Origin of the sequence: Winogradskyella damuponensis (assembly GCF_039538385.1) — a bacterium.
GTDB classification, from domain to species: Bacteria; Bacteroidota; Bacteroidia; order Flavobacteriales; family Flavobacteriaceae; genus Winogradskyella; species Winogradskyella damuponensis.
This window is the reverse complement of sequence record NZ_BAABCB010000016.1, coordinates 1-57,671: the sequence shown is the minus strand read 5'-3', so window position 1 is coordinate 57,671 and position 57,671 is coordinate 1. Positions and strand designations below refer to the sequence as shown.

At 33.0% G+C, this 57,671-nt stretch carries 50 protein-coding genes (1 of these 50 running past the window's edge); 18 read left to right on the top strand and 32 right to left on the bottom strand.

All coding sequences use genetic code 11. The features are described 5' to 3' along the window. Positions 1 to 840, bottom strand: the 5' portion of a protein-coding gene (locus ABD730_RS08160) for a PLP-dependent cysteine synthase family protein (RefSeq protein WP_334471240.1). It extends 141 nt beyond the left edge of the window; only the first 840 of its 981 coding nucleotides appear in the window; its start codon is at positions 838 to 840; the stop codon falls past the left edge of the window. A gap of 126 nt (positions 841 to 966) precedes the next feature. Next, positions 967 to 2,199, bottom strand: a complete 1,233-nt coding sequence (locus ABD730_RS08155; protein WP_334471239.1) for an ABC transporter permease — start codon at positions 2,197 to 2,199, stop codon at positions 967 to 969. 9 nt (positions 2,200 to 2,208) lie between these two features. On the opposite strand from ABD730_RS08155, the gene ABD730_RS08150 reads away from it, so the two are divergent. Beyond that, positions 2,209 to 3,525, top strand: coding sequence for an exo-beta-N-acetylmuramidase NamZ family protein (locus ABD730_RS08150; protein ID WP_344713842.1), 1,317 nt, complete (start codon positions 2,209 to 2,211; stop codon positions 3,523 to 3,525). An 8-nt stretch (positions 3,526 to 3,533) separates the two neighbouring features. Here the strand turns inward: ABD730_RS08150 and ABD730_RS08145 are convergent, their stop codons facing one another. From ABD730_RS08145 to ABD730_RS08125, 5 genes are all read right to left on the bottom strand, one after another. Beyond that, positions 3,534 to 3,947, bottom strand: coding sequence for a hypothetical protein (locus ABD730_RS08145; RefSeq protein ID WP_215924723.1), 414 nt, complete (start codon positions 3,945 to 3,947; stop codon positions 3,534 to 3,536). A gap of 107 nt (positions 3,948 to 4,054) precedes the next feature. After that, positions 4,055 to 4,927: a glycerophosphodiester phosphodiesterase family protein gene (locus tag ABD730_RS08140; protein ID WP_344713839.1), complete on the bottom strand. Its 873-nt coding sequence runs from the start codon at positions 4,925 to 4,927 to the stop codon at positions 4,055 to 4,057. 28 nt (positions 4,928 to 4,955) lie between these two features. Then, positions 4,956 to 5,798: a sterol desaturase family protein gene (locus ABD730_RS08135; RefSeq protein WP_344713837.1), complete on the bottom strand. Its 843-nt coding sequence runs from the start codon at positions 5,796 to 5,798 to the stop codon at positions 4,956 to 4,958. A gap of 5 nt (positions 5,799 to 5,803) precedes the next feature. Then, positions 5,804 to 6,703 carry a hypothetical protein gene (locus ABD730_RS08130; protein ID WP_344713835.1) on the bottom strand — a complete coding sequence of 300 codons (900 nt, stop codon included), beginning with the start codon at positions 6,701 to 6,703 and terminating at the stop codon, positions 5,804 to 5,806. A gap of 52 nt (positions 6,704 to 6,755) precedes the next feature. Beyond that, positions 6,756 to 7,250 carry a YkgJ family cysteine cluster protein gene (locus ABD730_RS08125; protein WP_344713833.1) on the bottom strand — a complete coding sequence of 165 codons (495 nt, stop codon included), beginning with the start codon at positions 7,248 to 7,250 and terminating at the stop codon, positions 6,756 to 6,758. A gap of 70 nt (positions 7,251 to 7,320) precedes the next feature. On the opposite strand from ABD730_RS08125, the gene ABD730_RS08120 reads away from it, so the two are divergent. Then, positions 7,321 to 8,019, top strand: a complete 699-nt coding sequence (locus ABD730_RS08120) for a class I SAM-dependent methyltransferase (RefSeq protein ID WP_334471232.1) — start codon at positions 7,321 to 7,323, stop codon at positions 8,017 to 8,019. Positions 8,020 to 8,119: 100 nt separating this feature from the next. Here ABD730_RS08120 and ABD730_RS08115 read toward each other — a convergent pair whose 3' ends face one another. The 5 genes from ABD730_RS08115 to ABD730_RS08095 all read right to left on the bottom strand — a co-directional run bounded on the left by ABD730_RS08115 (position 8,120) and on the right by ABD730_RS08095 (position 16,944). Further along, positions 8,120 to 9,736 carry an amidohydrolase gene (locus tag ABD730_RS08115; RefSeq protein WP_344713831.1) on the bottom strand — a complete coding sequence of 539 codons (1,617 nt, stop codon included), beginning with the start codon at positions 9,734 to 9,736 and terminating at the stop codon, positions 8,120 to 8,122. 98 nt (positions 9,737 to 9,834) lie between these two features. Beyond that, positions 9,835 to 11,571 carry a TonB-dependent receptor gene (locus tag ABD730_RS08110; protein ID WP_344713829.1) on the bottom strand — a complete coding sequence of 579 codons (1,737 nt, stop codon included), beginning with the start codon at positions 11,569 to 11,571 and terminating at the stop codon, positions 9,835 to 9,837. 39 nt (positions 11,572 to 11,610) lie between these two features. After that, positions 11,611 to 12,150, bottom strand: coding sequence for a T9SS type B sorting domain-containing protein (locus tag ABD730_RS08105; RefSeq protein ID WP_344713827.1), 540 nt, complete (start codon positions 12,148 to 12,150; stop codon positions 11,611 to 11,613). A gap of 55 nt (positions 12,151 to 12,205) precedes the next feature. Further along, on the bottom strand, positions 12,206 to 15,229 hold the full coding sequence (locus ABD730_RS08100) for a tetratricopeptide repeat protein (RefSeq protein WP_344713826.1): 3,024 nt from the start codon (positions 15,227 to 15,229) through the stop codon (positions 12,206 to 12,208). A 119-nt stretch (positions 15,230 to 15,348) separates the two neighbouring features. Further along, the gene (locus tag ABD730_RS08095) at positions 15,349 to 16,944 is read right to left on the bottom strand and encodes a right-handed parallel beta-helix repeat-containing protein (RefSeq protein ID WP_344713824.1); all 1,596 of its coding nucleotides are present in this window, start codon (positions 16,942 to 16,944) and stop codon (positions 15,349 to 15,351) included. A gap of 188 nt (positions 16,945 to 17,132) precedes the next feature. Here ABD730_RS08095 and trpA point away from each other — a divergent pair, with 188 nt between their 5' ends. The 5 genes from trpA (at position 17,133) to ABD730_RS08070 (ending at position 20,003) form a co-directional block, all read left to right on the top strand. Continuing rightward, positions 17,133 to 17,894 (top strand): tryptophan synthase subunit alpha, encoded by a 762-nt coding sequence (gene trpA / locus ABD730_RS08090; protein ID WP_334471226.1) that lies wholly within the window; start codon positions 17,133 to 17,135, stop codon positions 17,892 to 17,894. A gap of 1 nt (position 17,895) precedes the next feature. Next, a complete protein-coding gene (locus ABD730_RS08085) occupies positions 17,896 to 18,120 on the top strand; it encodes a hypothetical protein (protein ID WP_215924712.1) in 225 nt (74 codons plus the stop codon). Next, a complete protein-coding gene (locus tag ABD730_RS08080; protein WP_215924711.1) occupies positions 18,110 to 18,562 on the top strand; it encodes a tRNA (cytidine(34)-2'-O)-methyltransferase in 453 nt (150 codons plus the stop codon). Before ABD730_RS08085 ends, ABD730_RS08080 begins: the two co-directional genes overlap by 11 nt. Before the next feature lie 68 nt (positions 18,563 to 18,630). Beyond that, positions 18,631 to 18,981, top strand: coding sequence for an EF-hand domain-containing protein (locus tag ABD730_RS08075; protein ID WP_334471221.1), 351 nt, complete (start codon positions 18,631 to 18,633; stop codon positions 18,979 to 18,981). A gap of 131 nt (positions 18,982 to 19,112) precedes the next feature. Next, the gene (locus tag ABD730_RS08070; protein ID WP_344713820.1) at positions 19,113 to 20,003 is read left to right on the top strand and encodes a YitT family protein; all 891 of its coding nucleotides are present in this window, start codon (positions 19,113 to 19,115) and stop codon (positions 20,001 to 20,003) included. Between the two features lie 39 nt (positions 20,004 to 20,042). Here the strand turns inward: ABD730_RS08070 and ABD730_RS08065 are convergent, their stop codons facing one another. The 4 genes from ABD730_RS08065 to ABD730_RS08050 all read right to left on the bottom strand — a co-directional run bounded on the left by ABD730_RS08065 (position 20,043) and on the right by ABD730_RS08050 (position 22,687). Continuing rightward, positions 20,043 to 20,270 carry a VF530 family protein gene (locus tag ABD730_RS08065; protein ID WP_344713818.1) on the bottom strand — a complete coding sequence of 76 codons (228 nt, stop codon included), beginning with the start codon at positions 20,268 to 20,270 and terminating at the stop codon, positions 20,043 to 20,045. A 1-nt stretch (position 20,271) separates the two neighbouring features. Beyond that, the gene (locus ABD730_RS08060; RefSeq protein WP_334471215.1) at positions 20,272 to 20,487 is read right to left on the bottom strand and encodes a DUF6500 family protein; all 216 of its coding nucleotides are present in this window, start codon (positions 20,485 to 20,487) and stop codon (positions 20,272 to 20,274) included. A gap of 3 nt (positions 20,488 to 20,490) precedes the next feature. Next, positions 20,491 to 21,777 (bottom strand): DEAD/DEAH box helicase, encoded by a 1,287-nt coding sequence (locus ABD730_RS08055; RefSeq protein ID WP_334471213.1) that lies wholly within the window; start codon positions 21,775 to 21,777, stop codon positions 20,491 to 20,493. Positions 21,778 to 21,889: 112 nt separating this feature from the next. After that, the gene (locus tag ABD730_RS08050) at positions 21,890 to 22,687 is read right to left on the bottom strand and encodes a tryptophan-rich sensory protein (RefSeq protein WP_344713816.1); all 798 of its coding nucleotides are present in this window, start codon (positions 22,685 to 22,687) and stop codon (positions 21,890 to 21,892) included. A gap of 230 nt (positions 22,688 to 22,917) precedes the next feature. On the opposite strand from ABD730_RS08050, the gene ABD730_RS08045 reads away from it, so the two are divergent. After that, a complete protein-coding gene (locus ABD730_RS08045) occupies positions 22,918 to 23,484 on the top strand; it encodes a hypothetical protein (RefSeq protein WP_334471210.1) in 567 nt (188 codons plus the stop codon). Positions 23,485 to 23,540: 56 nt separating this feature from the next. On the opposite strand, the gene ABD730_RS08040 is transcribed toward ABD730_RS08045, so the two are convergent. From ABD730_RS08040 to ABD730_RS08025, 4 genes are all read right to left on the bottom strand, one after another. Continuing rightward, the gene (locus ABD730_RS08040) at positions 23,541 to 24,260 is read right to left on the bottom strand and encodes a hypothetical protein (protein WP_344713814.1); all 720 of its coding nucleotides are present in this window, start codon (positions 24,258 to 24,260) and stop codon (positions 23,541 to 23,543) included. A gap of 29 nt (positions 24,261 to 24,289) precedes the next feature. Further along, complete coding sequence (gene yaaA / locus ABD730_RS08035) at positions 24,290 to 25,048, bottom strand: peroxide stress protein YaaA (RefSeq protein ID WP_334471208.1); 759 nt, start codon at positions 25,046 to 25,048, stop codon at positions 24,290 to 24,292. Between the two features lie 153 nt (positions 25,049 to 25,201). Then, positions 25,202 to 26,236, bottom strand: coding sequence for an RluA family pseudouridine synthase (locus ABD730_RS08030; RefSeq protein WP_344713812.1), 1,035 nt, complete (start codon positions 26,234 to 26,236; stop codon positions 25,202 to 25,204). 3 nt (positions 26,237 to 26,239) lie between these two features. Beyond that, positions 26,240 to 26,794 (bottom strand): PASTA domain-containing protein, encoded by a 555-nt coding sequence (locus tag ABD730_RS08025; RefSeq protein ID WP_215924701.1) that lies wholly within the window; start codon positions 26,792 to 26,794, stop codon positions 26,240 to 26,242. A 161-nt stretch (positions 26,795 to 26,955) separates the two neighbouring features. On the opposite strand from ABD730_RS08025, the gene ABD730_RS08020 reads away from it, so the two are divergent. From ABD730_RS08020 to ABD730_RS08010, 3 genes are read left to right on the top strand one after another with little or no spacing between them, the layout of a single operon-like run. Beyond that, positions 26,956 to 27,933, top strand: coding sequence for a D-alanine--D-alanine ligase (locus ABD730_RS08020; protein ID WP_334471202.1), 978 nt, complete (start codon positions 26,956 to 26,958; stop codon positions 27,931 to 27,933). Positions 27,934 to 27,991: 58 nt separating this feature from the next. Beyond that, positions 27,992 to 28,453: a pantetheine-phosphate adenylyltransferase gene (coaD, locus tag ABD730_RS08015; RefSeq protein ID WP_334471201.1), complete on the top strand. Its 462-nt coding sequence runs from the start codon at positions 27,992 to 27,994 to the stop codon at positions 28,451 to 28,453. Positions 28,454 to 28,493: 40 nt separating this feature from the next. Next, positions 28,494 to 29,156, top strand: coding sequence for a hypothetical protein (locus ABD730_RS08010; protein WP_334471200.1), 663 nt, complete (start codon positions 28,494 to 28,496; stop codon positions 29,154 to 29,156). 79 nt (positions 29,157 to 29,235) lie between these two features. On the opposite strand, the gene ABD730_RS08005 is transcribed toward ABD730_RS08010, so the two are convergent. From ABD730_RS08005 to alaS, 9 genes are all read right to left on the bottom strand, one after another. Continuing rightward, positions 29,236 to 29,973: a hypothetical protein gene (locus ABD730_RS08005; RefSeq protein WP_344713809.1), complete on the bottom strand. Its 738-nt coding sequence runs from the start codon at positions 29,971 to 29,973 to the stop codon at positions 29,236 to 29,238. Positions 29,974 to 30,063: 90 nt separating this feature from the next. Beyond that, positions 30,064 to 30,714 carry a response regulator gene (locus tag ABD730_RS08000; RefSeq protein ID WP_344713807.1) on the bottom strand — a complete coding sequence of 217 codons (651 nt, stop codon included), beginning with the start codon at positions 30,712 to 30,714 and terminating at the stop codon, positions 30,064 to 30,066. Between the two features lie 51 nt (positions 30,715 to 30,765). Continuing rightward, positions 30,766 to 32,637: a tetratricopeptide repeat protein gene (locus ABD730_RS07995; protein ID WP_344713805.1), complete on the bottom strand. Its 1,872-nt coding sequence runs from the start codon at positions 32,635 to 32,637 to the stop codon at positions 30,766 to 30,768. A gap of 49 nt (positions 32,638 to 32,686) precedes the next feature. Then, complete coding sequence (locus ABD730_RS07990) at positions 32,687 to 33,637, bottom strand: sensor histidine kinase (RefSeq protein ID WP_334471196.1); 951 nt, start codon at positions 33,635 to 33,637, stop codon at positions 32,687 to 32,689. Between the two features lie 137 nt (positions 33,638 to 33,774). Beyond that, positions 33,775 to 35,688 carry an outer membrane protein assembly factor BamB family protein gene (locus tag ABD730_RS07985; protein WP_344713803.1) on the bottom strand — a complete coding sequence of 638 codons (1,914 nt, stop codon included), beginning with the start codon at positions 35,686 to 35,688 and terminating at the stop codon, positions 33,775 to 33,777. 3 nt (positions 35,689 to 35,691) lie between these two features. Further along, positions 35,692 to 36,234 (bottom strand): DUF6252 domain-containing protein, encoded by a 543-nt coding sequence (locus tag ABD730_RS07980; protein WP_344713801.1) that lies wholly within the window; start codon positions 36,232 to 36,234, stop codon positions 35,692 to 35,694. A gap of 113 nt (positions 36,235 to 36,347) precedes the next feature. Then, positions 36,348 to 37,298, bottom strand: coding sequence for a GSCFA domain-containing protein (locus tag ABD730_RS07975; protein WP_344713799.1), 951 nt, complete (start codon positions 37,296 to 37,298; stop codon positions 36,348 to 36,350). Between the two features lie 50 nt (positions 37,299 to 37,348). Then, positions 37,349 to 37,726 (bottom strand): GxxExxY protein, encoded by a 378-nt coding sequence (locus ABD730_RS07970; RefSeq protein WP_334471192.1) that lies wholly within the window; start codon positions 37,724 to 37,726, stop codon positions 37,349 to 37,351. Positions 37,727 to 37,939: 213 nt separating this feature from the next. Then, positions 37,940 to 40,555 (bottom strand): alanine--tRNA ligase, encoded by a 2,616-nt coding sequence (gene alaS / locus ABD730_RS07965; RefSeq protein ID WP_344713796.1) that lies wholly within the window; start codon positions 40,553 to 40,555, stop codon positions 37,940 to 37,942. A 220-nt stretch (positions 40,556 to 40,775) separates the two neighbouring features. On the opposite strand from alaS, the gene ABD730_RS07960 reads away from it, so the two are divergent. From ABD730_RS07960 to ABD730_RS07935, 6 genes are read left to right on the top strand one after another with little or no spacing between them, the layout of a single operon-like run. Further along, on the top strand, positions 40,776 to 41,747 hold the full coding sequence (locus ABD730_RS07960; protein ID WP_215924690.1) for a M23 family metallopeptidase: 972 nt from the start codon (positions 40,776 to 40,778) through the stop codon (positions 41,745 to 41,747). Position 41,748: 1 nt separating this feature from the next. Next, complete coding sequence (locus ABD730_RS07955; RefSeq protein ID WP_215924689.1) at positions 41,749 to 42,078, top strand: MerR family transcriptional regulator; 330 nt, start codon at positions 41,749 to 41,751, stop codon at positions 42,076 to 42,078. Between the two features lie 12 nt (positions 42,079 to 42,090). After that, on the top strand, positions 42,091 to 42,690 hold the full coding sequence (locus ABD730_RS07950; RefSeq protein ID WP_215924688.1) for a LemA family protein: 600 nt from the start codon (positions 42,091 to 42,093) through the stop codon (positions 42,688 to 42,690). 9 nt (positions 42,691 to 42,699) lie between these two features. Then, on the top strand, positions 42,700 to 43,137 hold the full coding sequence (locus tag ABD730_RS07945; protein WP_334471189.1) for a TPM domain-containing protein: 438 nt from the start codon (positions 42,700 to 42,702) through the stop codon (positions 43,135 to 43,137). After that, positions 43,137 to 43,970 (top strand): TPM domain-containing protein, encoded by an 834-nt coding sequence (locus tag ABD730_RS07940; RefSeq protein WP_334471187.1) that lies wholly within the window; start codon positions 43,137 to 43,139, stop codon positions 43,968 to 43,970. Before ABD730_RS07945 ends, ABD730_RS07940 begins: the two co-directional genes overlap by 1 nt. A gap of 60 nt (positions 43,971 to 44,030) precedes the next feature. Continuing rightward, complete coding sequence (locus ABD730_RS07935) at positions 44,031 to 44,540, top strand: TPM domain-containing protein (protein WP_344713792.1); 510 nt, start codon at positions 44,031 to 44,033, stop codon at positions 44,538 to 44,540. On the opposite strand, the gene ABD730_RS07930 is transcribed toward ABD730_RS07935, so the two are convergent. The 3 genes from ABD730_RS07930 to der form a co-directional block, all read right to left on the bottom strand. Beyond that, a complete protein-coding gene (locus ABD730_RS07930) occupies positions 44,537 to 47,317 on the bottom strand; it encodes an outer membrane beta-barrel protein (protein ID WP_344713790.1) in 2,781 nt (926 codons plus the stop codon). The two genes, ABD730_RS07935 and ABD730_RS07930, sit on opposite strands and share 4 nt — an antisense overlap. A gap of 87 nt (positions 47,318 to 47,404) precedes the next feature. Beyond that, positions 47,405 to 49,843 (bottom strand): T9SS type B sorting domain-containing protein, encoded by a 2,439-nt coding sequence (locus tag ABD730_RS07925; protein ID WP_344713788.1) that lies wholly within the window; start codon positions 49,841 to 49,843, stop codon positions 47,405 to 47,407. Positions 49,844 to 49,859: 16 nt separating this feature from the next. Further along, on the bottom strand, positions 49,860 to 51,164 hold the full coding sequence (der, locus tag ABD730_RS07920) for a ribosome biogenesis GTPase Der (protein ID WP_334471179.1): 1,305 nt from the start codon (positions 51,162 to 51,164) through the stop codon (positions 49,860 to 49,862). 355 nt (positions 51,165 to 51,519) lie between these two features. Here der and ABD730_RS07915 point away from each other — a divergent pair, with 355 nt between their 5' ends. Further along, a complete protein-coding gene (locus ABD730_RS07915; protein ID WP_334471177.1) occupies positions 51,520 to 53,646 on the top strand; it encodes a LysM peptidoglycan-binding domain-containing protein in 2,127 nt (708 codons plus the stop codon). Positions 53,647 to 57,671: the final 4,025 nt, after the last annotated feature.

Here is a 57,671-nt window from a genome sequence, read left to right as displayed (position 1 = left end):
AGAACCTGCAGAATTCCCTAAAAACATCCCTTCTTCCTTAGCCAAACGTTGTGTGTAAACACAAGCATCTTTATCGGTTACCTTAGTAAAGCCATCAATAATATCAAAATCCACATTTTTTGGTAAGATATCTTCTCCTATACCTTCGGTAACGTAAGGATAGATTTCATTTTCATCAAAAATTCCGGTTTCATGATATTTTTTAAATACCGAACCATAAGTATCTACTCCCCAAACTTTAATATTTGGGTTTTGTTCTTTTAGGTATTTTCCGACACCAGAAATAGTTCCACCAGTACCAACACCAACCACAAAATGAGTGATCTTGCCATCTGTTTGTTTCCAGATTTCTGGCCCTGTACTTTCGTAATGCGCTTTGGCATTACTTGGATTGTCATATTGGTTTACATACCATGAATTTGGTGTTTCCTCTCCTAATCGTTTTGATACAGAATAATAACTTCTTGGATCATCTGGTTCTACTGCAGTTGGACAAACAATAACTTCCGCACCAACAGCACGCATAATATCTACCTTTTCTTTAGATTGTTTATCTGCCATTACAAAAATACATTTGTAACCTTTTACTATAGCAGCTAAGGCCAATCCCATGCCTGTGTTTCCAGATGTCCCTTCAATGATTGTTCCTCCAGGCTTCAATCGTCCATCTGCTTCTGCATCTTCAATCATCTGCAAAGCCATACGGTCTTTAACTGAATTTCCTGGGTTAAAAGTTTCGTATTTAGCAAGTACTAAACAAGGTAAATCTTCCACTAGTTTATTCATTTTAACTAATGGTGTATTTCCTATTGTACCTAATATATTTTCTGCGTAGTCCATAGTAATTTTTCAGATTGCAAAAATAAGTGAAAAGTTAAAAGTATAAAGTTAAAAGTTCGTTATTATAGTGATTAGTCTTTAATAAAAAAGTTATAGCTGTACCCCTCTAATGCTTATAACTGAATATTAATCGAATCGTATAGCTTTAACTGGCGAAATCTTAGAAATAATGACTGAAGGAATTAATAGCATTAATAAACAGACTATAAATGTGCCAATATTAAGCAGTATAATATAATCCCAACTAATATAAACAGGTGCAGTACTTACATAATATGTGTCTGGATTTAGAGGAAATAATTTTAAATACTTCTGAGCAAATAACACTCCTAAACCAATAATATTTCCCCAAAGTAAACCTAAACCAATTAAGTAAGACGCGTTATAAAGAAACACCTTTCTAATTGTCCAATTTGAACTTCCTAAAGCTTTTAAAATCCCTATCATGGCTGTACGTTCTAAGATTAGAACTAATAAGGCTGTAATCATATTTATACCAGCAACAACAATCATAATAACTATGATGCCGTAGGTATTGTTATCAAAAATCTTAATCCATTCAAAAACGGTATAATATTTTCGTGTGATAGATGTTGCATTCAATACTGAAGGAACCGATTTAAATACCTCAACTGCTTTTTCTTCAACTTGAGAAAAATCATCAATAAAAACTTCAAAACTTCCTATTTCATCAGCTTCCCATTTATTAATACGCTGTATGTGTCTTAAATCTGCAATACAAAATTTGGCATCTAATTCTTGAAATCCAGAATTATATATGCCCACAATTTCATAATTAATAATACGTGGTCTATCATTTAATGGGTTTCCAAATAAGGTTTGAAATTTATCTCCAACTTTAAATTCTAAACGATTTGCTAGGTATTTAGAGATTAAAATTTCCTCATTTTGCTTTTGTGTAAAATCAGGTAATCGTCCTTCAACTAAAAATTCTTTAAAATAGTCCCAATTATAGTCGGCTCCTACTCCTTTTACAACAACACCTTCAAAATTGGTTTCAGTTCTAATTACAGCAAATTTTGTAGCGACTCCTTGTATATGTTTTACGCCTTCTACATCATCAAAATTAGGATAAAACTCTTGGTTAATTGAAATTGGTACTTGAGATTCGTCCGAAGCATTTGTATCATAATTAGTAATTTCTATATGGCCGTTAAAAGCCACAACTTTATCTCTAATTTTTTGCTGTAAACCCAAACCTGTTGCAATGGCAATAAGCATTACAATAATACCAATAGCAATTGCTGCGATACCAATTTTAATTATTGGTGCCGAAACACTACTTTTATACGTTTTATTACCAATTATACGTTTAGCTATAAATAACTCAAAATTCAAACCTACTCTATGCTTTTAAAGGATGTCAAAAATACAGTTTTATTCTCGATAATTATTGGGATATGCTTCCTTACATTTTCTTGTGGAAATAGAATTAAGTCTGAAGCAGGCGACTCTAAAGGTAAAATGTCAGTAAACACAGATACTTCAACTGCCTTTACTCAAGCTCAGCATGACACATTCAATACAACAATGCAGGAAGAAAACATTATTGTAGCAGCAAATAGAACTGAGTTATACCTACCTTTATTAAAAGAAAAACGTGTAGCTGTAGTTGCAAATCAGACAAGTGTTATTTTTAAAAATATTGAAACTCCCCATGATCTTTCTTATACTCATATTGTAGATTCTTTACTACATTTAAATATTAATATCAAAAACGTCTTTGCCCCAGAGCATGGTTTTAGAGGCACAGCAGACGCTGGTGAATTAGTAAAAGATGGTATGGACACCAAAACAGGGCTACCTGTTTATTCGTTACATGGCAAACATAAAAAACCAACGGCGTCGCATCTTAAAGATGTAGATATTTTGGTTTTTGACATACAAGATGTTGGAGTACGTTTTTACACTTATATTTCTACATTACACTATATAATGGAAGCTTGTGCCGAGCAAAATATTCCATTATTAATTTTAGATCGGCCTAATCCAAATGGCAATTATATAGATGGTCCTGTTTTAGAAAAAAAGCACAGTAGCTTTTTAGGAATGCACCCTATTCCTTTAATTCATGGTATGACCATTGGGGAATACGCAAAAATGATTAATGGTGAAGCTTGGCTTACTAACGGTAAAACTTGTGACATTACAATTATTGAAATGAAAAATTACAAGCATGATAGCACATATAGCTTACCTATAAGACCTTCACCAAATTTACCTAACGACCAATCAATAGTATTATATCCTAGTTTAGGTTTGTTTGAAGGTACAAATATTAATGCAGGAAGAGGTACAGAATTTCAGTTTCAACGTTTTGGCGCACCATTTTTAGACAAAAATCATTTTAAATTTAGCTATACACCTGTTGCAAATTTTGGCTCTAAGTACCCAAAGCACCAGAATGAAACTTGTTATGGTGTTGATTTATCTGAAGTAAAAGTAGAGCGCAGTTTTACTTTAAAGTATGTTATAGATGCTTTTAACCATGCTTTAGATAAGTCAAAAGTTTTTAATACCTCTAACTTCACTACGCATGCAGGAACCGAGAAATTACAACAACAAATTGAATCTGGCTTAACAGAAGATGAAATTAAAGCCACTTGGAAAGACGACATAGATGCTTACAAAAAAATGCGACGTAATTATTTGATATATAATTAAACGAACTATTAATTAGTTGCAAATACAATCTTTTTGGGCTTTAAGTTAACAATACCTTCTGGCTCTTTTTTAGGAATATCCTTTAGTATTTTAACAACAAATACAATTCGCTTTGGAGATTGTATTGCTACAAAAACATGCTTCCCTTTAGATAATTTATTTAGTGGTAATCTATACTCCGTTGTATCAATTTCAAAATCGAGTTCACGTGTGTAATTTTGATTTATAGTATAAAGTGAATTTATGATTTTATCACTTCTTAAAATCAGAGTGTCTTTAGTTGTATTTAATTGATGAATGAAATCTTTAGCTTGAATATTTCTATTTTTTTCAAGCTTAGCATAAGATTCTTGCGCTTGCAGTGTAAAACCTAATAAAAATAAAAGAATGAGGACGAGGCAAATGCGGATAAAATTTTTCAAAATAGAACTTACTTTAAGTTATAAAAAAGCATGTGTTAACTCAATAGTAATTAATTAATCCGCTTTAAACATAGGTGGTTTTAGGATTAAATGCCATATAACTTACATTATCTGCTATAAATACTCGACGAACTGCATTGTAAAGACATTTGCTGCTTTAAAAGTTTAATTAAACGATCTGGATAATCTGTAATAATGCCATCTACATTAAAGGATAACATTTGTTCCATAGCTTGTTCTTCGTTAATTGTCCAAGGAATAACATAAAAACCTTTATTTTGATACCTTCTAACAGATTCTGCCGTTACTAATTTAAAGTACGGACTTATAATCTCTGGTTTATAAGACAACGCTTCTAATTTGTCTTCAATTGTTTCATTCTCATCAATAAGTAAAGCCACTTCCATATTTGGTAATTGCTTTTTAACCTCTTCAAGAATTGCTAGATCAAACGATTGAAGATTAACACGATTAAGCATGTGGTTGTCTTTAATTTCATCTAAAACCAATTTCACATAAGGTTTTGGTTCTGGTGTAAAAATCCCATAATACAGAGGTTCCGATTTAATTTCGATATTAAATTTAATATTTGATTGTTTTGCTTTTACTAAATCAAATACTTCAGACAATAAAGGCTTATATGTTTTTATCTTTGTTTGATTTGGAAAGCTTGGGTGAAATTTTGATCCACAGTCAAACTGTATAATTTCATTATAATTCATCTTAAACAAATTAAATTTTGTTTTTAATGCATCTGGAATGTCCACTCCTTCAGTATCATAACAAATGTTCGGATTCATATAGGCTTCATGAGAAACAACCACCTTTTTATCTTGAGAGATAACAATGTCTAACTCTAAAGTGGTTACACCTAAATCGATAGCCTTTTCAAAAGCAAGCAAGGAATTTTCTGGAAATAAACCTCTACATCCTCTATGACCTTGTATGTCTAATTGTTTTTGTATTGGATTGCAACTCACGCTACATAAAATTAAAAATGCAACTATACTAGTTTTCGAGATCTGCTGAAAGCGTAGGTTTTTCATAAACTTCAAATGGTTGTTTAAGTAAATCTTTGATATTACTATTTTTAACTTCATCTGGAAAAACATCTACTCCATAAACTAACTTTTCACGCTCCATATATAAGAAGGTTCCAAACATACGATCCCAAATACTAAAGATATTTCCGTAATTAGAATCTGTATATGGTAATCTATAATGATGGTGAATTTTATGCATATCTGGCGAGACAATTACATAACTCAATGCTTTATCTAAGCCTTTTGGCATTTTAATATTGGCATGTGTAAACTGTGTAAAAATTAAAGACATCGCTTGATAAATCATCACCAAAGCAATAGGTGTACCAACCACAAATACACCTACAAGCGTAAATACAAATCGAATTAAACTTTCAATAGGATGATGTCTATTAGCCGTTGTTGTGTCTACTTTGTGATCTGTATGATGTACTAAATGTACCATCCAAAGCGGTTTTACCTTGTGCTCAACAAAATGTGCTAAATAGGCCCCAAAAAAATCGAGTAACAATACTCCAAGAAAAGCATACAATCCCAATGGCATGTCTGGCAACCAATTAATGATACCAAAATCGTTGACTTTTACCCAGTCTGCAGCACCTAAAAGTAAAAAGGCTAAAGCAAAATTAATAACAACTGTTGTTAACGTGAAAAAAAGATTTGGAATGGCATGTTGCCATTTATTATATTTAAACTTAAATAATGGCAAACCACTTTCTAGCAGCCAAAAAAAAGTGAGACCTCCAACTAAAATAAGACTTCTATGTAAAGATGGAATGGTTTCAAAATAACTAATGACGGTTTCCAATACCTTTAAGAATTAAGATTAATAATCATCTGTGCTTTCTTCAAATTTACAGAAGATATTTGAGATTCCCATAATGCGGCATTAGTTTCGTCATTTAAAACCTTATAAGCTGTGTAATACAAAAAAGCTACAAATGCTTTGTTATTAGTTTCAATATCTTCTGCATCTATCCTTTTTAATTTTCTTAGCACTTTTTTAGGAGACTTTGTAATTAGAAGTTGTTGCATCTTTAAAAGCTCTACTCGCTGTGATAATGTGAGCTGCTCTTCAACAGGATTTGTACTTATAAATTCAGAAGCTTCATCTAAATAAATATTACCAAGTTTAAGCAGCTCTTCTCTAATATCTGCTTTCATATACATTGAAAAATCAACATATTTTGAAGCTAAATAATAAGCGGAATAAAAATCCTTTTTATTTTTATAGCCTTTTAATTCAGGCGCTATAAATTCGGTATTTAAGGCGTAATTTTCAATTAACTGCGAAATGTTCTCATAATTATTAGGATCGCCAGAAAGGTTTAAGATATTACCATTGACATCCATAATTTTAATAGAGTCTTCATTGAACTTATCTATATATGCTTGGGTGCGCTTTCCATTAATTTGCATGTATAAATCTGCATACTTATTTTCATTAACAATTACAGGTACAAAATATTCCCAAATTAAAGGGCTTACAGTTTCGTCTTCAAACAAGTTTTCAATAAAAATAGTCTTACCATCATCTGTATTAACTAAAACCGGATAAGGATATTTTGTTGTTTCTTCCCATACCATCAGTACCATTTTATTTTGTACTGTAGCTAAACTTTTAGCGATATCCAAATTAGTCATCCACGGCTGAGCGTTAGATAGATTCACAGTAAAAAAAAACAATAACGCTACTATAATTAACTTTTTCATATTATAATTTTAAACAATTGAATATCAAAAACTATTCCGAAGCACAATACGATTACAACTGAATTCGTTTTTTCATTTCTTCAACAATATTATAAGCTGCAGGACAAATGGCGACATTCTTCATTGTTAGATTAGAGATTTGCTGAAACTTTTTTCGATCTGTATGTGGAAATTCTCGACACGCTTTAGGTCGTACCTCATAAATAGAGCAATAATTATCTGCACCTAAAAATGTACACGGAACCGACTGCAACACATAATCGTTTTCTTCATCTAATCGCAAATAAGTATCAATAAATTGTTGCGCTTTCATTTTAAAAGATTTCGAAATTCTTTGAATATCTTTATCTGTAAATAGAGGGCCTGTGGTTTTACAGCAATTGGCACACGTTAAACAGTCCGTTCGTTCAAACTCTATTTCGTGCAACTCTTGCATCAAATAGTCCAATTGCTTTGGTGGTTTCTTTTTTAGCTTTGTAAAAAAGGTTTTATTTTCCTTATGCTTATCTTTGGCGAGCTTTGGAAGATTATTAATTTGGTCTTGCATAAAACAAATTTAACTAAAGTTATCTTTACATTTTCTATAAAAATAAAAATCACTCGAACCCACAAAAAATATGACTAAAGATCTCTTCGGAAAAGCATTATTAGATTACCAGAACGGAAATTATTCTGAAGACATTATCACTTCTACTCATATTTCGGATGCAGACCCTTTACCACTTCCCTATTTATTTAGAGATTATTCTGAAATGCCAACATTGGAACAAAAAGCACTTCAACTTAGTAAAGGTAACATTTTAGATGTTGGTTGTGGTTCTGGCAGTCATTCGTTGTGGTTACAAGAAAAAGGCTTACATGTAAAAGCCATTGACAGTTCTGAAGGTGCCATTAAAGTGGCAAAAAAGCGCGGTGTTTTAAATGCTGAATTAAAACCACTTTTAGAAGAAACTCAAACTTTTGACACCATCTTGTTATTAATGAATGGTACAGGAATTTTCCAAGAGCTAACTCAAGTTTCTAGGTATTTGAAACATTTAAAGTCGCTTTTAAATCCCAATGGACAAATTCTAATTGATTCTTCTGACATTTCATACATGTACAAAGATGAAGATGGAGGTCTATGGTTAGATCTTAACCAAGGCTATCTTGGAGAATTGGATTATTTTCTGTCTTACAAAGGCGAAAAAGAAACACCAATGAAATGGCTATATCTCGATTTTGAAACCTTAAAAACAGCCTGTATAACGGTTGGTCTAAAATGTGAGAAGGTAAAGGATGGCGAGCATTTTGATTATTTAGCTCGTATATTTTAAGTTACTTATCACACAGAGATACTGACAAAATTTATTAAAAAACAATTAGAGTCATACTTTTTTTTTTAGCGTTAAAGCTTTTACGTGGTAGACCATTAATTTACTGCACTTCTCCGCCAACCACAGTTTTTAAGACTTTAATATTAGGAATTTCATTAGCATCTACCGTCATAATATCGTTGTCTAGAATAATAAAATCAGCAAATTTGCCAACTTCAATACTTCCTTTTTCATGATCTTCAAAATTAGAATAAGCAGCCCAAATAGTCATTCCTTTTAATGCCTCTTCTCTACTTAAAGCATTTTCCATTTGAAAACCACCTTCAGGGTATTGTTTTAAATCTTGTCTGGCAACGGCAGCATAAAATGTTAAAAACGGACTGACACGCTCTACAGGGAAATCGGTTCCTAATGCAACTTTTCCATACGCGTTTAATAATTGTTTGTATGCATAAGCTCCTTTTATACGTTCTGATCCTATTCTATCTTCTGCCCAATACATATCGCTTGTTGCATGTGTTGGTTGAATAGACGGCATAATATTTTTATAAAAATCGAAATCTTCTGGAGACACAATTTGTGCATGTTCTACTCTCCAACGTCTATCGTTCTTTCCTTTAAGAACTTTATTGTACGTTTCTAAAACAGCTCTATTAGCAGAATCACCAATGGCATGAGTATTCATTTGAAACTCTGAGTTTGCTATACGTTCTGCAGCTGTTTTTAAGGTTTCTAAATCTGTTACCATTAAACCTGAATGCTTAGGTTTATCTGAATATGGTGCTTTTAACATTGCGCCTCTAGATCCTAAAGCTCCATCGGCATAAAACTTAAACGAACGTACATTAAGTCGGTTTGTTTTTGTAATACCTTTATTTAAGAAGTAATCTAAATTTTCTTCAGAATGAGAAACCATAGCATAAATACGCATTTTTAACTCTCCTGAATTTTGAAGGCTTTCTATTAATTCTATTTCATCTTTATTTAATCCTGCATCATCAACCGTTGTTAGACCTAAATCAAAGCATACTTTTTGAGCGTCCAACAATGCTTTTGTTTTTTCCATTTTGGTTGGACTTGGCCAATGGCTCATTACTAAACCTATAGCATTATCGATTAAGATTCCTGTAAGCTCTCCGTTTTCAATAACAACTTCTCCTCCTTCAATCTTGCTATTCTTCGTCACATTCCCTAAATCTAAAGCGGCTTGATTGGCTAATATGGCATGTCCATCAATACGCGATAGAGCAATTGGTGTATTAGGATATAATTTATCTAAAAGTTTTTTGTTTGGAAATTGTTGATCTTCCCAGTCATTCTGGTCCCAACCTCTACCTAAAATGAATTTCTTATTATTTTCATTTTGAAAATCCAACACACGTTTCATTAGCTCTTCAAAACTCGTTGTACCAACTAAATCTACCGTTTGTTTATTAAAACCCAAGCCTAAAAAGTGACAATGAGCATCAATAAAACCAGGAACAATAGTTTTTCCATTTGCATTAATAGTGTCAACAGCTTTGTATTTATCATCAATTTCTGAAGTTGAACCAACAGCAATAATTTTTCCGTCTTTTACAGCAAACGATTCTGCTTTATTGAAGTTTTCATCTACGGTATAAATATTCGCATTTGTAACGATTAAGTCTGCTTCTTGTTTGTCTTTTTGACAAGCAAAGATTGTAAGCAACGTTAGAATAGGTAATAATTTCTTCATATTAATTGGTTTATAAGCATTGTAAAAATAAGAAAAGCGTTCCAAAATTGGAACGCTTTATTATATAACGTCATAAAACTCGTACTTATGTAAGAATTTTAAAAGTCGAATTGATATGTTGCGCCAGCCAAAAACTGAATGCCTTGGACTGGAAAGTTTAACCAGCGTTCGTAATTTTGATTTGCAATATTGTTTGCTTTAGCAAAAACAGATAATTGTTCGTTTATTTTGTAACCAACATGGGCATTTAAATCAAAATAACTATCTAAAGTTACTGTCTTTATTGTGGTAGCTATAGGATCTGAAATTTCATCGGTAAAAATATCTTGATCTTTACGTTCGCCTACAAAATAAGCACTTGCTCCTGCAAACCACTGTTCTGAAATCTGATAGTCCATAAATACTGACGCTTCTATATCTGGTAAGTTCCATGCGTGTGCTTGGTCGTCTGTATTGTAAGCAAAATATTCTCCTTTAACTCCTAAAGTAAAATTTCTATTAAAATCTACATTTAATTCACCTGCAATAGAAAACGTTGTCACGTCATCGTAAACCATACCAAACGAGTTTCCGTATTGGTAATCTTCTGGCAGAAATGTTAATGCTTCGTTAGCTTTAAACAGGGCCTTTTCTTGTTCTGACGTATAGTTTCCGCTCACATTATAACTAATATTATTAGTTAACTTCCCTTTGACACCTACAAAAGCTCTAAACTGTTGATCTGTTGGTGCAATAAAAAGTGTTGGCGACACAAAAGGGTTTACATTAGCAAAATCGTAATATGAGTTCTGAACTAATCCACCTGTTAAACCTCCATAAGCGATTAAAAGCTCATCTACTAAACGGTAAGACGCTTCTATATTTGGGTGGATAAAGAATTCACTATCGCTTAACTCGGTGTCATTATAATACGTTAACCTTAGACCTAAGTTTATTGTTAAGTCATCTCTATTTAATTGGTAAGACGGTAAAACACCAAACATAAAATTACCATAATTAATTTCACCAGATCTGGTATAATCAGTATCAAAACTTCCTCCTAAATAATCTACAAACACCTCAGTATCTATATAAGCATCTCGTATAGGTACATCAAAACTGGTTTCTGCCATAAAACGATTTTCTCCTGAATCTTGATCATCACCAAAGCGTCTAAAGCGAACACTTGCATCTTTAACAATGGCATCATCAAAATTAATTTTACCGCCAACATTAAAGCTATGAAAACTATGCTTTGGATTTATAGTATCTGCTGTCGTTTGTCCATAATATTGTTGTGGCAAACCATACCAGTTATACGTTTGTAAATCGATACCTCCATCTACTTTCCAAGTAAAGTCCCTTAAATTTTTAGAATAATGTGCATTCAATTTAGTCTTTGAAAAATTATCATCTAATAACAATTTATCAATACCTCCTTGTGAGGAATGATGACTAAAATAACCACCAACATTTTCGTCTTTACTCAGCTCATGATTCAAATACACTTCTCCCAAAATGGTTGTGTATGTTCCTACGCCTAGTGATGCGTAATTATCGTATAATTTTACTGCTTTTGCTTTATCAACTGTTGCTGCCTTTCCTTTTGCAGGTGTAAACGTTGAAGCCACAGGAATAGAAAAAATGTTGTATTTTATTTCTTTTTTCTTAACTGTATTTGAATCTCCTAATTTTGGATTATCTTTAATTTTAAAGGCATCTGATATTGTAGGAGTATATGGTTTTATAACGTTAACCGTTTGGTCTCCAATAGTATCTTTTGTGCGTTCTTGAGCAACAACAAATGTCCAACTGCTTGCTATGGTTATTATAAAAATTAAAAACTTGATTTTCATTTTATGTGTTTTGATTTGATGTATCTAATTATATCTCTTTTAATTACCTGTCAGAGCAGGGTCAAATTGACTACCAATAGTGCAATCACTAAAATTTTGCTCATCTAAAGCTGAAAAATCTCCGAACAAACAAAATGTCCCTGATTTACGAAAAACGTCCTCATTCTCTATTACAATTTTATATTTATAAGTCCCATCTGAATAATTCTCACTACCAAATTGACCTTGTTCTCCATCTGGGAATAAGTTTCCAAATCCTACATAATTAGAACTCTCAAATACAATATTATCATCAATGTCATAAATAGTTACTGTATGGTTATCATAATTCTCAATATTTACAATACCAAATGCGTCGTTTATAGCATCATTATTAGGCGTGAATAAATTATAAACAATTATTTCACCATTTGATTCATCCAAGTTATTTACGTTAGCACCATAAACAGGTTCTTCTGAGCAACAACCAGCAAATACATCTACTTCTTCTTGAGTTTCGTCATCATCGCCACATGAAGTGAAGACAATCGTCAACAATAAAAATGGAATATATTTTATGAGGCTTTTTAATTTTATCATTGCTTTGATTTAAGTTTTCGAATTTCAGTTAAGCGATTCTTGCCTTCGCAGGAATTTAGTTGTCATCAGTTTCAACGGATGAATTCGTCTTCGCTTCCTCTGCTTTTATTTTATTCAATTCTGCTTGTGCTTCAGTAACTACATCTGTAAAATCCGGAAAATTACTAATTACACTTTCTAAAATATAAGTGGCCTGAAATGCATCTCCTAAAGCGTAAAAGTTCTTTGCCATAACCACCAAGCCTTTGGCGCTATACAATTTATAACTACCGTAATCCTTTGCCAATCGTTGAATAACAGTGTTTGAGGCTTCGTACTGACCTTCTTTATTTTTAAAATACCCATTATAGAATAAGGCTTCTGCAGCGACGCTTCCGGTTGCTAATTTTTCAACTTCGGCATAAGCTGTTTTTGCTTTAGCTTCGTTTCCTGTTTTAATGGCTGAACGTGCAATAATTAATTTGGCATCACTCTTAACTTTGTTGTCTAGTTTTAAATTGCTTAAAACTTTTTCAGCATAGCTTTCTGCTTTAACGTAATCTTCAGTTTGATAATAGGCATTCATTAAGTTAGATTGCGCGTAAACCACATTCTGTGGATAGTCTGCTTCTAGCTCTAAATCTTTTAACACAAGAATAGCTTGTTCCCAATTAGATTTGCTCAAATAAATCTCACAAAGCTTAACCGTTGCTTGTTCTGTGTATTCCGATTTTGAGGCGTCTACAACAGCTTTATAATGTGGTTGTGCATTATCAAACAACTCTTTTTTATAATACAATTGCGCTAAATAGAAATGTGCTTTTTGATTGTGAAGTCCCTTTGGAAACTCGTTCAAATATTTATTAAACTGACGAATGGCTTTATCGGTTTCGTTATCTAGATATGGTTTCTCTGCTGCTAAATAAGTAGCATTATCTAAATCCACATCAGTAACCTGAACATAATCTAAAGTTCTTACCCAATTTGCGTACTCATCTACACGACCTAAATCGATATAAATTAATCGTACTGTAGAAACCGCTTGAACCGCTTCTCCTGAGCCAGGAAAATCTGTTGCAACTTTTTTAAATTTCGTTAATGCACGATTATTATCATTTCCGTTATAATACACCAAACCTTGACGTAATAAGGCTTTTGATGTAAACGCACTTGTTTTGTATTCTGAATTTAAACGGTCATACATTTGCATCGCTTTATCTGACTCGTTGGATTTTACATAAGAATTTGCCAACTCATACATGGCATCGTCACGTAAAGCTGATTTTGGATAATCGTCAATAAACGATTTTAACTCTGAAATTTTAGCTGAACCTTTACCTAAATAGCCTTGGCTCATTGCTTTTTGAAAGGCTGCATAATCCGTTTCAATCTCATTTATTTGAATCGCTTTATTGTATGCATCAATAGCATCTTTGTAGTTACTAGAAACAAAATAGCCATCTGCTAACCTTAAATAGGCATCGTTTTGACGTAAGTTGTCATTTTTTGGTTGAGCTATAAATTTCTCAAAATAGTTAGATGCATTATTATAATCTTTAAGCTTAAAATACGTGTATGCTAAGTTGTAATTAAGATTTTCGTTTTCTGGTAAATTTGAAGACTCGCTAAACCCATTAAATTGTTTGAAGTCAATTAAAGCATCGTTATAATTGGTTAGATTATATTCTGTTTCTGCTTTCCAAAATGTTGCTTTTGCCACAAAAACCGGATCTCTTGGTTCTTTTAAAGAACTCTTAAATAAGTTTAAAGCGTCGTTATATTTGTTTTCGTTATACAATTCTACGGCTCTAAAAAAAGCTACTTTTTGGTAAGCGGCTTTATGCTCAAAACTATTTTTACCCTTTAACAATTCTAGAGCTTCCTTGTAGTTTTTAGAGGTGATATATGAATCAATTAATAACGTTTCAACTTCATTTTTAAAACCTGAATTAGGATATTGCTTTAAATACCCTGTTAATACTTGTGGTACGGATTGGTATGGGTTTCCTATTTCGTAACTAATTTTTGCGTAATTTAACCAAGCATCTTCCTGAATCTTTAAATCAAAATCCATTTGTGACGCATTTCTAAAAGCGTTTAAAGCTTCTTGTTTTTTATCTAAATTAATATAACTTTCTCCTAAATGGTAATACGCATTTTGTGCTACAGAATTATCTCCTCCAATAATTTTATTGAATTCTGAAATGGCACTGTTGTAATCATTTTGTTTGTAATACGCATAACCTAATTGGTAATAATCTGTATTGTTCCACTTTCTGTTTTTGCCTTTGTACGCTTTTAAGTATGGTATGGCTTCAGCATATTTTTCAAGATTAAAATAACTCTCTCCAATGATTTTTGATAATTCAGATTTTTCTGCTGCATTACTCTTTGGTAGTTGTTCTTGGGCAAGTTCTATTGCCTTTTCAAACTTTCCTAGTTTAAAATTTAAATCGGCTTGATAATACGATAACTTTTCTTTGTACTTTTCGTTATCACTAACTTGGTCAAAATACTCATTTGCCGTATCGTAATCATCTCCTTGATACGCCAAGAAACCAATGTAATATTTAGCTTGTGAACCGTATTCTTCAGAATTTACAACTCTATTTAAATATTTGGTTGCTTGCTTTTCATCTTTAGTAGAATACAAAGAATAGCCGTAATTAAAATTGAAACGTTCTTTTTCTGATCGCGCAATACTTCTTTCATCTACTTTCTCATACCATTTACGAGAATAAGCATATTTCCCATTATCAAAATAATAGTCGGCAACATCTAAAAAAGCCGTATTTCTTTTGGTACTTGTTGGATACTCTTCAACAAACGCTGTAATTAAATCGTCTGCATTTTTCTGATTTAAACGCACAGCACAATTAGCGATATAATACGCACAATCGGATTGTATGGTAACGTCGTTTGTTTCGTCTTTAATATCGTCAAACAAAGACTGAGCAGCCTTATATTGCTTATTATTATATAAAGCCAAAGCCTTTTGATAGTCTTGTAAATCGCTGGTATAAATGGCAGATTTTTGTGCCATTACTACTGAAGAAAAAACTAGAAAAACGATGATTAACTGTTTTTTGAATAACATCATTTAGTTATGTGTTTAATTGATGATTTAATTTCGGTTCAAATATAATTCAATACCAAATCTATAACGATAGAATTTGTTTATAATTATAAACGGAGTTATTAAAAAATAGATTTTAGTTCTTAAAACAACCATCCGAATAAACGTTTAAATAAACTTTCTTTTTTTGGTTGCTCAAATTCAATTCTAAAGACTCCAAAATTATTAGCAGATTTTGTAGCGATATTGTTATGTAATGGTTTTTCAAAACTTACTAATGCCAATGGGAATTCTATTTTTAAATCTTTTGAGATTTCACCAGATGTAATAACAACAGTTCTGTTTTCTATATCATAAATTTTGAAAGTTGAGCCTTCTTCAATTTCAAATTCATTAAAATTGACTTGAACAGCCGTTCCATTTTTATTTAAAATAGCAACATTAAATTCTGTCTCATCATTATTAAGTTTATACACTTTTATAACAGGAGTTGTTTTAAAATCTTTGAGTTGTTTTAATTCACTTTTAGATTCAATTTTAAATTCATTTTGCCAAGCTTTAATATTATAATCTTGCTGCTTCAAAATTCTAAACCCTTTGAGTGATCTTGTATAGTATGAATTATTATCCATTTGTAACCCACTATTATTTAAAGCTAATAATACTGAAGAATTAAAATGAATATAACCAGTGTAAATAATGTTGTTTTTAAAAACTAGAGACTTTGTATGCAATATATTTAAGGCATTATTTTTTCCGATAATAATATTATTTTGAACCGAAACATCTTCAACGGGTGCATTAGCATTAAAACCTAAAGCTAAAGATGTACCATAACCATAATTTTTGCTATCGTTAAAGTCTACATTATGATAAAGGACATTATTTAATACGTTAATGTGCTTGGCTACGTTAATCCCTTCTGCATCTTTGGATGCTATAATAACATTATCTACATGCTTTCCTGCAGGAGAACCATTATTAAAAATGATGTTGTTAGTGACATTAACATACTTCACAAACTCTAATTTAGAGCCTGAAGTTGCTGACCAAACCTCAATACCTTTATAGTAATTATTAAAAATAATATTATTATTTATCTGTCTGATGTTATCACTTTGATTTTGAATATAGATACCAACTCCATGACCTCTTTTACCTTGATAACCGTTGTTGTAAATCATACAATTTTCAATTACTGTACCTCCTGTCGCTTTCCACGACCCAATTCCTGAACCTGGTATATTATGTATCATTAAGTTTTGAAACATACAGTCTTCACCTTTTTGATGATTAATCCCAACTGCAGCTTTAAAATCTGTATCAGAGTCTAAACGCGAAAAATCTCCTAAATATGTGACTTCAAAATTTTTGTAAATCACATGACTACCATTAACCTGTAAAACATAATTTACTTTGCCTTCTGTATTTCCATTGAGAATGACCTTATCATTCTTAAAAGCGGAAACTGTAATCTTTTTATTAGTTTTTGTAGATTCTAATGCACTTCTATAACGACCTGTATATATACCTTCGTGAATCCATATAACATCGCCGCCATTAACATTTTTTGAAGATTGAGACAAAGCTGTTTGTAAATCCCACGGACGCTCAATACTACCATTACCATTTGGTGTCCCGACAGTTGTACTGCCATTTACAGGAAAAACATGAAACTCTTTTTGAGCGAATGAAATTGCTGAAATAAATATTAATAATAAGCTTATAGAATACTTCATAAAAGTAAAAATTCAATTATTGTGCCAATGTTATTTTTAGTTTAAAAAACTAAAATCAATTACAAATATCGAACATTCAAGTGCTGTAAAAGAAAAAAATAAGCTAATTACATAATAGTAAACTTTCGTTTTTAAGTTATATTTTTACAGTAAAATTTCCAAAATACAATTAAGACAACATATCTATTTTGAACAGAATAAACGAAAAACTAAAAGAAGACAAAAAACTATTGTCAATCTATTTTACAGCAGGTTATCCTAACACTAATGACACGGTTACTATTATTGAAAATCTCGAAAAAAGTGGTGTAGATATGTTGGAAATAGGATTACCATTTAGTGATCCATTAGCAGATGGCCCAACCATACAAGCCAGTTCTACGGAAGCTTTAAAAAATGGAATGACTAGCGCATTGTTATTTGAACAACTTAAAGACATTAGAAAAACGGTTTCTATTCCATTAATTATAATGGGTTACTTTAATCCGATGTTGCAGTATGGTGTTGAAGCCTTTTGCAAAAAATGCCAAGAGGTTGGAATTGACGGACTCATAATTCCTGATTTACCTGTCGATGTCTATCATTCAGAATACAAATCAACTTTTGAAAAGTATGGTCTAATAAACGTGTTTTTAATTACACCACAAACATCAGATGAACGCATTCGTTATATCGATTCTGTATCTAACGGTTTTATTTATATGGTAAGTTCTGCAAGTGTAACAGGAAGTAATTCTGGCTTTGGTGAGGAGCAAACCAATTATTTTAAACGTATTGCAGACATGAAATTAAAAAACCCTCAAATTGTAGGTTTTGGCATTTCAAATAATGAAACCTTTAAACAAGCTACAGCATATGGAAAAGGTGCTATTATTGGTAGTGCTTTTATCAAACATTTAACTGAAAACGGAATAGACGCTATTGATGATTTTGTAAGCTCAATCTTATAATATGAAATTGCTCAACGACTGGAAAATAATACTCTTACTTTGTTTAACCTTAGGCTTAGCTCCATTTTTCCCAGAACCACATCTTTTAGGTAAAATACGATGGATTGCAGGAGGAGCAAACGGAATGGCTTTAAAAGATTGGTTTGATGTGGTCTTCCATGGCTTTCCTTTTGTATTATTAATACGATTAATTCTTATTAAACTAACACGAAAAAATGCCGCTTAACATCGTACTCATAGAACCTGAAATACCAAATAACACTGGTAATATTGGTCGTTTAGCCTTAGCTTCAGGCTCAAAACTACATTTAGTAAAACCGTTTGGATTTGAAATTGATGACAAACGTTTAAAACGTGCAGGACTCGATTATTGGCAACATTTAGAAGTTATATATTATGATAACACCGAAGACTTCTTCTTAAAAAATAAAGATGCTAAAATGGTGTTTTTATCCAGTCATGGCACAAAATCGCATTGGGATATTAACTTTACAGATGATCTATTTTTAGTTTTTGGAAAAGAATCTGTTGGATTACCAAAACCATTAGTCAAAAAATATGACACTCAATTATTTAAAATTCCGCTATACAGTAAATCCATTAGAAGTCTAAATTTAGCAAATGCCGTAAGCATTATTGTTTATGAAGGATTACGACAAATCAAATAATTTTATGGAGATTAAACTTTTTCGCTTATATTGGTCTAAATTTTAAACAATACCTAAATCGTAATACAATGATTACTAAAACATTAAAAATAGGATTTTTTATTATTACCATTGCTTCATTTTCATTGGTAAGTGCTCAAGAAAAGCTTAATGCGAAGAAAGATAGATCAGTAAAAATGTTTAATTATCTTGACACCAACACGGATGACAAGATTAACCTTGAAGAGTTCAAAGTACGCTACGAAAAAGAATCTACAGAAAAAATAACAGTTGAAAAACTTTTTGCTAGTGCAGACACTGACGCAAATGAAACATTAGATAGAGCCGAATTTAAACTCTTTTACGAACAAACTCAAAAACCTAAAAGAATAGAAAACCAGGTACATAGACCTAAAAAAAAGGTTGAGAAAAAAGGATAACCCTATTAAAAAGAAAAAAAAAGATTTTAAAGCTTACAAAAAAATCCTCTAGAATATCTAGAGGATTTTTTTGTCTAATTGATAAATAAATGATTTTGGTTTTGTAACTTTTCCTCAAATAAAAACAAAACTTGAAACACTCAAAAGCACACAATTTTTTATCAGAATATGGTCAGATTGCAATAGGTATAGGATTAGCCAGCGTTGGATTGAAAGCATTTTTACTTCCTAACGGATTTATGGACGGAGGAGTTACTGGCATTGCCCTATTGGCTAACAGACTTATTGGTGTAGATATTTCATTGTTGCTAGTTATATTTAGTTTACCATTTTTAATTCTAGGCTATTATACCGTTTCTAAACGTATTGTTATAAAGTCTATTCTTAGTATTCTCGCCTTTGCCTCATTAATTCATTTTGGAAATTATGGAACAATTACAGAAGACAAACTACTAATTTCCATCTTTGGAGGCTTATGTTTAGGCGCAGGAATTGGTATTGCGATTAGAAATGGATCCGTTTTAGATGGATCAGAAATTTTAGGAATCTATCTCAATGACCGTTTTGGATTTAGTATCGGTCAAGTTATACTGCTTTTTAATGTTGTATTATTTAGTATTACGGCCTATGTCGTCTCTGTTGAAGTTGCGCTCTACTCTATCTTAACCTATATTATTACAGCAAAAGTCACAGACATGACTATTGAAGGTTTTGAAGATTTTATTGGTGTCACTATTGTGTCTAATGAATATGCCGCAATTAAGCATGCCATTATGATTGAATTGGGAGTAGGCCTAACCACCTATAAAGGCTCTAAAGGATTTGGAAGCAATGGACCTCAGCAGGATTTTGATATTATTCACACCATTATTAATCGTATAGACATCAAAAAAATGCATCGTATTATTGAAGAAATAGACGAAAATGCTTTTATCGTTGAGTTTGATGTAAACAATGTTAAAGGTGGTGTATTACGACATTATCTCGATAAGAAAAAAGGTAAAACATTACCTAAAATCTAAGTTTTGATGCTACCATTTTTACTTTAATATATAGAAGAATTATTTTTTATTCTTTTTTAAATAGTCTAAATACATATTTTCTACCTTGGTTCTTGCCCAAGGTGTACGTCTTAAAAACTTTAAACTCGATTTTACTGAAGGATTATCCGTAAAACAGCGAATATTAATTTGATAGCCCATATATTCCCAGCCATAATGTGCTTGCAGTTCTACTATGATCTGTTCTAATTTGACTCCGTGAAGTGGATTATTAGGTTGCGTTGACAAACTATAAACTTTTAACTAATTCTTTAATCTTAACCGCTTTTTCAAAATGATCTAATTGGTGCGTTTGAATCCACCAAGTTGCAGCTTCCATTAATAACTCTGGATTATCATTTTTATTTTTAAAAAATGCATAGAATGAAATACCCACATTGCTCCCTTTTTGCGCAATCTTTTTATCGCAAATCGCTATGATTTTATCTTTTAATGCTGAAGTCATTACTTAACGTCTGCTATCATTATTACGGTTACGACTTCTACTTTTATTTCGGTCTGAATTTGAATTCTTAGGTTTTCCTGAATTTCTAGTGTTAGAATTTTTACGACGTCCCTGATTTCTATTCTGACCTGGTTTAATTGGTTCTGTTGAAGCATTAGGATCTGGCTCAAAACCTTCGAGGATTTCAACTTCAATCTTCATAGCAATCAACTTCTCAATATCACGTAGATACGTTGTTTCATCTGCACTTACTAAAGAAATCGCTTCTCCACTGGCTCCTGCTCTACCTGTTCTACCTATTCTATGAACGTAGTCTTCAGAAATATTAGGCAATTCAAAATTAATAACATGTGGCAACAATGGTATATCTAAACCTCTTGCTGCAATATCTGTAGCTACTAAAACTCTAACCGATCCATTTTTGAATCCTGCTAATGCTTTGGTTCTTGCTCCTTGACTTTTATTTCCATGAATCGCTGCGGCTGTAATGCCATCGCTAATCATCTTTTTACAAAGCTTATTGGCTCCGTGTTTGGTTCTTGTAAACACTAAAACTTGTTTCCAATCTCCTTCAGAAATTAATTTTATAATCAGCCCTGTTTTTTTGCCTTTGGCAACACGATAAACTTTTTGCTGTATAACCTCTACCGCTGTATTTTCTGGAGTGGCTTCAACTTGAACAGGATTATTTAAAATAGAATACGCTAGTTTCTTAATATCTTTAGAAAAGGTTGCCGAAAACATAAGGTTTTGACGTTTTGCTGGAATCAACTTCATAACACGCTCTATATCGCGTAAAAAGCCCATATCTAACATACGATCAGCTTCATCTAAAACAAATATTTCCACTTTGCTTAAAGATAACAGACCTTGGTTTTCTAAATCGATTAAACGGCCTGGTGTTGCCACCAAAACATCGACTCCTTGACTCAATTTATTAACTTGTGGTTTCTGATTGACTCCACCAAAAATAACCGTACTTCTAATATTTAAAAACTCACTGTACTCTTTAACATTGGCATAAACTTGCGCTGCTAGCTCACGTGTTGGAGTTAATATTAAAGCTCTAATTGGTCTGTGCCTTTGCTGAGAACCATTAGATAATAGGTGAAGCAACGGCAATGTAAAACCTGCTGTTTTTCCTGTTCCGGTTTGTGCTGATGCTAAAACGTCCTTTCCTTCTAATACAGGAGGAATGGCTTTTGCTTGAATTGGTGAAGGTGTTTCGTATCCTTTTTTCTGGATAGCTTGAAGTAAAGGCTCAGATAGCCCCAATGATTTAAATGACATAAATAGTGTTTATGAAGCAAACTCTATTTATTTAGGTCACTCCTTTAATTTGGTGCAAAGTTACGGCTATTTTAAGCCCGACTCTAAAAAAATGCTTATTATATTCTAAACACTATGAATTATTGCGTTCCTGTAACTTAATTAACGGACTCGTGTCACGGTTTTTAAAACCATGTATCGAACTATTTATTATTAATAGAGCTGCACTTATAAAAGCAACATACATTAGTGTTTCGTTGTTTAATTTATTAGCATTTCCTATGCCAATTAAGGCCCAAGCTCCGACAAGGGCAAACTCTCTCATATTCCGTTTCCAAGTAATTATGACATTTATAAACACGGCAATGGCAATGAGTATAATAGTCCAAGTTACATCAGACCATCCAAAACCATCCCAATCAATTTTCACTAAATACGTTGAAACATTAGCAATACTAGCCACGGTTACCCAACCCGAATAGATCACAAAAGGCCACCAAACAAAAGCAATAATGGGTAAGGGCTCATCGTCTAATTCCATTCTGTTGTTGACTACAATCTTTAATAATGAAAACAGTAATAAGAAAATAAAAACACAAGACACTCCTGTATATTCATAGATCCAAGCAAATACCCAAAGCGAATTAAATAAACATGAGAGTATAAACCACCAACCTGTTTTTAGGACAACATCGTCATTTTTAACGTCTTTAAACAAACTGCGCCCTTGATAAATAACAAAACCTATCAGTAGTAAATAAATAACTCCCCAAATGGCAAACGTATAACCTGCAGGTGTAAACAAAGACCTATAACTATTGGAAACTTCACCAATAGTGGTATTATTTAAGGTCCCTGTATTAGAGAGGTAATTGATGAATATCGTTATAAGTAAAGCTATTATATTTCCTATTTGAAGCGTCTTTTTCATGGTTTAATTTTTCTCTAATTTAAGACTTATGACGCATAAGATTAACTTATTCTCGCCATTCTTTAACCTAAATGAAAATATATAAAGCTTGTTAAGCGCTCTTTTTCAAGTTTAAGATCTACTAAACTATGAGGTGCTCTATCAATCCGTCATGGTTTTAGAAAATTATTTAACTTCAAGAATTCATGTATATTAGCTGTTAGAGAAACACACATTAACAAAATTCAACTATGAAAGCACTACTCTTTTTTTTACTTGTATTACCACTACACCTTTTTGCACAAGAACAAACGAGTTCAGAGAAGTTTTGGGAGCAACTCAAAGCACATTGTGGTAATGCTTACGAAGGCGAAATTATTGAAGGTGGAAAAGCAGGTGATGGCTTTACAGGTGAAAAATTAGTCATGCATGTGCGTTCTTGCGATACTAATGATATTAGAATTCCATTCTTTGTAGGTGAGAACAAATCGCGTACTTGGGTATTACATATGAATGACGAAAAAATAATACGATTAAAGCACGACCATAGACATGAAGACGGATCGGAAGAAGATTTAACCCAATATGGCGGCACAAGTGCTAATCAAGGTTTAGCCAATTTACAAATGTTTCCTGCCGATGCTCATACGGCAAAAATATTACCTGCGGCCTCTACCAACATTTGGTGGTTTACCATAGACGAAACAAGTCTAACCTATAACTTACGTCGTTTAGGTACTGATCGTTTATTTACGGTGCGTTTTGATTTAACTAAAACTATTGAAACACCAGATGCTCCATGGGGAACTGAAGATTGAATAAAACGACCTTAGTGATTATTATAAATCGTTGGTTTGGATTTTAAAGTAAAACCTTATAATGCAGACAACATACGTTCAACCTCAGCAATAGTTGCGCCGTAAAGTTTTCTGTTGGGTTTTGTTAAGCGTTTTGATTCTGTTGCGATTTCTTCTAATAGCTCCTTCCCTTCTAACGTTCTATTGTTTTCTAAATAAAATTTAGCCAGCGCTAAACGTTCTGCATAATTTGAGTATGGCCTGTCTATTTGTATTAATTGGGCTTCGGCTTCATCCGTTCTTCCTAGTGCATTTAAAGCTAAACCATAACAAAATTGTTGTTTTGAACCTTTAAATTCTGATTTTTCTTTTATCAGTTCCGCCTGCTCAATTACACCTGCATAATCCTTAAGTTGAAAATAACACAATATTAAATTCTGCCTTGCATACAAATCATCTTGAACTGTATCTTCTAGCGTTTTCTTATAATTGATAATCGCATTAGGAATATCTTTATTTATAAAATAAGCATCAGCTAATTCAATTCTGTTAGTGTAAGTATCAACAAATTCAAGCTTCTTTTCTAAATCTTTTATTTTTTTAGTCGGATTAAGAACCGTTGTGATTTCCTCTTGAATTTTTTCTGCATCACTTTTGTTAAACATCTGAGTCACGATATAAATTAAAGATCCAATGGCAGGAACAAAAAAGATGAGAAAATACCAGTAAAAAGGTTTATTGTTTTTATAGACGTGATATAAACAATACACCTGAACAACTATAAGTAAGTAATACATATATTCAATTTAAGGCACTACGGATTTATTTATCTTGTAAACACCAATTCATTCTCTGAAGATAATGCTTCGCTAAAACCATAGTTTTCATAATTAAAACCTTTAATATCGTCAATGGTTTTTGCATCCGTATCAATAATATATCTCGTCATTAATCCTCTAGCTAATTTGGCAAAGATGGCTATGATTTTATATTTATCGTTTTTAAACTCTTTGAAGGCTACATTTACAACAGGTACTTTTAAAGCTTTGGTATCTATCGCTTTAAAATACTCGTTACTTGCCAAGTTAAGAAAGAGTTCATCATCCTCTAGTTCTTCGTTTAAAGCTTTCGTCACTTTCTTCTGCCAAAATTCATAAAGGTTTTTGTTTTTACCAACTGGCATTTTTGTTCCCATTTCCAATCGGTAAGGCTGTATTAAATCGAAGGGTTTTAAAACACCATATAATCCTGATAAAATCCGAACGGTGTCTTCAACCTTATCTAATTTACTAGAGTCTATAGAATAAGCATCTAATCCTCGATATACATCACCACTAAAGGCATAAATGGCTTGTCTTGCGTTATCTTTAGTAAAGGGTAATTCCCATTCTTGATTACGCTCGTAATTCAGTTGCCCCAAATTATCTGAAATATGCATCAGTTGAGATAAGCTCTTAGCCGATTTCTTTTTTAATACCTTATTTAAGCGCTCTGCGTCATCTAAGAAAAGACCTTGAGTTGATTTTGTTGTTGGCAATTTGGTTTCGTAATCTAAAGATTTTGCTGGTGATAGTACTAGTTTCATAATAATGCCCACAAAAGTGGCTCTCATTAAAAGTTAAACAATTTTTCTTTCTCATTGTAAAAATACAATGTAAATGCTCGTGTTTCAAATATTAGTGAGAACTAATCTTGATAGTGATATAACGAAAGTCTATTTAAAGTTTTGGTTAAGATATTAATCCATGTGCTTAGCGTAATGCCTCCATTTTTCTACACATTGCGCAATATCTTCAGGAATTTCAGATTCAAACCTCATAAACTCACCTGTCGTTGGATGAACAAAACCTAACGTTTTGGCATGCAAGGCTTGTCGTGGTAAGATCTTAAAACAATTATCTACAAACTGCTTGTATTTTGTAAATGTTGTACCTTTTAAGATGCGTTCTCCACCATAACGTTCGTCATTAAAAAGCGTATGGCCAATATGCTTCATGTGTACACGGATTTGGTGTGTACGACCTGTTTCAAGCTTACAACTCACTAAAGTAACATAACCTAAACGCTCTATCACTTTATAATGTGTTACAGCTGGTTTACCTTGTTCTTCTTCATCATCTAAAAATACCGTGTTTTGTAATCTATTTTTTGGGTGGCGACCAATGTTACCTTCAATAGTGCCTTCATCTTCTTCCATGTTTCCCCAAACAAGTGCAACATACTCGCGCTCACTTGTTTTTTTAGCAAACTGATTTGAAAGGTGTGCCATAGCATGTTCGGTCTTTGCCACCACTAATAAACCACTGGTATCTTTATCTATTCTATGAACCAAACCTGGTCTCTCACTTGAGTTATTTGGTAGGTTTTCGAAATGAAAAATAAGTCCATTTATTAAAGTCCCTGAATAATTACCATGTCCTGGATGCACTACCATACCTGCTGGTTTATTAACAACTAGCAAGTCATCATCTTCGTACACCACATCAATAGGAAGATCTTCAGCAATTAAAAGATTCTCATGAGGTGGATGCTCAAATTTAACGGTAATATAATCATTGGGTTTTACCTTGTAATTAGATTTAACAGGAACATCATTTACAAAGATGCTGCCATCTTTTGCAGCCGCTTGAATTTTATTACGCGTGGCGTTTTCAATAAAATTCATTAAGTATTTATCGATTCGCAGTGGTTGTTGACCAGCAACAACTCTAAACGCGTGATGTTCGTATAATTCGTTTTGTTCTTCGTCTGAAATATCAGGAATATTAGCCATATCTTAATTGCGCTTACCGTTACCTAAAACCAAATCTATTGTAGATGTTAGTGGTAAAAGTGTTCCTGATTTTAGAGTTTCGCCATTATGCCTCATACCTAAAACTACATCCTTTCCGATATTGTCTATATATGTAATCTCACCTACCTTAAATTCTAAGGCTTCTAATTGAGGTTTAGCTTGTCTAAAAGTACGTTTTAAGATGTTTGGCACTTGTACTTTTCTATAACCAGAAGGGTTTAGTATTAAATAAATTTTTCGGTTTTCCTTAACCTTTGATCCTGCTATTGGGTTTTGTTCAATTACAGAATACTTAGGATATTTAGGATTATAATTCGCAGAATCTTGTATTTCCATTGCTAAATCATGATCCTTAAGTTCAATCCCTACCGTTTCTAAAGATTTACCTTTTAAATCTGGTACAATTACAAATTCTCCGTGATTGGTAGATATGTTTAGCCATTTTAGCACAATAAAACATAATACGACTACAGCAACAATGGCTAATGCCAATTGTTTAAAAAACACTTTACTGGTAAGAAACTTCACAAAACTCATAAGCAAATAATTGTTGGCAAAATTAAGAAATTCTAATGGTATAATAACGTTGTACTAATAAAATACGTATCATTTCTGAATATAGATTATTAAAAATAAATGATACTTTTACGCTATGGCTTTTTAAACTTAAAAGATACCCGCTTTTGTGGGCGTTAAAGATGAAGAAAAATATTGCAATTATAATGGGCGGTTATTCTAGTGAATATAAGATCTCCCTTAAAAGTGGCAACGTGGTTTACAACACGTTAGACAAAGAAAAATACAATGCTTATCGCATTCATATTTTTAAAGACAAATGGGTTTTTGTTAATGATATGGAAGAAGAATTCTTAATAGACAAAAACAATTTTTCGGTATTAGTAAATGAAACTACAATAACTTTTGATTGCGTTTTTAATGCCATTCATGGGTCTCCTGGCGAAGATGGATTTATGCAAGCCTACTTTGAATTGCTAAATCTACCCCAAACCAGTTGTAGTATGTACCAAGCTGCGCTGACTTTTAACAAACGTGATTTACTAGCCACCTTAAAACCGTATGGTATTAAAACCGCTGAGAGTTACCCTCTTAATCTTGGAGATGTAGTAGATGAAGATGCCATTATTGCCAAAGTAGGCTTACCGTGTTTTGTAAAAGCAAATAAAGCTGGAAGCAGTTTTGGAATATCTAAAGTCTATAAAAAAGAAGATTTACAAGCTGCAATAGACAATTCTTTTAAAGAAGACAATGAAATTATAATCGAACAGTTTTTAGATGGTGTCGAAGTTTCTGTTGGTGTCATCTCTTATAAAGGCGAAACGCTTGTATTACCAATTACTGAAATCGTTTCTGAAAATGACTTCTTTGATTACGAAGCTAAATACGAAGGAAAATCACAAGAAATCACTCCCGCTCGTATTTCTGAAGATTACGCAGCCAAAGTAAGGACCGAAGCCAAAAAGATATATGATATCCTTGGTATGAAAGGGTTTTCACGAAGTGAATTTATCGCTAAAAATAACGAGCCTTATTTACTAGAAGTAAACACAGTTCCAGGTTTAACTAAGGAAAGTATTTTACCTCAACAAGCCGCCGAAGCTGGAATAAGTTTACAAGATTTGTTTAGCAATGCTATTGAAGAAGCCTTGAAAAATTAATAGTTATATTTGAAATTAATACGTTTTCCTATTCTGTGGAAAAAACAAAAATTAGTCAATGAAAAGAGCACTATTTCCTGGGTCATTTGATCCCATAACAAACGGTCACTACGATATTATAATGCGTGGTATTAAACTTTTTGACGAAGTGGTTGTGGCTATTGGCATCAATGCTGAAAAAAAATATATGTTCTCTTTAGAAGAACGAAAAGCATTTATTGAAGATACATTTAAAAACGAACCCAAAGTAAAAGTTGTAACATACAAAGGCTTAACTATTGATTTCTGTAAAGATATTAATGCTCAATTCATCTTAAGAGGTTTAAGGAATCCTGCTGATTTTGAATTTGAAAAAGCCATAGCACATACCAATAGAAAATTATCAAAAATTGAAACCGTATTTTTATTAACAGCTGCTCGAACATCTTTTATTTCATCTTCTATTGTAAGAGATGTTATTAGAAATAATGGTGACTATACCGTTTTAGTACCAGATAGTGTTAGAGTTGATGATAAGTAAATTGAATTTTATCATAACCAATGTCACAAATCTATTATAAATGGAAGACGATTACTCTATATTTAGAAAATTCCCAAGTTTAGAACAAGCTACAGAACTAAAAACGTTACTAAACAACAATGGTATTGAAACCGTTCTTGGTGACAATGTGCCGCCTGTTGATGTTACCTTCTCTGGAAATACTTTACAAAACGAAATTGAAGTTAGAATTAAACAAACGGACTTTAAAAAAGCGGAACTCCTTCTCGAAAAAGATGCAGAAGATTTAATTGAAAACATTGATAAAGATTATTACTTATTTGATTTTACAGACAAAGAGCTTTATGAGATTTTATTAAAATCTGACGAATGGAATGCCTTTGATTATACACTTGCCCAAAAAATATTAATCCAAAGAGGCAAATCTATAGATAAAGATTTACTCAATTCTTTAAAAGAAGAACGATTAAAACAATTAGCAAAACCTGAAGGAAATCAAAAACCTTGGATTATTGCGGGTTACTTTTTTATGCTTTTAGGTGGTTTTTTAGGATTAATAATAGGTTATTTTTTGTGGACATCTAAAAAGACCTTACCAAACGGTCAAAAAGTTTATTCCTATGCTGAGAGTGATAGAAAACACGGAAAATATATCTTCTTTATAAGCTTAATAATTGCACCTGCTTCAATACTTTTTAGAGTAGTGAGTCAAATTTTGAATTAACTAAAAAAAACTTATCGCATAAAAAAAACTCAAACCTTTAAGATTTGAGTTTTTTTATTTTTAAAATCTATCTATTCTATTAATAGTACGACAATTCCACAAAAATAGTTTCTTCAAAATCTGTACCTGGTACATATGTAATAGTACTACTTGTTGGGTAATCTGCATTATTATAAGAATAAGAGCTGGTATATGCATCAGAAATATCAGATGATACTCCATCAGTATTAACATACGTTAGCACATTATTTTTATAAGTACTGTGTCCCATTAATTCAAAAACTTCACTTTGATGAATGTTTTTAAAAGGGTTATTCTTAGTATCATAAGTATAAACATAGTCTTGGTTTCCATTAACATCCTCCTCTGCAATACGGTTACCTAGGGCATCGTAGGTATATATATACGTATTCACTCCAGCTTCAAGCATAGTAACAGTACCATCGGCGTTATAAGTATAGGTATTAACCTCATCTGGACCAAAATCATACATATAAGTCTCAGTAACTAAACGATTATTACTATCGTATTCTAATTCTATTTCCGTATCTAATTCACCATCTATATATTCTTTAATAGAAGTTAAAAGATTATTGGTATAGTTAAAAACTTCACTGTCTCCTCCAGAATAAGAGATACCAACTAATTTATTATCAGCATAGGTATAATTAGTTACAAAAACGCCATCTTCATAAGTTTCGGTAGTTGATTTCAACAAAACAGTATCTGGATCTCCAGTATCATCAGTAGAATCATCGCTTGAACACGAGTTAAATGTTAGGCCAAAGGCGCAAAAAATAAAAATTAGTTTTTTCATGTTTGTTTTTTAGATTACGAATGTAGTACTATTTTTCCTATCATTATTAATACTAAACAAACTCAACCTTCTCATAAAGTTTTAAACCTACTAAATAAGATTATTCCGTCTCGCTTTTTGAACCGCTTCTAGTTTATTGTGCACTTGTAATTTTCTGTAGATATGCTCAATATGTTTTCTAATTGTTCCTGTAGAAAGCATAAGGTTATTTGCAATAGCATTATAACTCAACCCTTTACTTAGCTGTTCTAAAACATCTATTTCACGCTCCGTAAGCTTTATATCCTGTAGATCTTTCTTATCTTGTGCAACAAACGGATTGCGTAATAATTTCAATGTTTTAAGTGCAATTGATGGATTCATTGCGGCTCCTCCATTTAAGGTTTCTAGGATCCCTGAATGTAAATCACCAGCATTTATTTCTTTTAATAAATACCCATCCGCTCCAGCTTTAATTGCATTAAAAATGTTTTCATCGTTATCAAAAACAGTGAGCATTATTATTTTAATGTGTGGATATTTTTGCTTTATTTTTTCTGTGGCTTCAATGCCATTCATTACGGGCATTTCTATATCCATTAATATTAAATTGAGATTATGGTTACTTTCTAATTGATCTAAAACATCTAAACCATTCCTAGCAGTAAATTTTACGTGTACGTCTTCAAAAAAAGACAATTTTTCTTCTACCGCTTTTACTAAAAAGGTATTATCGTCTACTATAGCAATTTTTATTTTCATCTGTATTACGATTTAAAATCTCCGTATGTAGAAAGCTCAGGTTATGTTTAATTACAAATTGAGTAGTATTCTTGTCCCTTTATGCGCCATAGAGTCTACAATTAAACCTGCGTTTATTTCAGCTGCTCTTTTTTTCATATTTTGAATACCGTTACCCAATTTCACTGTAGCTTGATTAAAACCTTTTCCATCATCTGAAATGATTATTTTCAATTTACAATCTATTTCCTCTATGGTTAAATTAATCGTTTTAGCATCTGCGTATTTTAACGCATTATTTATAGCTTCTTGAATTATTCGGTAAATATTCATGCCTTCAATGGATGAAAACACTGCTGCTTTATCTACATTATCTTCAATATGTAACTGAAAGACTATATTATGAGCTGCTAAATTCGCTTTATCAATAAAATTTGAAATTCGAACCTGAAGGTCTTCAAACGTAATTTCATTTTTATTCATAGCCCAAATAGTGTCTCTTAGTTCATTAATAGTTGTGGTGGTAAACGCACTTATATTTCCTAATTTCTGACTTAATTTTTCGGGAAGTTGAAACCCATATTTTAAATTATCTAACGATGAAATTATAAATGTAAGCTGTGCACCAATATTATCATGAAGGTCCCTAGAAATCCTTAAGCGCTGATTTTGAAGTTTATTTTGGGTTTCAATTTTTATCAATGCATCTTTTAATTCATTTTCTTTTTTTAGCTGTCTGTTTTTAAGTTTTTGTTGGTTATAAATTAAATATCCTAAAAGCATTAATACAATGGCTAGTGCGCTTAAACCTAATATGTAATTGTTTTTTTTACTTAAATCTAATTCCTTTTCAGCCAAATCTGCCCGATGTTCTAACAGCTCCTTTTCCTTTTTTTCGGTTTGGTATTCTATTTCTAATTCTGCAATTTTACTATTGGTATCAAGGTTTAGTAAACTGTCTTTTGCTTGTGTATAGGCTTTGTAATAATCTAAAGCTTTACTGTTGTTTTGCGAAGCTTCATAATATTCAGAATAGTTAAGTAGTGAATTTTCAATTTCAGTTGCCACTTTATAGTCTTTAGCGTATTGATAGGCACTATCTATATATGTTATAGACTCTGACAGCCTTTTATTTTCTATTAAAACTTGCGCTATATTGTTGAAACTCGCTGGTAGGCCTGCAAAATTTCCTATCGATTTTTCAATGGTAACCGATTGTTCAAAATAGGTTAAGGCCGAATCTACCTCTTGCATGTAATAATAAACAGCACCGACATTATTGGCCGATTCTGCCATACCTTTTTTATCATTGAGATTTACCTCTATGGCCAGAGAATATTTAAAATAATTTAAGGCTTTCTCTAAATCACCATCATTAGCATAGATAATAGCGATGTTATTATAAACCTCCGAAATGCCCTTTTTATTATTTAATTCTTCAAAGGCAGTTTTAGCTTTAAGATGATATTCTATAGCCTTATCATTGATACCCAAATAACTATACACTAAACCAATATTGTTGGTTACAGTAGCCTCTTCTTCTTTTTTATTTAACTCGTCATAAATATCTAAGGCACGCAAATAATAAGTTAAAGCATCTTCATAAAAACCTAGTTGGCGTTTAGAGCGTCCTATGTTATTTAATGCGCTAGCTGTTAATAACGAATCTTTAGAAATAGACATAGCGTCATTTGCATAGGCAATAGCTTTTTCAAATGCTCCTAAATCTCTATATAGTAAGCCTAAACCATTTTTAGCTCTTGCGTATTCTAACGTTTCGCTTTTAGATTTTGCAAGTGCTTCAGATTGTTGAAATATTTCAAGCGCTTTTTGGGGCTGATTTTTATAAATACTTAGAGCTGAATCATTAAGTTTTTTAGCAGATATTGGTGTTTGCCCAACGCAAACAAGCGTAAAGAGTAATAAAAAAACGAATAGTCTCATTAAATGGTTAGTTAGATAATAGCGATATGAAGATAAGGTTTTTTTAAAACTAAATTGTGATTATGATTTCATTACCAGCGTTTTCAAGGAAAATAAATTCTAATTCTCCTCCAACACTTTGTATTCGTTTTTCCATAGAATTGTGTCCATTGCCTCTAATTTTGGTACTTGTACGACTCCCTGTTCCATTGTTAGAAATTTTAAACACCATATTAGAAACCATCGTACGTACCGTTACTTTTACCATTGAAACGTCTTCATAGGTTAAACTATGTTGAATGCTCTCTTGTATCACATTATAGATCGTAAATCCTTTAAGCATTGAAAAATTTATACTTGTATCCACATCAGTACTCACCTTGAATAGCAACTGAATGTTGGCATGCTGAAGTTTTAAAAAATCTATATAATTTATAATTCGAGCTTGTAAATCTAAAATGGTAATCTCCGTTTTAGTCATTACCCATATAGCATCTCTAAGTTCGTAACTGGCTTGTGAGGTAAAACTACTTATGGTTTTGAGTTTTTTCTTTAATCGTTCATCTTTTATAGCGAACGTATATTTTAAATTATCTAAAGATGAAATTATAGAAGTAAGTTGTTCGCCAATAGTATGGTGTAAATCATTGGATATTTTTAAGCGTTTCTCTTGTTGTTTATTCTGAATTTCTATTTTTGACAATGCTTCTTTTAACTCCTTTTCTTTTTGACTTTGATGGTGTTTTAATTGGTATTGACTGTAAATAAGGTAAGCTATTACACTTAAAATTACAAACAAGCAAAGACCACCATAAACTTGATAATTTTGTTTTTGAACTCTTAATTGCTGCTCTGCCAAGACAACTCTATCTATAAGAATTTGATTCGTATTATCTCTTGTTACATGAGCTTCAGTACCGGAAGCATAATTGCTATTTAAAGTCGAATTTATAGCTACCAGATTTGTGCTTTTGATTAAAAAGAATAACAAAAAAAACATCAAGTGTTTTCTGTACTTCATACAGAATGTACAATTGATGCCTCTTAAGTAATTAATTAATAGCATTAGGAATATAAGATTGTTAGTGAGTTAATTAGCTGTTTTAAAAGATTAAGCGCAATCATAAACAAATTGCGCTCAATCAATTAGTTACACATCTATTTATTAAGATTATAAGTATAAATGGTGTCGTCACTTGCTTTATAAAACAAATACCCTCCATATTCATCTACTTTGTACTCGGGCTTTTTGTCTTTGAGAAGAATTTCCTTATCTATTTTACCAGTATCTTTATTCACTTTTACTAAACCGACGCCACTGTCTAAATTTGTTAAAACGAATTGTGCGTTTTCTGTTGCAGAAGATGCTTTAAAACGCTCAGACATCATTTTAAAAGACGCATCACTAATAGATGCAAACATATCTGATGCGCGTTTTGCGTCTTTTCCGTAGTCATTATAATTACGCAGATTATTAGTACCTATTCCATTATTGTTCGCGCCTGCAGCAGCTGCAGTAGATACCGTTGCAACTAATGAAGCTGCCGCTATCACACCTCCAACGACTTTCATAAAACCACTTTTACCTGGCGATTTCTGATAACTATGATATATTTCCTTTCCGTCGTTATCTAACAACATCATGTTTTGTGACGACCCTATAAAAATATTACCATTTTTTATAGCCATGGTATTTGGTGATTCCTTCTCCTCAAATTTTATATTCGATAATTCAGAAACATTTCCAGAGTCCGCATCAATGGCAAAAATAGTACCATCGGCCACGATTAAATAACGGTTATTGTCACTATCAAATGTTGACGCTACCGAATCCGAAGATTTATATTTTAAAGGTTTAGCCCAAACTTTGTCTCCCGTTTCTAAATTTACAATATTGGCATCTTCACTTGTAATGTAAATTAAACCTTGAGGCGAATGTGCCATGGTAATAATATTCTCTCCTGTCTTTAATGGTTTTTTAAATAATGGTTTGCCTTCAAAAGACACTTTGTTAATACCACCAGAATAGATTCCGAATAGTATGCCGTCCTCCATAATATAAAAGTGCTGAACATAACCTTTGGTTTTTGGTGCTTTTTCCCAAAGATCCTCTCCCGAAGATGTACTTAAAAATGCAATTTCCGATTCACTTTTTTGCGAAAACATACCACCATCACTACCTTCTCCTTTATTACTAACAACAGCAAGACCTTGTGGAAGAATTTCAAATTTTGAAACCACACCTTGTATCTTTCTATCATCTTTCCATAACTCACTACCACCTTTACCTATTTTGTGAATTCTGGTGTTTTTACCATTATTAACAGATTCAAAACCATAGATTTCTGATTCAGTTTGGTCAGCAACCATCCAATTTACACCCTTAATTTTTGTTTGCCACAAATCGTCTCCATTATGAGATTTAGCAATTAGACCTTGAGCGGTAGGAATGATTAAAAAATCCTTTAACAACAAAGGCACACCTGTAACACTGAAATCTTTGGCCATACCAACTCTACCTGGTTTGTCTAAAAAGAAACTGTAATCAAGTTGAGATGTCGCTAAGTCATAAACCGCAACTTTTGGTGTGATTTTCTCAAACTTATCACCTTCTTTTTGAATCCCACTTACGATTAGTTTGTTCTGAGGTAAAACAACATTACAAGTATAAATTTGATTCCAGTTATCGCTTTCTGAATTAAAGATTACTCTACCTCTAATATAATCTATTACCGCACGTTTTGTTTTTGTTAGGCCTGCAAATTTAGATCCTACACCCTGAGATACAACAACGTAAGGTGAGCCTTGTATAAAATCTGTTTCTTCAGGTTTTAATTTACCAAAATTATTAAATGTAAAAACAGGCTGACTTTCTGTTGGCTTTATACCAACCAAACCATCGTTCGTTGCCACAACTAACACTCCTCCAATAGTAAGCGTCATTTCGTTTATTTTACTTCCTAAATCATAATTTTGATCTGGAGTTTCTGCTTTCTGAGCTAACAATAATGCTGTACTCAATAAGAATACAAGCATTATTAATTTCTGTGTATTTATTAATAGCGTCTTCATAACTTATAAAGTTTGTTTACCAAGGTTAAACGAACCATCCGTAATGTTTTTTATAGATTGATCGCCTCCTATGTTTTTACAATCAAACTCAAAAGTTCCGATTATTTTAGTATCCGTTTCTTCAGAAATACTAATAGAACCAACAGATAGATTCTCGTATGGAGCTTGCCACATTTCGGTAACCGAATTTACCGGGTCATTTAAATTTACATCTGTTTCAGAGTAAGAAGCCACATTAACACCCGTGTTAATAGAACCATCAAAACTATAGGTTCCTACACCATCATAGCCAAATATTGTAAATGAAAAAGCGTTACCATCGCTATTAGAGGCTATGATAATAAGACTTTGACCAGAAGGATTGTTTGTTATAGTAGCTGAAGAAGAGATTTCCATTGACTCATAATTTGTACCATCTACTTTGGCAACTAAAGTTCCGGAAGGAGCATTTCCTCCACTTCCTCCATCGTCATCTTTAGAACATGATGTGAATGCTACTAATGAAGCTGTCATTATAAGTAACATGATTTGGTTTAATTTTCTCATTGTAAATTAATTTATTGGTTAATAATGAGACAAATTTGCACAATAAGACAAAGCCAAACCATACGACGAATTGCGTATATTTAAGAAAACTGTCGTTTTAAGCTAATGATATATTAAAATGAAATATGAGGAAATTCCTTGTGCAAATTCTCAATTTCTAAATGAAGTTTTGAAAGAAAAGCTTGATGTGCTTCAGAATTTGGATTAAAGGGACGATGTGCTTTTTTAGCTTGAATAGCGGCAACAGTTTCTAAAACTTTTAATGCATCATCAGTTAACCAAACTGTTTTAAATTTTTCCCAAATATAATTTATCGCCACCTCATTTGGATGAAGCATATCTGGATTATAGAAACGATAATCTCGTAATTCATCCATCATAATTTCATAAGAAGGAAAATAATAACGTTGCGCTCTAGGTTCTATAACCTGATGGATTGCAGCTAACAAATGTGATTTGCTACGCGTATTTTCAATAAAACCATCTTTAATATGCCTAACGGGAGACACGGTAAAAAGAAATGTAATATTAGGATTAACACTTTTTACCAAGCTAATAATAGCCTCTAGAGATTCCGTTATTTGAGCTACAGAAAGTAGTTCTTTTAAAAATTGTTTTTGGGGAATTTTATGGCAATTGGCTACGATTTTATCAGAAGCAATATGTCTATACACCCAACTTGTTCCTAAAGTAATTATAATATGACTTGCGTTAAGCAAATCATTGTGTGCCTTTTCAATTTGTCTATTTAAAACCTCTAATAACGCAGCACTTGAAATTGTACTTAACTTTGAATGTGCCTCTAAGCAACACCACTGCTCATTGTGAAACTCTAAATCTTCTTTAGAGTAATAATCCTTATTAATTGCCTTAGTTATGAGGTTTTCAATTGCTAAAGGATGAAATAATATTCCGAAAGGGTTAACTGTAGTTTGAAACTTATAATACTTAAACGTCTCACCTATATTCTCTGAAAAGCATGAGCCAAACAGCATAATCTTAGAGTTGTAATCTAATTGATGATGCTGCTGTGGTTTTAGTGGTATTTTTGTTAGTAGATTCATATTTTTCTCGCAAAGGCGCAGAGTCACAAAGATTTTTCTGAACGCATAACCTATAAATTGTTAACTATTCTCGTTATACCTGTCTTAATTAATGGACTATTAAAATTAATCAATAAGCCTAACTTTATTCCTGAAAGTTTCAAGTATGTTAATAATTGCTTTGGATGAACAGGATGAATTTCTTGAACGGATTTAACCTCTATAATAACTTTATTCTCAACTATTAAATCGGTTCTATAATTTAAATCTAACTGCTTTCCTCTCCAAGTTACAGGCAAAGGTTTTTGTCGATCAACCTTAAAACCTTCATTTTTTAATTCCTGATATAAAATTTCTTCATAAATAGATTCTAATAAACCTGGACCAAGTTCAACATGAATGTGGTAACAAACATCGACTATAATTCTAGATATATCGTTTTCAGTCATTCTATATACATTTTCTCGCAAAGACACAGAGACGCAAAGATTTACATGAACTCAATATAACTTTTTTTTAATTACGCCGGGCAGTCTTCTCCCATAATACTTTTTGACTTTATATGCTCACGCAAAGTCACTAAGGCGCAAAATCTCACTCCTATCAATAAATACAATTTCTTATTTTTCTTTGCGCCTCTGTGTCTTTGCGAGAAATATTTTTTACACTAAATATCCCTTAGCAGCCTCCAGAGCAGCTTCAATGCCCTCAGGATTTTTACCTCCAGCAGTTGCAAAGAACGGCTGACCTCCACCTCCACCTTGAATGTGTTTTCCGAGTTCTCTCACTATTGTTCCTGCGTTTAAGTTTTTACTAGCAACTAATTCCTTAGAAATGTAGCAAGACAAAATTGCCTTACCATCATTTTCAGCACCAAATAACAAGAATAAATTGTCAAATTGACTTCCCAATTCAAAACAGACATCTTTAATTCCTGAAGCATCTAAATCTAATTTCTTAGCTAAAAATTGAATACCATTGATTTCGGTTAATTCGTTTTTTAATTCACCTTTAATATTTTTGGCTTTATCTTTTAATAGTACTTCAATTTGCTTTTTTAAATCATTATTTTCATGTTGAAGATTTTCTAATGCTTTTACAGGTTCTTTAGCATTATTTAGCAAGCCTTTCATTTCAAGGTATGCTGTATTATTCTCAGAAAAATAATCTCTAACGGCTTTATTTGTAATGGCTTCAATGCGTCGTATTCCTGCCGCAACTGCTCCTTCAGACACAATTTTAAAATGCCAAATATCAGACGTGTTTTTCACATGAATTCCGCCACATAATTCCATTGACTTTCCAAAACGAATCGTTCTCACCGTATCTCCATATTTTTCACCAAATAATGCCATAGCTCCTTCTTCAAGAGCTTTTTCCATTGGGATATTACGTTGTTCTTCTAAAGGTAATTTACCTTCAATTCTGGCATTTACAAAATCTTCTATTTCTTGTAGTTGCTCTGGTGTTACTTTTGAAAAATGAGAAAAGTCAAAACGTAATGATTTTGGTTTTACCAAAGATCCTTTTTGCTCTACATGCTCTCCTAAAATAGCTCTTAAAGCCTGATGTAATAAATGTGTTGCTGTATGATTGCTAGACGACAATGCTCTGTGCTCACTACTTACAACAGCTTTAAAGTTTTCGTTTATATGCTTTGGTAAGTTTTTACACAAATGAATAATAACATTATTCTCTTTTTTAGTATCTACTATATAAACCACATCTCCATGCACATCTTGTAACACGCCTTTGTCTCCAACTTGCCCACCTCCTTCAGGATAAAATGGTGTTAAATTGAAAACTAACTGATACATTTCTCCATCTTTTTTTGAGGTTACTTTTCGGTATCTAGCAATTTTTACATTGGCTTCTAAAGCATCATAACCTATAAATTCTTGTACGTCGTCTTCAAATAAAATAGTCCAATCTTCAGTAGATGTTTCACTAGCAGATCGTGATCTGTCTTTTTGCTTTTGCAGTTCTTCATTAAACCCTTTTTCGTCTAATTTCAAATCCTTTTCGGATAGAATTAAAGCTGTTAAATCAATAGGAAAACCGTAAGTATCATACAATTCAAAAGCTTTTTCACCAGAAACGGTATCACCTTTTGTTTCTTCAACTATACGATTAAGCAATACTAAACCTTGATCTAATGTTCTTAAAAAAGAGGCTTCTTCTTCTTTAATTACATTTTCAATTAATACTTTTTGTGCACGCAATTCTGGAAATGCATCACCCATTTTTTTGCTCAGCACATCTACTAAACGATATATAAAAGGTTCCTTTTTATCTAAGAACGTAAATCCATAGCGCACGGCTCTTCGTAAAATTCTACGAATAACATAGCCAGCACCTGTATTGCTTGGTAATTGTCCATCTGCTATAGAAAAGGCAACAGCTCTTACATGGTCTGAAATAACACGAATAGCAACGTCAACCTCTTCATTCTTATTATAGTCTTTATTTGTAATAGCCTCAACCTCTCTAATAATTGGTGTAAAAACATCAGTATCATAATTAGATTGCACACCTTGCAATACCATACATAAACGTTCAAACCCCATTCCTGTATCTATATGCTTATTTGGCAACACCTCTAACGCACCATTTGCTTTTCGGTTGTATTCCATAAAAACCAAATTCCATACTTCAACCACATGTGGATGATCCATGTTTATTAAAGTCTTTCCATCAACCTTTGCTTTTTCTTCAGCAGATCTAATGTCTACGTGAATTTCACTACAAGGTCCACAAGGTCCTTGATCTCCCATTTCCCAGAAATTATCTTTCTTATTACCCTTTAAAATTCGGTCTTCAGAAATATATTGCTTCCAAATATCGTAAGCTTCTGTATCCATCTCAAGGTTATCATTGTCATCACTACCCTCAAAAACAGTAACATAAAGTATATCTTTATCAATACCATAAACTTCAGTTAGTAACTCCCAAGCCCAAGCAATGGCTTCTTTTTTAAAGTAATCACCAAAACTCCAATTACCCAACATTTCAAACAATGTATGATGATAGGTATCGTAACCAACTTCTTCCAAATCATTATGTTTACCAGAAACACGCAAACATTTTTGAGAATCTGTAATCCTATTTTTCTTCGGTTCAGTATTCCCTAAAAAGTATTCTTTAAAAGGTACCATACCAGCATTCACAAACATTAATGTTGGATCATCCTTTAATACCATTGGTGCAGAAGGAACGACAAGGTGTTGTTTTCCTTCAAAGAAATTTAAAAATTTAGATCGTATATCTTGAGACTTCATATATAAAAATTAGAGCTTGCTTTATTAAATTAGTACAAATGCAAAACATTTTTTTATCTTTACTCACCAATCTTTCAATTTAGATTTTGGTGATCGTGAACCTACAAATTAAAGGCATTAAAATATAATTTAATATTATTTTTGTAGGTTTGAACGTTACGCTAATATAAGATGCTTGCTTTATGCGCTTATTAGCTGCAAAAATAGCATAAATTCAAACATGGCTAAAGTAAAATATTATTATGATTCTGAAACGCTTTCTTACCGTAAAATAAAGCGGAAAAAAGCTACCACTATAAAATACGCTTCAGTGTTTTTAACTGCTGCTGCTCTTTTTGGGTTTCTAGCATTTTTTATTGCAAGTCAATATATTGAATCTCCTAAAGAACGACAGTTAGCAAGAGAGTTACAAAACATGGAACTGCAATACGAGTTAATTAACAAACGTATGGACGATGCTATAGCTGCTTTAGAAAATGTAGAAGAGCGCGATAATGCCATTTACAGACTCTATTTTGAAGCCAACCCCATACCTACAGAACAACGTAGAGCAGGATTTGGAGGTATTAACCGTTATAAAAAATATGAAGGTTATAACAATTCGCAATTAATTGCAGAAAGCAATAAGCGAATGGATATTTTAGAAAAGGCAATCGTTGTACAATCCAAGTCTTTAGATGAAATTGCAAAACTGGCAGAAGACAAAGAAAAATTTTTAGAGGCTATACCTGCAATTCAGCCTATAAGTAATGAAAACATGACACGTATGGCTTCTGGATATGGCTATAGAACCGATCCATTTACCAAGGTTAGAAAATTCCATTTTGGCATGGATTTTACAGCACCACGTGGCACTCCTATTTATGCCTCTGGTGACGGAGTTGTAAAACGTGCTGATAATGCCTCTACAGGTTATGGTAACCACATACGAATAGATCATGGCTATGGCTATGTTTCCTTGTATGCGCACTTATACAAGTACAATGTTAAAGTAAATCAACGTGTAAAACGTGGCGATTTAATTGGCTATGTTGGAAGTACAGGGCGTTCTGAAGCACCACATTTACACTATGAAATTTTTAAAGATGGGGAACGTATAAATCCTATCAACTTTTATTATGGTAACTTATCTGCCGAAGAATACGATATACTGCTGAAAAAAGCTTCATTAGAAAACCAATCTCTCGATTAAGATGCATATAGACTTACCAGAAAAACGTTATTATGGTATTGGCGAAGTTGCCAAGGCCTTTAAAGTAAATGCTTCTCTAATTCGCTTTTGGGAAAAAGAATTTGATGTTTTAAAACCGAAAAAAAACGCGAAAGGCAACCGTAAATTTACTCCTGAAGATATTAAAAACCTCAAGTTTATTTACCATTTGGTAAAAGAAAGAGGATTTACTTTAGAAGGGGCAAAAACACATCTTAAAGAAGAAAAGAAACAAGCTTTAGAGAAATTTGAAATTATCGAAAAACTTGAAAGCATAAAAGCACAACTTAACAAAATTAAAACACAACTTTAAAACTAAACTATTATGAAAAAATGGCTAATTCCAGTTATTATTATTGCACTATTAGCATTTGCAATTTATCAATGGGCTGTAGGATTTAACAATACTGCTGTAGAATATGAAGCTAATGCTAAAACAGCCTGGTCTAATGTTGAAAGTTCTTACCAAAGACGAAATGACCTTATAGGTAACTTAGTTAAAACAGTACAAGGAGCGGCTGATTTTGAAAAATCAACTTTAACAGCTGTAATTGAAGCTAGAGCAAAAGCAACGTCAACAACAATTGATGCAAGCAATTTAACTGCTGATAACATGGCACAATTTCAACAAGCGCAAAGTGGATTAAGCGGAGCATTATCAAAGTTATTAGTGTCTGTAGAGCGTTATCCTGAATTAAAAGCGAATCAAAATTTCTTAGAGCTTCAAAGTCAATTAGAAGGCACTGAAAACCGAATTAATATCGCTAGAGATCGCTACAACGAAAAAGTAAATATTTATGACATACATACTTCAAAATTCCCAGGATCAGTATTAGCTGGTTGGTTTGGATTTGAAGAAATGCCTAGATATAAAGCAGATGCTGGAAGTGAAAATGCACCAGATGTTGATTTCGACTTTAAATAAAATTTAATTATGCCAAATATTGAACAGTTCCTTACTTCTAACGAAGAAGCGGAAATTGTTGAAGCGATTAGAATTGCTGAATGTGATACTTCTGGTGAAATCCGAGTGCATATAGAACAGAAATGTGACAGTGATGTCTACGAGCATGCTTTAGAGGTTTTTCATTTTTTAAAAATGGATAATACTGCCCAACGAAATGGTGTGCTCATCTATGTTGCCGTAGATAATAAATCATTTGTCATTTGCGGAGACCAAGGCATAAACAATATTGTAGGTGCAGATTTTTGGAATTCTACACGTGATAAAATTGCGACTCAATTTAAATCAGGAAACTTTAAGCAAGGTCTAATTGATGGAGTTAGAGAAGCAGGTAAAGCATTGGCGCAACATTTCCCTTGGGATCATAACGATAAAAACGAGCTGGACAATACAATCTCAAAAGGATAATGCAAAACATCAAACACATAGCATTTAAGGTTTTAGTACTACTACTTTTAACTAGTCCACTAATAGGACTAGCACAATATAATATTCCTGAAAAACCTAAATTTCAAACTAGTGTTTACGATGATGATATTAATTTATTATCGGCATCAGAAAAAAGCAATTTAGAACAAAAACTAATACGCTATTCTGACTCTACCTCAACGCAAATTGTTATTGCTATTATTGGTTCAACCAATGGTGAATATATCAATTATTTAGGCGCACAATGGGGTGAAAAATGGGGAATTGGACAAGCAGACAAGGACAATGGTATTTTTATTCTTTTAGCAAGAAACGATCGAAAAATAAACATCAGTACAGGTAAAGGTGTTGAGCATTTACTTACAGATGCTTTAAGTAAGCGTATTATAAATAATGATATTATTCCTTACTTTAAAAAAAATGATTACTACGGCGGATTAAACCGTGCTACTGACGTCATTTTTGAAGTGATGACTGGCGAATATAAAGGCACAAGACAAACAGAAAATGAATTCCCTTTTGAAGTCCTCTTTTTTCTATTCATCATTTTTGTAATATTTATTATAGCAATTTCCAAAAGTCGTGGTGGCGGAAGTGGCGGCAATGGCGGAAACCACTCAGATAGTAGAAGCTTATTAGAAGCCATTATTTTAAGCAATATGGGACGTGGTAGCTATTCTAAAGGTTCATCGTCTGGCGGATTTGGAGGCTTTGGTGGCAGCTCTGGAGGTGGAAGCTTTGGCGGCGGTGGTTTTGGTGGCGGCTTTGGAGGCGGAAGCTTTGGAGGCGGAGGTGCTTCTGGTGGGTGGTAAATTTAGCCACGGTTTTTAGTTGCAGTAATCAATATTTTTTTTCAATTCAAAAATTTATTTATGCGATTCAAATTTGCCTTTCAAATTACACTTGTCTTCTTTTTGTTTTTAAATTGTAAAGAAAAGCAGGCTGATGTTGAAACGATACCATCGTATATCCCATTAAACGCATCTCAAAAACGAGTTGTAGATTTAGCCAATTTATTTTCAAACGTTGAAAGCGACTCTTTAACTTATAAAATCATTGGGTACGAAAAACGCACCACAAATCAAATTGCTATTCTTACCATAGACTCCTTACCTAATACTACAAACATTCAGAAATTTGGAACTGAAGTTGGTCAAAAATGGGGAGTTGGCACAAAAGAAAAGAACAATGGTTTACTCATAACAATTTCTAATTATGATAGAAAAGTTGCCATTTCAACAGGATCTGGCACAGAACAAACCATTTCTGATTACGATTGTAAAGTTATAATTGACAATATTATGATTCCGGAATTTAAAACACGTAATTATTATGATGGAGTCACTAAAGCTCTAGACTCTTTAATTATGCTTTGGGATTAATCAAAATAGATCATATCGCTACCTCTTGTTTCTCCTTTGCTTCCTAAACTATTAAATTTGTAACTTAAGCTTAGCATAAAATACTGCCTTAAAACAGTACTCTGTCTATCCTCAATATAATCTTGAGTGGCTATACGTCTTGCATTAGTGTTTTGATTTAACAAATCGTACACCTTTAATGTTATAATGGCTTTATCTTTAAACATACTATAGGCTAATGTTGAATTCCAAAACCAAGCACTTTTCTGAAAACCATCTGCCACATTAGGATTATAATTAAAGTTCACATCATTTCTCCACTCAAAGTTTTTAGGTAAAAAAGTAGCTGTTCTTACTCCTGCATTATGACTTGTAAATTGTCTATTGTCAAACGCCTCAATATCATAGGCCGTATTAGTATAACTGATCTGGTAATATGGCTTAAACTCTAAAACTTTATCCCATATAAAATCTATACCAAGTCTAGGTGATATCCTATCAGACGTACTTGCGTATTTTACATCATTATTAAAGTTAAGTGTTTTTGAAGAATTATAACTCGCCCTAAACTTTAGTTTAATAGTTCTTAAGGTATCAATCTTAAAATCTTTATTATAATTTGCCCAAGCACCAATATTATAATTACCGTCAACGTTTACATACGTCGTTGTTCGCTTAAGCGTTTCCGGATCTACAATCGTTTTAGATACTACTTGATTATCTGAAACACTCGCATTAATACCCACATAAAACCCTGTACGCTTTTGCCAATCAAATCCATTATAACCAGCATAAAAACTATGTCTATTTGAAGGTTCTAAATTAGGATTACCAATTACTGTTTGTAGCGGATTTGATACATCTTCAAATGCTTGAAGTTGTCTTAATCCTGGAGGTTCATTTTCTAACCAATAATTTATATAAATAGAAGATTTTGGACTAAACGTATAGCTGATATAAGAATTAGCTTCTATATTTTCAAAATCGCGCTCGACATTAAATTGCGGTCTTAATAAATCTTCATTTTTCAAGGTTCTCATGTTGTAACCTAAATTAAAACTTGTAGACAATTTTTCACCTCTATACGATAATCCAGCTGATGGAATACTTCTATAATCTGTGTATTGAAAATCCGTACTTAAATCTGTATTAAAATCCGTAAAACTCTGTGTTCCGTCATCAAAATCGAAGGTACTTTCTCTATTTTTATCTTTATCTCTAGCATATTTATATTCTAAATTCAAGAAAAACTTTTTAGTTATTATTGGCAATCTATAGGATAATTCTGTAGAAATACCATAACTATTTTTTTCACCATCCGTAAATTGGTTTCTGTCTATGTTTTCTGGATTACTACCAAAAACTTCTGTATTTGAATCTAAATAATCATCACTATCTTGTTGATTAATACTCGTTTCTAATTCGGCTTTAATAAAAGCTCCTTTATTTCCTAAACGCTTAGTCACAGAAATTTGATTCGAAAACCGTCTTACTGCACTCTCTACATTGGAATTCACATTAGATTGATTGGTTAGTAATAAATCTTCATCTAAGGTTTCTTCATAACTACGATATCTCGTTCGCGATGTTGAATAGCCAAACGAAGGTTCTATATTAATTTGAAAAGTAGAATCTGTTTCAATTTCAAATTCCAAATTAAAAGAATGATTATCTGTATCGTTATCAGATTTAGAATTTGAATTGGTAAAAAACCGTGAATCCGATAAAATAGTTTCGCGCTCAGATGACGTTTCATTTTCAGAATTACTTGAGGAGAAAAAATAATCGGCAGACACATCTGTTTTTTCACCTATAATATCGGCATAATTAACCCCTGCATTTTGCGATGTTGTAATCCCTTCTCCTCCGCCAAAAGATCGACCACCTAACGTAAAAGAACCATTACTACTAAACGAAACTCCGCCTCCACCACCAAACATTTTAGAAATCTCGCCAAAGCTAAAACCTGGTGTATTAGTATTATTACCTCCTGCAAGCACACTTATACGCCTATCATTATCAAACAAGTTTATCATTCCGGCAAACTCATAACGTTCATCAGTCCCTACTCCTGCAGAGACACGTCCAAAAACTCCTTTATTGTTTTCTTCTTTAATGGTAAGATTTATGGTTTTATTTTCTTTATCGCCTTCCTCTCCCGTAAAGGCTTCCGATTTGGTTTTTGTATCTACAACCTGAATTTTTTCAATTATATCCTTCGTTAAATTCTTGGTGGTAATAGTTGGATCATCACCAAAAAAGGGCTTGCCATTCACCAAAATTTTATTGACACTTTTACCATTAACTGTAATGTTACCTTCTTCATCAACTTCTACCCCTGGTAATTGCTTTAATAAATCTTCAACGTTGGCGTCTTTTTTTGTTTTAAACGATTTTACATTAAACTCTAAGGTGTCTTTTTTAATCGTTATCGGAGCTGTAGATTTCACTAAAACTTCACCTAATTGATTATCTAAAGGCATTACTATAGTACCTAAATCTATCTTGTCTTTATCTATTACGATTTCCTTAAAATACGTTTTGTAACCTACATAAGACACGTAGAAATTTAAACTTTTATCGTAGGTTGAATTTTCAATTTTAAATTTCCCATTTTTATCTGTAATTGTATAAGTCACTACCGAACTGTCTTTTACACGTTCTAAATAAACTGTTGCAGATTCTAAAGGCAACTCTGTATCTTCTGCTTTTAGTGTTCCTGTAATTTCGAATGATTTTTCTTGAGAAAATGATTGTAGTGCAAGTAAAATTGCAAAAACTAAACTTAGTTTTTTCATGTGATTGATTGGTTGATTGATGGTTAGCCGATTTAAAAACGCAAGAAAGCTAGAAATCGTATGAAATTTCTTAAAATTTTGATAAAATTACCGTTTTAGCGTCAAATGACCTTTAATAATTCTGCCATCTGCAAACTCTGCCACAAACCAATAATCATCCGTAGGTAATAATTTTCCATTATAAGTCCCCTCCCATTTTGGTTGATTTCTATTTAATGTACCAACTCGTTTCCCATACCGATTAAAAATATCTATGCGAGCCATAATTTCAAATTCTGAAGTGAATCCTTTAATCTGCCAAGTATCATTTACAGTATCTCCATTTGGTGTAAAGAATTTTGGAAATCCTAAAACAGAAATATCTGTTGATACAATTCCGCAATTGGCTTTAAGATCTTTAACATATACAGTATGAATTCCTGAGGCCACATTTTCAAAACTATTAGAATCTTGATATGGGCCATTTTCACTATCTAGAGCATACATATAATCCCCATCTCCTGAAACACTAACAGAAACAATATTGTTCTCTGACAAATCGGTAACATCAATAGTTTCAAAAGTTGCAGTATTTGAAGGCAAAACCGTAATGGTTCTAGTATTTGAACAGCCAAAAGGCTTGGTAACTTCTACAGTGTAATTTCCAGGCTCATTAATCGCAATGTTAATCGTTGTTTCTCCTGTAGACCAATTGTAATAGTAGTTATTAGGAATATCACCAACAACACCAGCAGTCAGTGAAATAGTATCCGGAAATGTATTTGTACAATAAAACACCGTCTCATCTTCAAGAAGACTTGGCAAACGCTCTACACTTAAGTTGACTTCCGCAATACTATAACAACTACCATTTTGTTCTAATCTTGCAAAAATCGTTTGGTTATATGCTTGTGTATTGGTATAGTTCGTTGTTAGTTGATTCGCTTGAAGCAAGGCATCGTTATGAGTTGCGTAGTAACCTAAAATTGTAATATCAGCACTCTCTGTATTCAAAATTTGACTTTCGGCCAATGATAAATCAAAGCTCACCAAACCTGTCTCATCTAGATTATCGCAAACTGATATTGCAGCACTATTTACGGCATTTGTATTTACAGACAAAAGCAGCTCTGCAATAGCTACACAACCTGTTAAGGTATTAGTAACTTGAGCATACACTGTCTGATTATTATATAGATTGGTATAATCGTCAGTATTTATTGGAATGGACAAGGCCATGGTTTCAAAAAAATGAACTTCAAGATTATCTAAACTACCATTAACTATGACATCACGATATTCATTAAGATTAAAATTAGAAATCCCATCCATTATAGCATCTTCACATTGGCTAATAGTCATATTATTAACACTTGGTGTCTCACTAATAGTTACCGTTAAAGGATATCTTTCTACATTGGTTAGACAAGCATTTACAACAGGCAACAACCAATAGGTTGTTGTCGTTGTTATATTAACATCATAACTTAATCCTGTATGAATTGGAGTTGTGGAAGTTGGGCTTTCAAACCACAACACATCAATGGTTGATGCCTCAGCCATTAAAGTAAAAGTATTGGCAGCACAAACTATAATATCATTATCTAAAACTCTAGGCATTATAAGCGTTGTGCTTGCAGATAAATTAATTTCTGGTTCATTGGGCATCCCTCCGTATTCAACTATATAACCTTGAGGATGGTAAGGCCCATCACTATTTAGGTCTCCTGTATTTGCTAAATCATTCCAAGCTCCTAGAATACCAATAGACGGATCAGTGATATGGGCATAATCTTCATCACCTGCATTATTAGGTTCATTAGTGTTCCAAAATGAAAAGGCTTCATTAGGCGCACTTCCATTAACATTACCTTGCCAAAATACGGTACCTGCCTCTGGTCCTGTTACCCATTTCCAGACACCTTCAGTTTCGGCATCAGATCCTCCAATCCACCCCGTTCCTGCACTTTGCTCACCAGCCAATTGCGACTCTTCCTGAGATGTTAATGTGGCCAAATAACCTTGTAATCCAAAATAAGTTTGTTGTGCTGCTGCATCTCTTGCTTCAATCCAAGTAATACCTGGATCTGCAACATAAAAATAATAGTGCCCAGTACTGGGTAAATAATTCGCATCTCCTAAGTTGATGGAAAACTGTCGGTCTTGAGTAAATACAACTTGAGTGGTTTGAAAAACTATATTTTCAATAGCATTATTAAACTCATCAAAAGTAGCTGGTCCGGTTAATGTTAAAAGTCCTTCTGTAGCATTCCAACTTGATGTAATACTAGGATTGCTTCCCATAAGTTCTAAAGTATCTTGACCGTTTTGATACCCTTCTGCTATCTGTATAAAAATTTCAGATAACGTCGTATCTTCTGGATCAGGATCGGTAATGGAAGCAGAAGTCACTATTGGGACTTGTGACTGAGGACAATATACTTGTCCGCCCGAAACAATTATTTCAGGCGGAAGGTTTTGTGAAAATCCATAAAAATGACAAATCCAAAAGCATAAGAGCAAAATGAAGCTTTTAATTTTTTTCATAAAAAAATTAAAGCTATTATTTTTTTCTCATATAAACACTTACTGGAACACCATTAAAATCGAACTGTTCTCTTAATTTATTTTCTAAAAATCGTCTATACGGATCCTTAACGTATTGCGGTAAATTACAGAAAAATGCAAATTGAGGTTGCGGAGTTGGCAACTGCATAATGTACTTTATTTTAACAAACTTACCTTTGTATGCTGGAGGTGGCTGATGCTCTATTATTGGCAACAACGCTTCGTTAAGTACACTTGTTTTAATACGTTTAGTTCTATTTTTATAAACCTCAACCGCAGTTTCTATAGCCTTAAAAATACGTTGCTTGTTTAATACCGAAATAAAAACGATTGGTACATCTGTAAACGGGGCTATTTCTTTTCTAATGTGCTGCTCAAACTCTTTTGCTGTTTTAGTATTTTTCTCTACTAAATCCCATTTATTAACAAGAATAACAATACCTTTTCTATTGCGTTCTGCTAACCAAAAAATATTTTGAACTTGACCATCAAATCCACGCGTTGCATCTAAAACAACTAAACAAACATCACAATGCTCTATTGCTCTTACGCTTCGCATAACAGAATAAAACTCTAAATCTTCTTTTACTTTAGATTTACGACGTATACCTGCCGTATCAACCAAATTAAATTCAAATCCAAAACGATTGTATTTTGTATCTATCGAATCTCGTGTCGTCCCTGCAATATCAGTAACAATATAACGCTCCTCACCAATTAATGCATTAATGAATGACGATTTACCAGCATTTGGCCTTCCTACCACAGCAAAGCGCGGCAATTCATCTTCTTCTACCTCTTCTTTTTCTGGTAACGCTTCAACTACAGCATCTAATAAATCTCCTGTTCCACTGCCATTAATACTTGCAATAGCAAAATATTCACCTAAACCAAGTGAATAAAATTCAACAGCATCTTCTAAACGCTTATTATTATCAACCTTATTAACAACTAAAAAAACAGGTTTCTTAACTTTTCTTAATAATTGAGCTACATCTTCATCCATGCCAGTAACACCAGATTCGACATCAACCATAAAAATAATGGCATCTGCTTCCTCTATAGCTAATTCTACTTGCTTATCTATTTCGGCTTCAAAAACGTCATCACTTCCAACGACATATCCACCTGTATCAATCAAAGAAAATTCTTTACCATTCCAATCTGTTTTACCGTAATGACGATCTCTTGTTACACCACTTACAGCATCAACAATTGCTTCACGTCTTTTTATTAAACGATTAAAAAACGTCGACTTACCTACATTTGGACGACCTACTACAGCGACTATATTGCTCATTGTTTTTTATTTAAGGCTACAAAGATACTATATACTTACTAGTTATGACTTACGATTATAGACTTTTCGTTCATTAATATTAAAACTATTTGATCTTAAAAATAACCTAAAAAATTAAACAAAAAAATATTGTTAACATCCTGTTGATAACAAGTATTTATTTAAGACATTAAACGTAATTTTTTAGTAATTTTATTGCGCGTGTTGAGAAGTAATTTTCACACAAAAAATAACGAACAAAATTTTTCAAGAAACAGCCCTTTTCTTGCACACCTATTGTTGGTTTAACACAAAATATAATGTATTTGAAAACCTGTATCAATTACGACATATTCTAATTAAATTTCTAAAAAGAATGGGGAGATATTTTACGCTTATCTTAGTTTTATTTTTAAGCTTTGAATTTGCAATGGCTCAAGAAAAACACATTGAACATGCTATTCAAAAGGGTGAAAGTGTTTATATGATTTCTAGAAAATATGGAGTTAGTATCAATGCTATTTTTGAACTTAATCCTGGTTCTAAAGATGTTATTTATGCAGGCAATACTTTAAAAATCCCTAATTCTAACGATACAACTGTTTCTTCTACAAGTAACACAATCATTAACGACACACAAATTAGCAATTACGAAGTAAAACGCGGAGAAACAAAATCTGGTCTTTCGAGACGTTTTGGTGTTAGCATTGCGATGTTAGAACAGCAAAACCCTCATATTGTAAGAATGCTTCAAGCTGGTCATATCATTAATTTAGATAAATCTATTAAAGAAGAAGAACGTGTTGCTGCAGAAGGAGAACATATTGTAGTTAAAGGTGAAACATTATGGGGAATTGCTAGAGAAAACGGAATAAGTGTGGCTCAATTAGAAGCTGCAAACTCTGGTCGTTTATCTGAATTTTTACAGATAGGACAAACGTTAATCATTCCTGATAAGAATTCTGAAATCATCATCGATGGCGAATATTTAGTAAAACCAGGAGATACAAAATTTCAATTAGCAAAGCGTTTTAATATGACTATTGCAGAACTTGAAAATAAAAATCCGCATATTATAGATATGTTAATGGCTGGCCATAGACTGAATATTAACAATACTGTTTCTAACACCCAAGAAGAAATAGCTAACAATACCGAAGGCACTGCTACAGAAATAGAAGCTACAATTTCAGAAGACGGCTATAAAGACTACATTATACAACCTAAAGAAACCCTTTACGGCTTAGCAAAAAAAGCAGGCATGACAATTGATGCTTTTACAACTTTAAACCCTAAATTACTTACTTCTGTAAATACTGGTGATATCATAAAAATGCCTGTAAATGTTGTGCAAAACGCAACAATTACAACTCCTCAAAATACAACAGTTACAGCTCCCCAAAATTCAGCAGAAGCAGTAGCAATTAATAAAAACGAAGCTTTATTAGACAACTTAGTTACAGAAACTGCAAGTGGTATTTATTTTTATACTCCTTTTTCTAGTGAAGAATTGAGTTCACCAGAACTAAGAGATAAATTGATTAACCTAAATGCTGATCTTCAAAAATATATAGATTTTTTCCAAGGTGCACAGATCGCTATAGATTCTGCAAAAACTTTAAATCTAAATTTTGATGTCACATTAATTAAAAAGAACATTGCAAAATCTCAATTAACAATTGAAAGTCCACATAAAAAAAATGCAATGTTAGTGCCATTTTTAGACAATTCTTCAAATTATCCTAGTATTAATTCTAATGAAAATATGTCTATTATTGACATAGAATCTAACATCAGCCCTAAAGACAGTATTAAAGTCTATCAGTCAATTCCTTCTGAAGATTTACAAAAAACAAAAACATTAAACTACCTCGCAAAACAGAATGCTCATGTCGTTGTTGTTAGTGATCTTGATGAGGCTAGAAATAAAGATGTAATCTTAACTACGATTCCTGATGCTAAATTCTTAAAAGTTGACAAAGCAGGTTTTTTTGAATCTAATGCATTAGAAAACACACTAAGCAAGACCAAACTCAATTATATAGTCTTAGATAGTGAAAAAACTATTGTTTTCATTAACTCTACAACAGCATTAATGAGCAAACTATCTGACTACAATATTCAAATTGTAATGCTTAAATCTTCATTATTGCCTAATCAAAATGAAGTTTCCGATATGAGATATCGCGTTTTAAAACTCATATTTCCAACAGTTACAGATCCTAGAAACAAAAAAGGTGTCAATGAATTCAGAAGCAATTACGAGGATGTCTTTGGATCACAACCATCAAGAGAATCAGAACTAGGCTTTGATGTTACTCTAGATATATTACTGAGACTTTCTCAAAGTGCTTCTTTTGAAGATACTGTAAGTACTATCGTTTCTGAACACCCACACTTTAAATTCGATTATCAAAAAACAACAGATAATAGCTATTCTAATTCTGGTGGTATTCGCATAATGCAATACCTCTCTGATGAAGGCATAACTGAACTTGAATAATGTATTTGATTAAATAAATAAAAAAACTATAAAACTGTTATATTTTAATTTTGTTAAGTAGGTGCTATTTACATATATTTGTTTCCCCCTTAATCTTACAAATTAGCAAGACAACGATTATATTTTGAACTTGCTGTTCTTAATCCATGGCATCGATTTCAACAAAAGTAATTATTCTAAATTTTTTTAATGAAAGCCAAGCAGCAAAGTCTTAAGTGTTATTATATATATGTAACATTTCTATTAATATCAATTACCTCTGGATTAACTTATGTTAATGCACAATGTCCAACAGTAACAAATAGTTCACAAGTTTTATGTGATGTTCAATCTCTATTAGTCGGAGATTTACAAGCCATAGACAATGGTGGTGGTGTTGTTTGGTACGAAACCGCTGACTCAACCATTCCATTATCAAATACTGAAAGTCTAATAAATGGTGAGGATTATTATGCAGATGATAGTTCAGGCTCATGTGGATCAAGAGCTCGTGTAGATATCACTATATACGGACCACCTGTAGGTAATAATTTCCAAGGAGTTTGTATAGATGATCCTACAATGGCTACTGTTAGTAGCTTAATCGCCACTGGTAATGATGTTCAATGGTATTTAACACCTTCTGGTGGTTTACCTTTAGATGGCTCAACCATACTAATTGATGATACATTGTATTATGCAGATCAAGCAAGCCCTGACGGAAGCTGTAGAACATCTAGGCTAACAGTTTTGGTTAAGGTTGGCTCTACTTCCATGCCTGCAGGAGATATGATTCAAGAATTTTGTGTTTCTCCAACCTCTACTCCAACTGTAGGGGATTTAGTCGCGAGTGGCAACAATAATTGGTACATATCAATATTTTCAGCTTTACCATTACCTTTAAATACTCCATTATTAAATGGACAAACATATTATGGAACAACAATAGATCCGCCATGTGAAAGTGCAGGTAGGTTAGCTGTTACTACAATTTTAGTTACAGGGCCTGATCCTGGCGAGGATGGTATTTTAGAAATTTGTGATAATGATTTAAATTCTACATTCGACTTATTTTCATCATTACAAGGCTCTCCTGATATTGGAGGTACTTGGACACCAACTTTAAATAGCGGATCAGGTATTTTCGACCCTAACGTTGATCCTGTTGGTGAGTATACTTATACTGTTAGCTCCAATAATAGCTGCCCTAATGAATCTGCTACAGTTACAGTTTCTATAACTCCTGAACCAAATGCAGGTACAAATGGAACAATAGATTTATGTAGTAATGATGCACCTATTGATTTATTTTCTATAATAGGTGGCACACCTGAAGTTGGAGGTATTTGGTCGCCTGCACTGACAAGTGGAACAGGTGTTTTTGATCCAGCGACAGACTCAGATGGCTTATACACCTATACCGTAAGTGGAACAGGTCCATGTGCTGATGCAACAGCAACAGTGAATGTTTCAGTAACACCCTATAAAAATGCCGGTGAAAATGGAACTATTGACATTTGTGATAATATTGGTACTATAGATTTATTTGATAGCCTTGGTGGCACTCCTGACCTCGGCGGAGTTTGGACTCCTGCATTAAATAGCGGAACAAGCATTTTTGATCCATTAATTGATACTGCAGGTATTTATACCTATTCTTTTACAGGAAACGATCCTTGTCCAAACGAATCGGCAACAATTACTGTATCTGTAGTTCCATTACCAATTGCAGGTAGCAATGCTACACTCACAATTTGCAGTAATGATTTAGCAACAGTAGATTTATTTGATAGTCTTGGAGGTACTCCTCAAGTTGGAGGAACTTGGTCGCCTGCACTTGCTAGTAACACTGGTGTTTTTGATCCTTCAATAGATACTCCAGGTGTTTATACCTATACCTTGGCCGGTACACCGCCTTGTACAGATGTTACTGCGGAAGTTAATGTTATAATTATTCAAGAGCCAGATGCCGGTGAAAATGCTACAATAAATCTTTGTAGTAACAATGGAATAATTGACTTGTTCGATACTCTTGAAGGTACTCCTGAAATTGGCGGTACATGGACACCTTCACTTTCTAGCGGAACAGGTCTTTTTGACCCTTTAGTTGATCCTATTGGCACATACACATATACAGTTACAGGAACAGACCCTTGTGCTGATGCAACTGCAACAGTAACAATTTCAATAACTCCATTTCAAAATGCAGGCTTAGATGGCTCCATAAACCTTTGTAGTAATGGAGGTACAGTTGACCTTTTCGATAGTTTAGGCGGTAGCCCTGAAGTTGGAGGCGTTTGGACTCCAACACTTAATAGCGGAACTGGGGTTTTTGACCCAACAATAGATGTCGCTGGTACCTATACATATACAACTTCTAGCACAGGACCTTGCTCAGATGACACTGCTACAGTTGAAGTTTCTATAGAAACAGCACCAGATGCAGGTATAGACACTACAATAAATATTTGTAGCAATGATGGAACTATTAATTTATTTGACAACTTAGGAGGAACACCAGATGTAGGTGGAACTTGGTCTCCTGCCCTAGCTAGTGGAACAAATATCTTTGACCCTTTGGTTGACGCAGTAGGTGATTATATGTACACAGTCCCTGGAACAGGTCCTTGCGCAGATGCTACTGCTACAGTTTTAATAACTGTTGTACCTTTTCAAAATGCAGGTATAGACGGTTCTGTTACGGCTTGTACCAATGATGGCACTATTGATCTTTTTGATAGTCTAGGAGGTTCTCCAGATACTGGAGGAGTTTGGACTCCATCACTTAATAGTGGAACAGGAATTTTTGACCCTTTAATTGACTCTGCAGGTATATACACCTATACAACGCCTAGTTCAGGGCCTTGTTCTGGCGATGATGCTATTGTTGAAGTATCAATTGAAATATCTCCAGATGCTGGAGAGGATAATTCCTTAAACATATGTAGCCTAGCAAATTCAGTAGATTTATTTAATAATCTTTCTGGCACACCACAATCAGGTGGTACATGGTCTCCAACACTAACAAGTGGAACTGGAGTTTTTGACCCTAATACTGATCCTGAAGGTATATACACCTACACTATAAGTTCACCTGTATGCGGCAACAGTTCTGCTTCTATTACCGTTTCGGTTACAGATGCTAATAATGCAGGAAATGACAGCATTGTAGAACTTTGTTTTAATAATAGTCCTGTAAATTTATTTGATAGCTTAGGAGGAACACCTGATGCAGGAGGAACATGGACACCTGCCTTAGCAAGTGGTACTGGAGTGTTTGATCCTATGGTAGATGCTGCCGACATATACACATACACCGTTTCCAATAGCACTAATTTATGTCCTGATGACTCAGCTACAATAACGGTTACTGTTTTACAAATACCTGATGCAGGAAATAACGGAACACTTAATTTATGTGACGCTACAAGTACGGTTAATTTATTTGATGGCCTTTCTGGCACACCTGAAACTGGTGGTACTTGGTCCCCTGCACTAACCAGCGGAACTGGAATATTTGACCCTAATACAGATCCTGAAGGTGTTTATACATATACTTTAAACAATTCATGCGGAACTAATTCTGCAACTGTCACTGTTTCTTTATCTGATGTAAATGATGCTGGAACTGATGGCACTTTAGAACTTTGTAGTACAGATACTGCCGTAGACTTATTTGACAGTTTAGGTGGTATNGACGGAACACTTAATTTATGTGATTCAACAAATACGGTTAATTTATTTGATAGTCTTTCTGGCACACCTGAAACTGGTGGTACTTGGTCCCCTGCACTAACCAGCGGAACTGGAATATTTGACCCTAACACAGATCCTGAAGGTGTTTATACATATACTTTAAACAATTCATGTGGAAATAATTCTGCAACTGTCACTGTTTCTTTATCTGATGTAAATGATGCTGGAACTGATGGCACTTTAGAACTTTGTAATACAGATACTGCCGTAGACTTATTTGACAGTTTAGGTGGTACGCCTGATATTGGTGGTACTTGGTCCCCTGCACTTGCTAGTGGAACAGGAATGTT

Excerpts from the sequence above, each read along its gene's own strand:
- ABD730_RS08150 (WP_344713842.1), top strand. The coding sequence starts at position 2,209 with ATGCTTTTAAAGGATGTCAAAAATACAGTTTTATTCTCGATAATTATT.
- ABD730_RS08130 (WP_344713835.1), bottom strand. The coding sequence starts at position 6,703 with ATGAAAAAGTTAATTATAGTAGCGTTATTGTTTTTTTTTACTGTGAAT.
- ABD730_RS08125 (WP_344713833.1), bottom strand. The coding sequence starts at position 7,250 with ATGCAAGACCAAATTAATAATCTTCCAAAGCTCGCCAAAGATAAGCAT.
- ABD730_RS08120 (WP_334471232.1), top strand. The coding sequence starts at position 7,321 with ATGACTAAAGATCTCTTCGGAAAAGCATTATTAGATTACCAGAACGGA.
- ABD730_RS08115 (WP_344713831.1), bottom strand. The coding sequence starts at position 9,736 with ATGAAGAAATTATTACCTATTCTAACGTTGCTTACAATCTTTGCTTGT.
- ABD730_RS08110 (WP_344713829.1), bottom strand. The coding sequence starts at position 11,571 with ATGAAAATCAAGTTTTTAATTTTTATAATAACCATAGCAAGCAGTTGG.
- ABD730_RS08105 (WP_344713827.1), bottom strand. The coding sequence starts at position 12,150 with ATGATAAAATTAAAAAGCCTCATAAAATATATTCCATTTTTATTGTTG.
- ABD730_RS08100 (WP_344713826.1), bottom strand. The coding sequence starts at position 15,229 with ATGATGTTATTCAAAAAACAGTTAATCATCGTTTTTCTAGTTTTTTCT.
- ABD730_RS08095 (WP_344713824.1), bottom strand. The coding sequence starts at position 16,944 with ATGAAGTATTCTATAAGCTTATTATTAATATTTATTTCAGCAATTTCA.
- ABD730_RS08085 (WP_215924712.1), top strand. The coding sequence starts at position 17,896 with ATGAAATTGCTCAACGACTGGAAAATAATACTCTTACTTTGTTTAACC.
- ABD730_RS08080 (WP_215924711.1), top strand. The coding sequence starts at position 18,110 with ATGCCGCTTAACATCGTACTCATAGAACCTGAAATACCAAATAACACT.
- ABD730_RS08075 (WP_334471221.1), top strand. The coding sequence starts at position 18,631 with ATGATTACTAAAACATTAAAAATAGGATTTTTTATTATTACCATTGCT.
- ABD730_RS08060 (WP_334471215.1), bottom strand. The coding sequence starts at position 20,487 with ATGACTTCAGCATTAAAAGATAAAATCATAGCGATTTGCGATAAAAAG.
- ABD730_RS08055 (WP_334471213.1), bottom strand. The coding sequence starts at position 21,777 with ATGTCATTTAAATCATTGGGGCTATCTGAGCCTTTACTTCAAGCTATC.
- ABD730_RS08050 (WP_344713816.1), bottom strand. The coding sequence starts at position 22,687 with ATGAAAAAGACGCTTCAAATAGGAAATATAATAGCTTTACTTATAACG.
- ABD730_RS08045 (WP_334471210.1), top strand. The coding sequence starts at position 22,918 with ATGAAAGCACTACTCTTTTTTTTACTTGTATTACCACTACACCTTTTT.
- ABD730_RS08040 (WP_344713814.1), bottom strand. The coding sequence starts at position 24,260 with ATGTATTACTTACTTATAGTTGTTCAGGTGTATTGTTTATATCACGTC.
- yaaA (WP_334471208.1), bottom strand. The coding sequence starts at position 25,048 with ATGAAACTAGTACTATCACCAGCAAAATCTTTAGATTACGAAACCAAA.
- ABD730_RS08030 (WP_344713812.1), bottom strand. The coding sequence starts at position 26,236 with ATGGCTAATATTCCTGATATTTCAGACGAAGAACAAAACGAATTATAC.
- ABD730_RS08025 (WP_215924701.1), bottom strand. The coding sequence starts at position 26,794 with ATGAGTTTTGTGAAGTTTCTTACCAGTAAAGTGTTTTTTAAACAATTG.
- ABD730_RS08020 (WP_334471202.1), top strand. The coding sequence starts at position 26,956 with ATGAAGAAAAATATTGCAATTATAATGGGCGGTTATTCTAGTGAATAT.
- coaD (WP_334471201.1), top strand. The coding sequence starts at position 27,992 with ATGAAAAGAGCACTATTTCCTGGGTCATTTGATCCCATAACAAACGGT.
- ABD730_RS08010 (WP_334471200.1), top strand. The coding sequence starts at position 28,494 with ATGGAAGACGATTACTCTATATTTAGAAAATTCCCAAGTTTAGAACAA.
- ABD730_RS08005 (WP_344713809.1), bottom strand. The coding sequence starts at position 29,973 with ATGAAAAAACTAATTTTTATTTTTTGCGCCTTTGGCCTAACATTTAAC.
- ABD730_RS08000 (WP_344713807.1), bottom strand. The coding sequence starts at position 30,714 with ATGAAAATAAAAATTGCTATAGTAGACGATAATACCTTTTTAGTAAAA.
- ABD730_RS07995 (WP_344713805.1), bottom strand. The coding sequence starts at position 32,637 with ATGAGACTATTCGTTTTTTTATTACTCTTTACGCTTGTTTGCGTTGGG.
- ABD730_RS07990 (WP_334471196.1), bottom strand. The coding sequence starts at position 33,637 with ATGAAGTACAGAAAACACTTGATGTTTTTTTTGTTATTCTTTTTAATC.
- ABD730_RS07985 (WP_344713803.1), bottom strand. The coding sequence starts at position 35,688 with ATGAAGACGCTATTAATAAATACACAGAAATTAATAATGCTTGTATTC.
- ABD730_RS07980 (WP_344713801.1), bottom strand. The coding sequence starts at position 36,234 with ATGAGAAAATTAAACCAAATCATGTTACTTATAATGACAGCTTCATTA.
- ABD730_RS07975 (WP_344713799.1), bottom strand. The coding sequence starts at position 37,298 with ATGAATCTACTAACAAAAATACCACTAAAACCACAGCAGCATCATCAA.
- ABD730_RS07970 (WP_334471192.1), bottom strand. The coding sequence starts at position 37,726 with ATGACTGAAAACGATATATCTAGAATTATAGTCGATGTTTGTTACCAC.
- alaS (WP_344713796.1), bottom strand. The coding sequence starts at position 40,555 with ATGAAGTCTCAAGATATACGATCTAAATTTTTAAATTTCTTTGAAGGA.
- ABD730_RS07960 (WP_215924690.1), top strand. The coding sequence starts at position 40,776 with ATGGCTAAAGTAAAATATTATTATGATTCTGAAACGCTTTCTTACCGT.
- ABD730_RS07955 (WP_215924689.1), top strand. The coding sequence starts at position 41,749 with ATGCATATAGACTTACCAGAAAAACGTTATTATGGTATTGGCGAAGTT.
- ABD730_RS07950 (WP_215924688.1), top strand. The coding sequence starts at position 42,091 with ATGAAAAAATGGCTAATTCCAGTTATTATTATTGCACTATTAGCATTT.
- ABD730_RS07945 (WP_334471189.1), top strand. The coding sequence starts at position 42,700 with ATGCCAAATATTGAACAGTTCCTTACTTCTAACGAAGAAGCGGAAATT.
- ABD730_RS07940 (WP_334471187.1), top strand. The coding sequence starts at position 43,137 with ATGCAAAACATCAAACACATAGCATTTAAGGTTTTAGTACTACTACTT.
- ABD730_RS07935 (WP_344713792.1), top strand. The coding sequence starts at position 44,031 with ATGCGATTCAAATTTGCCTTTCAAATTACACTTGTCTTCTTTTTGTTT.
- ABD730_RS07930 (WP_344713790.1), bottom strand. The coding sequence starts at position 47,317 with ATGAAAAAACTAAGTTTAGTTTTTGCAATTTTACTTGCACTACAATCA.
- ABD730_RS07925 (WP_344713788.1), bottom strand. The coding sequence starts at position 49,843 with ATGAAAAAAATTAAAAGCTTCATTTTGCTCTTATGCTTTTGGATTTGT.
- der (WP_334471179.1), bottom strand. The coding sequence starts at position 51,164 with ATGAGCAATATAGTCGCTGTAGTAGGTCGTCCAAATGTAGGTAAGTCG.
- ABD730_RS07915 (WP_334471177.1), top strand. The coding sequence starts at position 51,520 with ATGGGGAGATATTTTACGCTTATCTTAGTTTTATTTTTAAGCTTTGAA.